This is a genomic window from Vreelandella sp. 21 (genome assembly GCF_050995515.1).
GTDB lineage: Bacteria > Pseudomonadota > Gammaproteobacteria > Pseudomonadales > Halomonadaceae > Vreelandella > Vreelandella alkaliphila.
Genome location: NZ_CP194673.1, coordinates 1784121 through 1841791, shown reverse-complemented (window position 1 = coordinate 1841791; position 57671 = coordinate 1784121). Strand labels below are relative to the sequence as shown.

At 51.5% G+C, this 57671-nt stretch carries 55 protein-coding genes and 1 tRNA gene (2 of these 56 cut by a window edge); 21 read left to right on the top strand and 35 right to left on the bottom strand.

Features of this window, described 5'->3' with window-relative positions; all coding sequences use genetic code 11:
* Nucleotides 1–361, top strand: partial view of a PilZ domain-containing protein gene (locus tag ACN06F_RS08630; RefSeq protein ID WP_433925014.1) — the end only. It extends 1373 nt beyond the left edge of the window; 361 of the gene's 1734 nt are visible here — the last part of the coding sequence; its start codon lies beyond the left edge, outside the window; its stop codon occupies nt 359–361.
* A gap of 32 nt (nt 362–393) precedes the next feature.
* On the opposite strand, the gene ACN06F_RS08625 is transcribed toward ACN06F_RS08630, so the two are convergent.
* Both ACN06F_RS08625 and ACN06F_RS08620 read right to left on the bottom strand, forming a co-directional pair.
* Nucleotides 394–696, bottom strand: a complete 303-nt coding sequence (locus ACN06F_RS08625; RefSeq protein WP_089038352.1) for a helix-turn-helix domain-containing protein — start codon at nt 694–696, stop codon at nt 394–396.
* Nucleotides 693–2039, bottom strand: coding sequence for a type II toxin-antitoxin system HipA family toxin (locus ACN06F_RS08620; RefSeq protein ID WP_433925013.1), 1347 nt, complete (start codon nt 2037–2039; stop codon nt 693–695). Before ACN06F_RS08620 ends, ACN06F_RS08625 begins: the two co-directional genes overlap by 4 nt.
* Before the next feature lie 179 nt (nt 2040–2218).
* Here ACN06F_RS08620 and ACN06F_RS08615 point away from each other — a divergent pair, with 179 nt between their 5' ends.
* Nucleotides 2219–2524, top strand: coding sequence for a hypothetical protein (locus ACN06F_RS08615; RefSeq protein ID WP_193060419.1), 306 nt, complete (start codon nt 2219–2221; stop codon nt 2522–2524).
* Between the two features lie 148 nt (nt 2525–2672).
* On the top strand, nt 2673–3452 hold the full coding sequence (locus ACN06F_RS08610; RefSeq protein ID WP_415965714.1) for a transporter substrate-binding domain-containing protein: 780 nt from the start codon (nt 2673–2675) through the stop codon (nt 3450–3452).
* Nucleotides 3453–3542: 90 nt separating this feature from the next.
* On the opposite strand, the gene ACN06F_RS08605 is transcribed toward ACN06F_RS08610, so the two are convergent.
* The 8 genes from ACN06F_RS08605 to ACN06F_RS08570 form a co-directional block, all read right to left on the bottom strand.
* A complete protein-coding gene (locus ACN06F_RS08605) occupies nt 3543–4073 on the bottom strand; it encodes a hypothetical protein (protein ID WP_433925012.1) in 531 nt (176 codons plus the stop codon).
* 228 nt (nt 4074–4301) lie between these two features.
* Nucleotides 4302–4769, bottom strand: a complete 468-nt coding sequence (locus ACN06F_RS08600; protein WP_038484158.1) for a GNAT family N-acetyltransferase — start codon at nt 4767–4769, stop codon at nt 4302–4304.
* Nucleotides 4770–4866: 97 nt separating this feature from the next.
* Nucleotides 4867–5370, bottom strand: coding sequence for a hypothetical protein (locus tag ACN06F_RS08595; RefSeq protein ID WP_198349731.1), 504 nt, complete (start codon nt 5368–5370; stop codon nt 4867–4869).
* Between the two features lie 37 nt (nt 5371–5407).
* On the bottom strand, nt 5408–5719 hold the full coding sequence (locus tag ACN06F_RS08590; protein WP_038484152.1) for an addiction module antidote protein: 312 nt from the start codon (nt 5717–5719) through the stop codon (nt 5408–5410).
* Between the two features lie 156 nt (nt 5720–5875).
* Complete coding sequence (locus tag ACN06F_RS08585) at nt 5876–6037, bottom strand: hypothetical protein (protein ID WP_231656915.1); 162 nt, start codon at nt 6035–6037, stop codon at nt 5876–5878.
* Nucleotides 6038–6123: 86 nt separating this feature from the next.
* Nucleotides 6124–6297 (bottom strand): hypothetical protein, encoded by a 174-nt coding sequence (locus ACN06F_RS08580; protein ID WP_167541175.1) that lies wholly within the window; start codon nt 6295–6297, stop codon nt 6124–6126.
* Nucleotides 6298–6407: 110 nt separating this feature from the next.
* Nucleotides 6408–6498 (bottom strand) — tRNA-Ser (locus ACN06F_RS08575).
* Between the two features lie 58 nt (nt 6499–6556).
* Nucleotides 6557–8263: a potassium/proton antiporter gene (locus ACN06F_RS08570; protein ID WP_038484061.1), complete on the bottom strand. Its 1707-nt coding sequence runs from the start codon at nt 8261–8263 to the stop codon at nt 6557–6559.
* Nucleotides 8264–8410: 147 nt separating this feature from the next.
* Between ACN06F_RS08570 and ACN06F_RS08565 the strand changes: the two genes are divergently transcribed.
* On the top strand, nt 8411–9571 hold the full coding sequence (locus ACN06F_RS08565; RefSeq protein WP_095602910.1) for an ABC transporter substrate-binding protein: 1161 nt from the start codon (nt 8411–8413) through the stop codon (nt 9569–9571).
* A gap of 26 nt (nt 9572–9597) precedes the next feature.
* Complete coding sequence (locus ACN06F_RS08560) at nt 9598–10983, top strand: exonuclease domain-containing protein (protein ID WP_433925011.1); 1386 nt, start codon at nt 9598–9600, stop codon at nt 10981–10983.
* A 29-nt stretch (nt 10984–11012) separates the two neighbouring features.
* On the opposite strand, the gene ACN06F_RS08555 is transcribed toward ACN06F_RS08560, so the two are convergent.
* The 3 genes from ACN06F_RS08555 to ACN06F_RS08545 form a co-directional block, all read right to left on the bottom strand.
* Complete coding sequence (locus ACN06F_RS08555) at nt 11013–11819, bottom strand: alpha/beta fold hydrolase (protein WP_433925010.1); 807 nt, start codon at nt 11817–11819, stop codon at nt 11013–11015.
* Nucleotides 11820–11866: 47 nt separating this feature from the next.
* A complete protein-coding gene (locus tag ACN06F_RS08550; protein ID WP_038484049.1) occupies nt 11867–12541 on the bottom strand; it encodes a 7-cyano-7-deazaguanine/7-aminomethyl-7-deazaguanine transporter in 675 nt (224 codons plus the stop codon).
* 159 nt (nt 12542–12700) lie between these two features.
* Nucleotides 12701–14617, bottom strand: a complete 1917-nt coding sequence (locus ACN06F_RS08545) for a propionyl-CoA synthetase (protein WP_038484046.1) — start codon at nt 14615–14617, stop codon at nt 12701–12703.
* A 286-nt stretch (nt 14618–14903) separates the two neighbouring features.
* Here ACN06F_RS08545 and ACN06F_RS08540 point away from each other — a divergent pair, with 286 nt between their 5' ends.
* Nucleotides 14904–15224 carry an ArsR/SmtB family transcription factor gene (locus ACN06F_RS08540; RefSeq protein ID WP_038484043.1) on the top strand — a complete coding sequence of 107 codons (321 nt, stop codon included), beginning with the start codon at nt 14904–14906 and terminating at the stop codon, nt 15222–15224.
* Between the two features lie 31 nt (nt 15225–15255).
* On the opposite strand, the gene sohB is transcribed toward ACN06F_RS08540, so the two are convergent.
* The gene (sohB, locus tag ACN06F_RS08535; protein WP_038484041.1) at nt 15256–16302 is read right to left on the bottom strand and encodes a protease SohB; all 1047 of its coding nucleotides are present in this window, start codon (nt 16300–16302) and stop codon (nt 15256–15258) included.
* Nucleotides 16303–16441: 139 nt separating this feature from the next.
* Here sohB and ACN06F_RS08530 point away from each other — a divergent pair, with 139 nt between their 5' ends.
* Complete coding sequence (locus tag ACN06F_RS08530; protein WP_198349751.1) at nt 16442–16753, top strand: SCP2 sterol-binding domain-containing protein; 312 nt, start codon at nt 16442–16444, stop codon at nt 16751–16753.
* A 23-nt stretch (nt 16754–16776) separates the two neighbouring features.
* Here the strand turns inward: ACN06F_RS08530 and nudC are convergent, their stop codons facing one another.
* Genes nudC through ACN06F_RS08510 form a run of 4 tightly spaced genes read right to left on the bottom strand, consistent with a single transcriptional unit; the run spans nt 16777 to nt 19558 of the window.
* Nucleotides 16777–17556 carry an NAD(+) diphosphatase gene (nudC, locus tag ACN06F_RS08525; RefSeq protein ID WP_038484035.1) on the bottom strand — a complete coding sequence of 260 codons (780 nt, stop codon included), beginning with the start codon at nt 17554–17556 and terminating at the stop codon, nt 16777–16779.
* Complete coding sequence (gene dnaQ / locus ACN06F_RS08520) at nt 17549–18301, bottom strand: DNA polymerase III subunit epsilon (RefSeq protein ID WP_038484032.1); 753 nt, start codon at nt 18299–18301, stop codon at nt 17549–17551. Before dnaQ ends, nudC begins: the two co-directional genes overlap by 8 nt.
* Nucleotides 18289–18768 (bottom strand): ribonuclease HI, encoded by a 480-nt coding sequence (gene rnhA, locus ACN06F_RS08515; protein WP_038484029.1) that lies wholly within the window; start codon nt 18766–18768, stop codon nt 18289–18291. The genes dnaQ and rnhA overlap by 13 nt, the downstream gene beginning before the upstream one ends.
* Entirely contained in the window at nt 18761–19558 is a 798-nt protein-coding gene (locus tag ACN06F_RS08510) for a class I SAM-dependent methyltransferase (RefSeq protein WP_038484026.1), read from the bottom strand. Before ACN06F_RS08510 ends, rnhA begins: the two co-directional genes overlap by 8 nt.
* A 113-nt stretch (nt 19559–19671) precedes the next feature.
* On the opposite strand from ACN06F_RS08510, the gene gloB reads away from it, so the two are divergent.
* The 6 genes from gloB to ACN06F_RS08480 all read left to right on the top strand — a co-directional run bounded on the left by gloB (nt 19672) and on the right by ACN06F_RS08480 (nt 27535).
* On the top strand, nt 19672–20439 hold the full coding sequence (gloB, locus tag ACN06F_RS08505) for a hydroxyacylglutathione hydrolase (protein WP_038484023.1): 768 nt from the start codon (nt 19672–19674) through the stop codon (nt 20437–20439).
* Nucleotides 20440–20468: 29 nt separating this feature from the next.
* Nucleotides 20469–21674: a transglycosylase SLT domain-containing protein gene (locus ACN06F_RS08500; RefSeq protein WP_433925009.1), complete on the top strand. Its 1206-nt coding sequence runs from the start codon at nt 20469–20471 to the stop codon at nt 21672–21674.
* Between the two features lie 165 nt (nt 21675–21839).
* Entirely contained in the window at nt 21840–23720 is a 1881-nt protein-coding gene (locus tag ACN06F_RS08495; protein WP_253487893.1) for an extracellular solute-binding protein, read from the top strand.
* Between the two features lie 74 nt (nt 23721–23794).
* Nucleotides 23795–24868 carry a microcin C ABC transporter permease YejB gene (locus ACN06F_RS08490; RefSeq protein WP_433925008.1) on the top strand — a complete coding sequence of 358 codons (1074 nt, stop codon included), beginning with the start codon at nt 23795–23797 and terminating at the stop codon, nt 24866–24868.
* 2 nt (nt 24869–24870) lie between these two features.
* Complete coding sequence (locus ACN06F_RS08485) at nt 24871–25944, top strand: ABC transporter permease (protein ID WP_038484011.1); 1074 nt, start codon at nt 24871–24873, stop codon at nt 25942–25944.
* On the top strand, nt 25937–27535 hold the full coding sequence (locus ACN06F_RS08480) for an ABC transporter ATP-binding protein (RefSeq protein WP_433925007.1): 1599 nt from the start codon (nt 25937–25939) through the stop codon (nt 27533–27535). Before ACN06F_RS08485 ends, ACN06F_RS08480 begins: the two co-directional genes overlap by 8 nt.
* 171 nt (nt 27536–27706) lie before the next feature.
* On the opposite strand, the gene ACN06F_RS08475 is transcribed toward ACN06F_RS08480, so the two are convergent.
* Nucleotides 27707–28411 (bottom strand): pseudouridine synthase, encoded by a 705-nt coding sequence (locus ACN06F_RS08475; RefSeq protein ID WP_287705957.1) that lies wholly within the window; start codon nt 28409–28411, stop codon nt 27707–27709.
* On the bottom strand, nt 28411–29226 hold the full coding sequence (locus ACN06F_RS08470) for an amidohydrolase (protein WP_433925006.1): 816 nt from the start codon (nt 29224–29226) through the stop codon (nt 28411–28413). Before ACN06F_RS08470 ends, ACN06F_RS08475 begins: the two co-directional genes overlap by 1 nt.
* A 72-nt stretch (nt 29227–29298) precedes the next feature.
* On the opposite strand from ACN06F_RS08470, the gene rarD reads away from it, so the two are divergent.
* Complete coding sequence (gene rarD, locus ACN06F_RS08465) at nt 29299–30207, top strand: EamA family transporter RarD (protein ID WP_231656907.1); 909 nt, start codon at nt 29299–29301, stop codon at nt 30205–30207.
* On the opposite strand, the gene ACN06F_RS08460 is transcribed toward rarD, so the two are convergent.
* On the bottom strand, nt 30178–31833 hold the full coding sequence (locus tag ACN06F_RS08460) for a methyl-accepting chemotaxis protein (protein ID WP_433925005.1): 1656 nt from the start codon (nt 31831–31833) through the stop codon (nt 30178–30180). The two genes, rarD and ACN06F_RS08460, sit on opposite strands and share 30 nt — an antisense overlap.
* Before the next feature lie 229 nt (nt 31834–32062).
* Between ACN06F_RS08460 and ACN06F_RS08455 the strand changes: the two genes are divergently transcribed.
* From ACN06F_RS08455 to ACN06F_RS08435, 5 genes are all read left to right on the top strand, one after another.
* The gene (locus ACN06F_RS08455) at nt 32063–33763 is read left to right on the top strand and encodes a SulP family inorganic anion transporter (protein WP_433925004.1); all 1701 of its coding nucleotides are present in this window, start codon (nt 32063–32065) and stop codon (nt 33761–33763) included.
* Nucleotides 33764–33869: 106 nt separating this feature from the next.
* Nucleotides 33870–35000, top strand: a complete 1131-nt coding sequence (locus tag ACN06F_RS08450; RefSeq protein WP_038483991.1) for an MlaE family ABC transporter permease — start codon at nt 33870–33872, stop codon at nt 34998–35000.
* On the top strand, nt 35000–35824 hold the full coding sequence (locus ACN06F_RS08445) for an ABC transporter ATP-binding protein (protein ID WP_095603295.1): 825 nt from the start codon (nt 35000–35002) through the stop codon (nt 35822–35824). Before ACN06F_RS08450 ends, ACN06F_RS08445 begins: the two co-directional genes overlap by 1 nt.
* Nucleotides 35825–35830: 6 nt before the next feature.
* The gene (locus ACN06F_RS08440) at nt 35831–36772 is read left to right on the top strand and encodes an MlaD family protein (protein WP_038483988.1); all 942 of its coding nucleotides are present in this window, start codon (nt 35831–35833) and stop codon (nt 36770–36772) included.
* Nucleotides 36769–37389, top strand: coding sequence for an ABC-type transport auxiliary lipoprotein family protein (locus tag ACN06F_RS08435; RefSeq protein ID WP_253487892.1), 621 nt, complete (start codon nt 36769–36771; stop codon nt 37387–37389). The genes ACN06F_RS08440 and ACN06F_RS08435 overlap by 4 nt, the downstream gene beginning before the upstream one ends.
* Here the strand turns inward: ACN06F_RS08435 and ACN06F_RS08430 are convergent.
* From ACN06F_RS08430 to ACN06F_RS08385, 10 genes are all read right to left on the bottom strand, one after another.
* The gene (locus ACN06F_RS08430) at nt 37363–39228 is read right to left on the bottom strand and encodes a protein kinase domain-containing protein (protein WP_095602874.1); all 1866 of its coding nucleotides are present in this window, start codon (nt 39226–39228) and stop codon (nt 37363–37365) included. The two genes, ACN06F_RS08435 and ACN06F_RS08430, sit on opposite strands and share 27 nt — an antisense overlap.
* A 63-nt stretch (nt 39229–39291) precedes the next feature.
* A complete protein-coding gene (locus tag ACN06F_RS08425; RefSeq protein ID WP_433925003.1) occupies nt 39292–40548 on the bottom strand; it encodes a 2-oxo acid dehydrogenase subunit E2 in 1257 nt (418 codons plus the stop codon).
* Nucleotides 40549–40565: 17 nt separating this feature from the next.
* Nucleotides 40566–41543, bottom strand: a complete 978-nt coding sequence (locus ACN06F_RS08420; protein ID WP_038483977.1) for an alpha-ketoacid dehydrogenase subunit beta — start codon at nt 41541–41543, stop codon at nt 40566–40568.
* A 1-nt stretch (nt 41544) separates the two neighbouring features.
* Complete coding sequence (locus tag ACN06F_RS08415; protein ID WP_038483974.1) at nt 41545–42747, bottom strand: thiamine pyrophosphate-dependent dehydrogenase E1 component subunit alpha; 1203 nt, start codon at nt 42745–42747, stop codon at nt 41545–41547.
* 163 nt (nt 42748–42910) lie between these two features.
* Nucleotides 42911–43687, bottom strand: coding sequence for an ABC transporter permease (locus ACN06F_RS08410; protein ID WP_433925002.1), 777 nt, complete (start codon nt 43685–43687; stop codon nt 42911–42913).
* On the bottom strand, nt 43677–44642 hold the full coding sequence (locus tag ACN06F_RS08405) for an ABC transporter ATP-binding protein (RefSeq protein ID WP_038483971.1): 966 nt from the start codon (nt 44640–44642) through the stop codon (nt 43677–43679). The genes ACN06F_RS08410 and ACN06F_RS08405 overlap by 11 nt, the downstream gene beginning before the upstream one ends.
* The gene (locus ACN06F_RS08400; RefSeq protein ID WP_120386994.1) at nt 44639–45832 is read right to left on the bottom strand and encodes an ABC transporter permease; all 1194 of its coding nucleotides are present in this window, start codon (nt 45830–45832) and stop codon (nt 44639–44641) included. Before ACN06F_RS08400 ends, ACN06F_RS08405 begins: the two co-directional genes overlap by 4 nt.
* Nucleotides 45833–45835: 3 nt before the next feature.
* Nucleotides 45836–46744, bottom strand: coding sequence for a glycine betaine ABC transporter substrate-binding protein OsmF (gene osmF / locus ACN06F_RS08395; protein ID WP_038483962.1), 909 nt, complete (start codon nt 46742–46744; stop codon nt 45836–45838).
* Between the two features lie 150 nt (nt 46745–46894).
* The gene (gene cysS / locus ACN06F_RS08390) at nt 46895–48286 is read right to left on the bottom strand and encodes a cysteine--tRNA ligase (RefSeq protein WP_038483959.1); all 1392 of its coding nucleotides are present in this window, start codon (nt 48284–48286) and stop codon (nt 46895–46897) included.
* Nucleotides 48287–48297: 11 nt separating this feature from the next.
* Entirely contained in the window at nt 48298–49977 is a 1680-nt protein-coding gene (locus ACN06F_RS08385) for a glutamine--tRNA ligase/YqeY domain fusion protein (RefSeq protein WP_095602868.1), read from the bottom strand.
* A 156-nt stretch (nt 49978–50133) separates the two neighbouring features.
* Here ACN06F_RS08385 and ACN06F_RS08380 point away from each other — a divergent pair, with 156 nt between their 5' ends.
* Together ACN06F_RS08380 and ACN06F_RS08375 are read left to right on the top strand one after the other, a co-directional pair.
* Nucleotides 50134–50634 carry a peptidylprolyl isomerase gene (locus tag ACN06F_RS08380; RefSeq protein ID WP_038483952.1) on the top strand — a complete coding sequence of 167 codons (501 nt, stop codon included), beginning with the start codon at nt 50134–50136 and terminating at the stop codon, nt 50632–50634.
* A gap of 13 nt (nt 50635–50647) precedes the next feature.
* Nucleotides 50648–51418, top strand: a complete 771-nt coding sequence (locus tag ACN06F_RS08375; protein ID WP_095602867.1) for a UDP-2,3-diacylglucosamine diphosphatase — start codon at nt 50648–50650, stop codon at nt 51416–51418.
* Between the two features lie 90 nt (nt 51419–51508).
* Here the strand turns inward: ACN06F_RS08375 and ACN06F_RS08370 are convergent, their stop codons facing one another.
* From ACN06F_RS08370 to clpX, 4 genes are all read right to left on the bottom strand, one after another.
* On the bottom strand, nt 51509–53326 hold the full coding sequence (locus ACN06F_RS08370) for a SurA N-terminal domain-containing protein (RefSeq protein WP_433925001.1): 1818 nt from the start codon (nt 53324–53326) through the stop codon (nt 51509–51511).
* Nucleotides 53327–53437: 111 nt separating this feature from the next.
* Nucleotides 53438–53710 (bottom strand): HU family DNA-binding protein, encoded by a 273-nt coding sequence (locus ACN06F_RS08365; RefSeq protein ID WP_009724302.1) that lies wholly within the window; start codon nt 53708–53710, stop codon nt 53438–53440.
* Nucleotides 53711–53904: 194 nt separating this feature from the next.
* Nucleotides 53905–56334 (bottom strand): endopeptidase La, encoded by a 2430-nt coding sequence (lon, locus tag ACN06F_RS08360; RefSeq protein WP_433925000.1) that lies wholly within the window; start codon nt 56332–56334, stop codon nt 53905–53907.
* A 199-nt stretch (nt 56335–56533) separates the two neighbouring features.
* Nucleotides 56534–57671: the 3' portion of an ATP-dependent Clp protease ATP-binding subunit ClpX gene (clpX, locus tag ACN06F_RS08355; protein ID WP_038483940.1), read on the bottom strand. 143 nt of this gene lie beyond the right edge of the window; the window shows 1138 of its 1281 coding nt (coding positions 144–1281); its start codon lies off the right edge, out of view; the stop codon is at nt 56534–56536.

The window sequence follows — 57671 nt, the reverse complement described above, 5'->3', positions numbered from 1 at the left end:
CAAAGTGGTCAATAAGCTATTACACTCGCGTAATGGAGAACCAGCGCACTCTCCCCTCGATGCTTACCGTATCGTCAATAATGCAGACACGGCCTACGACAAAACAGTGTTAGTTGAGTACATCCAAGTGTACGGTCTTTACCCAATTGGGTGCTTGGCCAAATACTCGGGCAGTTTTCTGGCTTGGGTTATGGATGTCGACGCAAAAGGCATGCCGAATCAGGTTCATATCGTTAAAAATCTGCGCTTTCCTGAAACCAACATCAGTAGCGTGATATTCCAAAGCGATATAACCCAGATTGGCAAGCTCGAAGGCATCGTCAATCCCTTTGATTATGGGGTAAAGGTACTCAAAATTTAGCGGTCTTGAGAACCACTTACCCTCGACGCAAGTTACTCGGTGAACGCCAATATCTGCTCCAACAGAGCACGCTTACGCGGCAGCAAGCTCACTTCTAACCCTAGCGGCCGGAATACACGATTCTTAACCTCTAGGGTGACATTGTTCTTGTCGCCTTCCAGATCCGATAACGTTCGTCGACTGATACCCACCAAAGCGGCATAACGTGTTTGGTTCAACCCCAGCACATCGCGGCGTAACGCACGCAATAACGCACCATCGGTGATTTCCCCCGCATAGAAACGTTTCAACAGAGCAACCAGGGCCTCTTCGCGATCATCAGAATAACGCTTCATAACAACCCCCAGCGCTTGAATCGAGTGTTGATAGTGCGTAGGCCGACTGCAGGCATGTCAAGGATTCGGGGTGGAACTCCACGGGCAGCCAAGCGTTCATCGACGCCCTCTAGCTTCAATGCAAGCGCACGGAGCTCTTCCATCACTCGTTCTGGATCGACAACGTCTGCCAGGGTGTCGGCAATTCCTCGCCAATCGTACTCCCCGCCAACTTCCAGGGGCGTTCCCCATTGCGTTGTTCGTGTCACCCCCTCGGGGTCAGCCTTCATGGGCGCGAAGTCATATACGGGGGCAAGTTCAATGCCTTCGGGGCGCTTCAATAACGCCGTATTCCGGCCATGATTGTCAGAGTTGCCGAAAGCGATATTCAACAAATCACGCTTAATCCACTCCAAAGCAAAGCGCTCGCCCTCGAAAACAGCGCCTTGTTCTTGCACGCGATATTGAGCGCTCAGCAAACTAATCAGTTGGCGGATTGTTTCGCCATGATGCAGAAAGGTGCCCGGCGCGGCGCCTACCAAGGAGTAGACTGACTCCAGGCCATAGCGAACCCAAGTGCCGTCGAGGTACTGCATGTCGAAACGGGGTAACCACAGAGACGGGTAACGCTCTCCCTCCACCAAACGCATCTGTTCGGTATCTATCGTGGCCACCCCTAACGATGCAAGCTCCTGATAGTAGTGATATTCAGCTCTCAAGATGTCGCAATCGTCAGCTGAACGTCTACCGCGCGGGAATTTCACCAGCATGGGTAGGTCAGATCGGTGGTTTTCATCCTGCCAAGTATCAATCCAGACGTGGTCGTCGTTCGTCAATCTAAGCAGCAATTTTGGCGCTTCACCGCCAGCCCCAGTGGCACCACCACTGGCCGCCCCCATCTGCTGGGCATACTCTAAAAAGTCCACCTGACGCTCTACAACGCTTTGCAGCGGAAACCGTCGCTCCTCTAAGGCTTTCTTTACGGAGAGATCAGGCACTGATTCTTTGATTCGTAAGTTGCCGACCGGCGCGATAGTGCCACGTGCCAGCAATTCAGCATCCTGTTGCCCAACCGGTAAATCGTGAAGCCCTAAATAATCCACCCAAAAACGTCGGCTAGCGCCCGCCGGCATAATGTCTTCCAAGAAACCAAACCAGTGTGGCGATTCATGGGTCAGCATTAACTCGATAGGCAACCGCATACTGCAAGCGTGCAAGTCATCTTGAAATAGCCACTCAACGGCATAGTCAGTCGCATAGCGCAGCCGAGATTCCCCGCGAGTACCCTGCTCAGGGTTAGGCAACGACAATTCAGCCGCATCATGCCACGCTTGTTCAAAATGAACCTGTATCGTTAACTTCACGAATCACCCATGTCGAAAGCCGCTGATGTCCGAAATTACTGATGCGCAGTAAAGTGCTCAAAAACTCTTCCACCGATTACTTATGAGCAGTTTAGCGCACATAATAACTACAAAAAAGAATTAATGAGCACTATAGTGCACACTAAATTATCCACACGAGCGCCATATTGGAGCCTAATGTGAATATTACCCATTTAGAGCATGTGTTTATCGCGCTGCTGATTCAAATGGCTCTACTTCCTTTTGCAAACGCAAGAGTCACCGGTGCCATCGCGATAGCACTGTTGCTTGGACGTGAGATTGCACAACATGAATACAGGTTAGCCGTTCAACGTGGCTGGGAATGGGGGCAAACATTACCGGTGGGCATATTTGAAGGTGTTTGGCGTGGCTGGACGCTGGATTCGGTATTAGACGTTGTTTTACCTGCCCTGGCATGCACAGTAGTGGCCATTACGATCAAAATCATAAAGCCAAACGGCTAAATCGCGAAAGCTAAGTGTTTAGGAACGACAAAAGGCCCTGACTCCTTAGAAGCTTTTAACAAGCCTTTATAAAGCACTTTACCTATTACGCGAATCATGCAAAATTGCTTAATCAACACCTTATATAAAAACGAAAAAAGGAAAGTCTATGCTCCGCAGTCACATAGGAATAGCAACGGCGCTTACATCACTGCTATTTGCCGTTCCAGCCTACTCCGACGATCCACTTCGCCTCGCTGTTGATGTTCCCTTTGAGCCTTTTGAGTATCGCTTGCCCGACGGCACCCTAACAGGCTTTGAGGTGGAGCTGGGTGAAGAAGTATGTCGACGCATCGAGCGTGAGTGTGAATGGGTAGAGCAAGGCTGGGACGGCATCATCCCCGGCTTATTAGCACGCAAATACGACGCCATCATGTCCTCAATGGCAATCACCGATGCGCGCCGCGAGCAAGTGCTGTTCTCAGAACCCTACTACAGCAACCCTAGTGTCTGGGTGACTCAGGAAGGCAAAGAGATCGATATTGAGGATCACGACGCCCTTGAAGGCATATCGGTAGGCGTTCAGCGTGGCACCATCCGCGATGAGTACATCACCGACACCTACGGCGATCTCGTTGACGTACGGCGCTATGCAACAGGCGAAGATCTCGCGGTAGACATTAGAACAGGTCGTTTAGACGCAGCTTTTATGTATTACCCACTAGCGCTGTCATCGCTTGAAGTTAACGCTGAAGGCAGTGGGATTGTTACCAGCTCGCCGCTGATCCGCGAGCCCAAGCACTATTTCGGACATGGCGTGGCGGCAGCCTTCCATCCTCGTAATGAAGCCCTGGCGGAGCTGTTCAATGAGGCACTGCGAGAAATCAAGCAAGACGGTACCTACGACGAGCTAATGAACAAATACGTCGACTACGATATCAAGATCTAAAACTGTCACTATCTCGCCACCTATAACCCCAGGGATAACACGCTACGATTACCCCTGGGGTCGTTGTATTAAGTAAAGAACAACCTAAATCTAATTCCGAGACAGTGCTTCATTAAGAATGGGTACTTGTACTCTACTCAGCCCAGCTAATCGCCACGTCTCAACGGGCTCGCTGCCTTCTGGCCCCTGGATTGAGCCCCAAGCCACTCGAATCGACGTTGTGTAAACAGCCCCGTCTACCATCACAATATTCGCGTCAATTAAATAGCGCCGCTTCTGCTCTTGCATGACGTCATCATCAAAATCCGAGGTTACTTCAATCTCCGCAATACCCGCATCGTTACATGCTTCATGGAAGACAGAAAATTTCTCTTCATAATAGGGATCCGGCTCAATTTTCCGTTGATGCATCCCAAGGTGCCTTTCTATATCACCATCACAGATTGCTTGAACAACGAGCTCAACCATCCCTGTTGCCGTCTCGCTATACACTCCATTCGCCTCACTGGCCTCACTGGCCTCACTGGCCTCACTGGCCTCACTGGCCAGCGTAGAGGAAACTAGCAGCAGAGAAAGCGCTACAGCGGTCGAAATAGAGAATAAATTGGTTTTTTTAAACATGCTTACTTCCCTTTTTTAGCGCTACTCAACGTGACTTAAGGTCGAAACCAGTCCATCGCAATCACTCACAATCCTTAAGATGACAGTAGCTTAGGAAGCGAAACCTGTCACAAAAAATCACCCCACATCTCACTCAACTAAAAAAGCGCTTGAGAGCGCTTCGATGGAACGTTATGAGTGAATAGGCCGTGGGGAGTAGTGAGCGAAGCGAACGGTTTGAACCACTTATTAGCCGATAAGTTTGCACATGATGTGGGAGTGATCTTTAAAACCTAGCTTCTGATAAAACTTTTGTGCTGATTGGTTAAAGGCCATAACCTCTAGCCTGATTTGCTCCGCGCCTTGCGAGGCAGCCCACTTGCTACATGCCGACATAAGTTTTGTGCCAACGCCTGAAGCACGATACTTTTCATCAACGACTATCGTCCCTACACGACAAACCGGACAGCTAACTAGAAACGGTATTGTCTCGTTTTTAGTGATTATTGCCGTTAGAAATCCGACAACTCTACTTTCTACTTCTGCTACCAAAAACAGCCTTGACTTATCACTCAGAGCATTTTTTAAAAACTCTTTGTCAGCGGCGGAAGGCTTTGTAAATGCTTCTGGTGCATTTTCGAAATGTAAAGTACCTATTTGCTCATTCAGTACCAATAATGCTTCTAGGTCCGTTGCTTCCGCTTCTCTGGTTCTCATAGATCCCTTTGATGCCACTGCTTCCGGCTAATGCCCACCATAAACGGCGCGAGGAACGAGCGTTCTACGACCGAAGGGAGCGTAATTGATGGTTTGGTTATGCATTAACTGCTCGTTCTACCTCAGAGAAACTGCTGCAAACTACTATTTTATGAGCTTGAGCTTTGGAAAATGCATAAAACCGTACCAGATTGTCCCGGTCGTACTTTTGGTTCCAAGATATCAGTTCAATAAGGTTTGCAAACGTTTCGTCTTTTTCGTGGCTACGTGAAAGTTTGTAGCCCAAATAGCGCCGCAGAACTCTCCATTGCCTCAGCAACACTGGCGTATTGAGAACAATTATCTTATCGGCGCCCTCAAAGGACTTCTCTAGCCATTTATAATAGACCCCTTCAATTATCCAGGTGTCATTCGACAGGATTGACTCTAAGTTTCTTTGCCGTGCCTCGTCGCTAGACCTGATGTAATCCGTATGGTTTCGGTCCCAAAATATGTCATCTAAATCGTGCTGGGGCAGACCATATTTCTCTGAAAGCCTTCTAGCAATATATGACTTTCCGCTTCCCGGACCACCAATTATGTGCAGTTTTTGATATTTCATAGCTTCGTGCGCTTCGATACACTTCTTTTAAGTGGTTTTAGTTTGCTGGCGCTTGATGAGTAAGATCGCGGAAGTTAACGCCTGTGGCTTTAATCACCGCGGTCATAGTTCGAAGTGTTGGGTTGCCCTTGGGGGACAAGGCGCGATAAAGGCTTTCGCGTGATACTTTGGCACGTTCTGCTACCAGCGCCATTCCACCTTGAGCTTCAACGACATGACGCAGCGCCATCAGGAAGGCTGACTCTCCCCCCTCTTCGTCCAGCTCATCAAACGCTGTTCGCAGGTAGTCCAGAACTATACCGGGGTCAGTGCGCAGCATCTCAATAACTGCTTCATCATGACGTTTCATGACGTATTCTCCTTTTGTGGTCGGCCAAAAACGCTTTTGCCTATTCGATGTCAGACTGCTGGCGCTGTTTGGTACCACCTATTAACAACATTACTAAGCGCGCCCCTACCTTGGCGTAGTAAACGCGGTAGCCAGGGCCATGGTAATGCACAGCTCTCACACCCCATCGCCTACTGTCTTGGTACCACCTGCCGCTAGCCTGTTAAGGCGTGTTAGCACCCGCATGGCGGCTTGACGATCTTTAGCCTTAGTGGCAACCAGCCAGGCTTGAAAAGGGTCATAGCCATCAGCGGTAAGGTAGTGGGCAAGTTCAGTCATAATGCATTGTAGCTTTTAAGCTACAAATTAAAAGAGATAGCTTGACTTTAAGCGATTGAAAAAAACTCAAACGGCAATGGCTTTTTTTACCAACGAATTCTTAGTAGCTGAATTTTCAATGAGGCATACTCGTTGACCTGGTTACGGGCGCGGTTGATATTCACTAACAGCTTGCTTAGGTCAGCTCTCTCAACATGACCGAGTGAAATACGCACCTTACGCCATACCGGGCAAGAGACGCGGTAGCCAAGTTCGATCACGTTCTCATCACGTTAAATAACCGATGGAGAGTATCGAGGCGCTGCTAGGAAGGAAAAAGAAAGCCTAGAAACGAAAAAAGCCCCGTAAAAACGGGGCTTTATAATCGAGGTGGCGGAGGGACAGGGATTCGAACCCTGGATAGGCTATTAACCTATGCCGGTTTTCAAGACCGGTGCATTCAACCGCTCTGCCATCCCTCCGGCTTATGGGTGCGTATAATAACAGCTTTCCCTTGGAAGTCAACGCCTTTCCGGTTAATTAGTAGAGCCTTAAGCCAACACGGGTAATGTTCCCGCCTTCCATTTCACTAACCACCCAGTGAATGCCATGCCAGTCGACATCGTCGCCGACTACTGGGTGGCCGCCGACGCGTAGCGAGATAAACTCCGCAAGCGTCATGTCCTGCTCGCCGGGGCTTAAGGTTAAACCATAGGCTTGGGCAATATCCTGCATTTGCGCTTCGCCATCCAATGTAAAGGTACCAAAGAAGGCCCGCTCTTGTTTAAGCTTTGCATCGCCGTTGAATAGGCGATTGAGCGCGACGAGGTCTTCGGTGCGGCCAATGACACAAATAACATCATCAAGCTTAAGCCGCGTGCTCCCTTTGGGGTGAAGCATAACGTGGTTGCGAAATAGTGCCGAAATCAATGCGCCCGAAGGGAAACGCAGTAGCCGGATAGGAACATCTTCTAAGTCTTCGTTTTCGACCACATAAACAAACATCTCAAAATCATTATCCGGCATTATGCCCAGCGGCCCTCGGCGGTTCGGCGTGGTGCCTACAGGTACTTCTACTTTCAGCCATCGCGCCATAAATGTTAGCGAACCGCCCTGAATAAGCAGCGACATCAGTACCACCGCAAACGCTACGTTAAAGTACAACGAGGCGTTTTCTACCCCGCCGATTAACGGGAAGATAGCCAATACAATAGGTACCGCGCCCCTCAAGCCAACCCAGGCAATAAAGAAGGTTTCTCGCCAGCGGAATTTGAAAAATGGCTTAATAGTGATCAGCACCGCAAGGGGGCGTGCAACAAAAATCAGTGCTAGCGCAACTAGCCCTGCTGGCAATGCCACGTCCCAGAGCTGGCTTGGAGTGACGAGTAAGCCCAGCACCAGGAACAAACCAATTTGGCTCAGCCAAGCCAACCCGTCGTGTACCGGAAGAATAAAGTTAAGGTGGCGCCCAGGCTGATTACCAATCATCAACCCTGCTAAATAAATGGCCAGGAAGCCGCTGCCGCCTAGCACGCTGGTTAACCCAAACACGCTAAACCCAAGCGCCAGCGCTAGCATGGCATAAAGACCCGGGGCTAGATCTAACCAACGCAGCAGCTTGGCGCTTAGCCAGCCACCACCGATACCAACAACTAAACCAATCCCAAACTGGGAGATGAAGAACAGCAGTGTTTCACCAATGCCGCCAATATCACCAACCAACAGCTCGACCAACATCAGCGTGAGGAAAATGGCCATCGGGTCGTTGGTACCCGATTCAATTTCCAGCGTGGCCCCTACCCGCTCGTTGAGGTTAACCCCACGGCCGCTAAGCATCGAGAACACGGCTGCGGCATCGGTGGAGCCAACAATTGCCCCAACAAGCAATCCTTGTACTAGGGAAAGATCAAACACCCACATGGAAATGACACCAACAATAGCGCTGGTGATGAAGACGCCAAAGGTGGCTAACGAGAGCGCTGGCCTAAAGCCAACACGGAACGTTTTTAATCGAGTGCGAAGGCCACCATCTAGCAGAATCATCGCGAGCGCTAGATGGCCAATCGTGAACGCCATGGTGTAATCGTCAAACTCAACCCCTAGCAGGCCCTCTTCCCCCGCCAGCATGCCAAGTCCTAAGAAAATCAGTAGCAGCGGCACTCCCATCATTGAAGAAAGACGGCTCGCTAAAATGCTGAGCGCCATCAGGGAACCGCCTACTAAGAAGAACGTGTAAATTGCGTCCATGTCTCTCCGTCTCACCATCAATGCCGTTCTATTATTACATGCCACCGTACAATTTACTGAGCTTGTTAGGCTTGTCGCTTACAGGGGCTAGCCAGATCCTTCACCTCACAGCTAAACTCCGGCGTCATACCATCGGGAGTTAAGGTTATGTTGAACGCTTTTTGGCGTGTCGGTTCACTTGTATTCTTCACATTAAGCATTTTTTTATTATTTTCAATTTCAGCCACTTACGCAAATGAAGACAGCGAAACAGTTAGTAGCAGTGAGCCGCTTACGCTTGAGAGCGAGGTATCATTGCCCATTGGGCTATGGCCACCTACAGGCAATGACGCAGCAGAAGATGACCCGGAAGAAGCGCCCAGCATGGCGCTTGCACCACCACCGCCATTAGAGCCGCCTCCCTTAAAGCAGCTTCGTCTAATGCTAGACTGGTATGTCAGCCCTCAGCACGCAGCCTTAATTGTGGCGAAGCAGCGTGGCCTGTTTGCTGCCCAAGGACTTGAACTTGAATTATTAACCCCCGCAGACCCATCTATCGCGATCAAACTGTTGACGGCGGGAGAAGTTGATCTGGCGTTAACGCGTCAGCCGTTGTTGCATTTACACGTTCACGATGGTGCCGCTATTACCCGTATTGGCACGCTGATTGAGACACCACTAAATGCTGTCATCGTGGCGGGAGACGTCCCTACAGGCGAAACTACCGATCAACTTGCAGGGTTGCACTATGGCTTTTCCACCCGCGAAGGGCGTGATGTGCTGGCAGATCAGCTAGTGCCTACCTCATTTCGCCAAATCGACGATTTCGCCCCGCCGGAAAGCGTCCACTTTGATGCTGCCAGTGCCCTACGAGAAGGCCGAGTTGATGCAATCGCCGATGGCTTTTATCACACTCTGCCACAACAGCTGGCGTCAGATGGCATTATCACCCACACCGTACGTTACAACGACGTTGACGTGCCGCGTCATGACGGTTTGATACTACTGGCAAATAGCGACACAGTAACAAGACGATCAGCCACTTGGTCACGTGTCCTTATTGCTTTGGAAGAGGCGAGCAATTGGATTATCGAAAACCCGGAAGCAGCGTGGTCACTGCTGATTAGCAGCCATCCTGTACTGGATAATGCGATTAACGAAGCCGCCTGGGACGACCTATTACGCCGCATTGCCATTAGTCCGGCGGCTCTTGATGCCCGACGCTATGCATCATTCGAACACTATCTTGAGCAAGCAGGTATTATCGAAACAGCATTGCCGGTTGCCCGGCTAGCCGTCAATCCTCATACGTTGACCGATGTACGCTGAAATAAGGTAGTAATGACGCAAGCACCATGAGTAACACACCACTGATATTTATTGATGTTGAGACGACAGGCACCCGTGCGACGCGTGACCGCATTACCGAAATTGCTGCCTTAAAGGTAGTCAATGATCACATAGTGGATCGCTGGGTCAGCCTGATTAATCCTGGCACCAGCGTGCCTTCTCACATTAGCCAGCTCACCGGCATTTATGATGAAATGCTGATTGATGCGCCCTCTTTTCAGACCATTGCGCACAGCTTGCGCGAATGGCTCGGTGAAGACTGCCTCGTAGCCCACAATGCACGCTTTGATGCCAGCTTTCTGCGCAACGAGTTCAAGCGTGCCGATATTACCTATCAGCCGCTACTCCGCTGCACACTGCGCATTTCCCGCCGCTTAATACCTGAACTGCCCAAGCACAATCTCCGCGCCTTATTGGCGCATTTCAACATTCCACAAGCCCGCCAGCATCGGGCAGAGGATGATGCCACTGCGCTTTGGAAGCTGTGGGAAACCTGGCAGCAGCAGTATGACGCTGGCAGTTGGCAAGCCGCTCTAGCCGATGAGCAGCGCCACCGAAGCCTGCCCGCACATTTACCCAGTGAGCAACTAACCGGGCTTCCTGCTTCTCCAGGGGTTTATTTGTTTTATGGTCACAACCGCCTTCCCTTGTACGTTGGCAAAAGCATTAATTTACGCAGCCGCGTGCTTGGCCATTTCCAGCGCGACCACCAGGACGACAAAGAAATGCGCCTTGCCCAGCAAATACAGCACATTGAGTGGGAAGAAACCGCTGGCGATTTAAGCGCCCAGCTAAGAGAGGCTCAACTAGTCAAAGAGCTGATGCCGATTATGAACCGACAGTTACGCCATCAGGGGCATTTAAAAACGTGGTATTGGCCAACCGATCAACCTTGCCCAACGCTGGTCAGCGGCAAAGCCATCAGCCAGCCTCAGCCGGGAAAGCTCTTTGGGCTGTTTCGCAGTGCCAAAGAAGCTAAAGATGCGCTGCGTAATATTGCCGAAACACATCAGCTTTGTCCGCAAGCGCTAGGAATAGATAAGGGAACAGGACGGTGTTTTGCTAATCAGTTAGGCAAGTGTCGAGGCGCCTGCTGTGGACAGGAGCCACTTGAAAACCACACGCAGCGTGCTCAAGAAGCACTAGCATCTTTTCAAGTAAAAACATGGCCTTGGCCGGGGCGAATTATTATTCGCGAGAAAAGCCGTAAAAATGGCCCAACTAGCCACCATGTGGTCGATCACTGGTGCTATTTAGGCAGCGCCACGACCAAACAGCGTGCATTGGGGCTAAAGGGAGTCACTGCTAAATTTGATGTGGATACTTATCGCATCCTAAACCGTTTTTTACGCGAACCAGAGCGGCACAACCTGACGGTGCTGCCGCTCTAGCTCTACGCTACTTAGCGTTGCCTGCAAGGCTACGCGTTGGCGGCCATAAATGTATCAACGGCTTGCTGGAATGCTTCTGGCTGATCGGCGTGAAGCCAATGCCCGGCGTTTTTAAGTGTTACTACTCTTGCGCGTGGCAGTACTTCGCGTAGCGCTGGTAGCATGTCATCTGCGACGTAGTGCGAATCAGCGCCTTTAAGCACCAGTGTCGGCCCTTCGAAAGCGCGGTCACCATCAGGTTTGCCGATAATCGCTTCATAACCACGTTGAATTTCATCCAACCCAACGCGCACCTCCATCTCACTCTGCTCATTGCGCACTAAATTGGTGGCAAGAAACAGCCGAGTTGGACGGGAGTCAACATGCTCGGCCAATAAGGCATCGGCTTCACGGCGGTTAGTGGGTTTACCCGCTTTTACCCGTTCGAGTGCAGCAAATACATCGTCGTGGCCATGCTGATAAGCTACCGGGGCGATATCTGCCACCATCAGTGACGCACAGCGTTCAGGGTTCATACGCGCCAGCGTAATAGCCACCTTCCCGCCCATGGAGTGACCCAATACATGTGCGCGTTCGATCCCAAGCTTATCGAGCGCCTCCAACACATCTTGGCTCATAGCGGTATAGCTCATACCTTCTGCATGAGGTGAACGGCCGTGGTTACGAAGATCCACAGCAATGACCCGCCTACTGCGCTGCCAAACCTTTAAATGCGAACGCCAGTTATCGGCGCTACCCAACAAACCGTGGATCACCACAAGAGGTAGTTGATCGTCGCTACCTGATTCGTCGGGCAAATCGATCACATAAAGATCAACACGGGAATCATCAGTCATGCGGGCTCCTCAGTCGTTACGCTTGGATTTATGCTTGGTCGTTAAGCCTAGCCGTTTGCGGTTTGGGGGGATGCGTCAGTTTGCCCTGTCCACACGACTAGCCGACGCGTTAGCCACGCTAACAACAGGCCATATAAAGGCAGGAAGAATAATAGACTAATGCCTAGCTTAATGGCGTAGTCGACCACGGCTATTTCTACCCAATGTTCGGCCATAAAAGGGTCTGGGCTGTTATAAAATGCGGTCGCAAAGAAAGCAAACGTATCCGCTAGATTGCCCAATACGGTAGAGCAAACAGGAGCTACCCACCACGCCCACTGACGAAGACGATCAAACACTTGAACATCGAGCAACTGGCCTAGCACGTAAGCAAGGAAACTAGCCAACGCGATACGGGCAACAAATAAATTCCATTCACCCAAGGCTTCGATACCGGCAAAGCTTCCCCGTGGAAAAATTACCGAAACAACGTAGGAAATCACCAGCGCCGGAAACATGACCCGCAGTATGATTGAGCGAGCCGGTCCTTTCCCGAACAAACGAACCGTTAAGTCCGTTGCAAGAAAGATAAAGGGGAAACTGAACGCGCCCCAGGTGGTATGAAAACCAAACAGGGTAAATGGCAATTGGACCAAGTAGTTACTGGCGGCAATGATACCAATATGAAACGCGACCATTACCAGAAGGCAACGGCGGTGCTGGGTGTCGGTTAATGCAAACATGCAGGTTGGCCTTTTTTTGCAAGTCCGAGGGGTTAGGGAACCCTCATTTAAGCGCGGTTAACGCCACTGGGGCGCGCATTATACGCCTTCCGTTAGGTAATTAAAGTCGCCCACCTGCCGGGGCGACTCTATTCATCACGCTATTAGCAACGTTTTAACCTAAACGTCTAGCGACTTAGCTTGACCTGACGCGCCGACAGAACGCTCGCGCATCGCCGCATGCACATCTTCTAAGCTAGTCGGATCATCAATGGTTGAGGGAATGCCGAACGACTTACCGTCGGCAATATTACGCAGCAACTTGCGCAAGATTTTACCCGAGCGGGTTTTAGGCAATCGATTGACGACCAACACCTGCTTAAAGCAAGCAATCGGCCCAATGTGCTCGCGCACTCGACTAATCAGCTCTGCTTCAAGCGTTGCTTCATCGCCATCAAAACCATCTTTAGTGATCACTAGTCCGATGGGTAGTTGGCCCTTTAGCTCGTCGTGAATACCAATCACGGCACACTCAGCCACCGCAGGGTGCGCACCGACGATTTCTTCCATTTCGCCGGTAGAAAGACGATGTCCGGCAACGTTGATCACGTCATCGGTTCTACCCATGATGAATAAGTATCCCTCTTCATCGAAGTAGCCACCATCGCCAGTCAGGTAATAACCCGGGTAGGCTGCCATGTAGGCACTATGAAAACGTTGGGGATCACGCCAGATACCGGTAAGGCAGCCAGGTGGAAGTGGTTGCTTAATGACCACGCTGCCCTGCTGCATTGGGTCTGTTTGCTCACCGTCACGATCCAAAATTTGCACGTTAAAACCAGGCACCGGGAAGGTTGCCGAGCCTGCTTTGGTGGGCGCAGATTCAATGCCCGGCAAGTTTGCTGCGATAGGCCAGCCGGTTTCAGTTTGCCACCAATGATCGATTACCGGTACATCCAGCAGGTCATCGAGCCAATGAAACGTCGGAGGGTCTAAACGCTCACCGGCTACATATAAGTGTTCAAGGCTGCTGATATCATAATTAGCTAGCAGCTTGGCATCAGGATCTTCTTTTTTGATGGCGCGGAAGGCTGTCGGCGCAGTGAAAAAGCTTTTAACCTTGTACTCGTCAATTAACCGCCAAAAGCCGCCTGCATCAGGTGTTTTAACGGGTTTCCCCTCATACACTATTGTGGTACATCCTCTTAGCAGCGGCGCATACACAATATAAGAGTGTCCTACTACCCACCCTACATCCGACGCCGTGAACATCACATCGCCAGGGTTCAGGGCATAGATTGCTTCCATCGAATAGGCTAATGCTACCGCATATCCGCCTGTATCTCGCATAACCCCCTTGGGCTTACCTGTCGTGCCAGAGGTATAAAGAACATAGAGTGGATCGGTCGCTTTTACGGGAACACAATCAGCAAACGGTGCATCCGCTACCAATGTTTGCCAGTCATGGTCGCCTTCGTGAAGTTCTGCACGGTGGGCTTCACGTTGAAAAACGACGCAGGCATCCGGCTTGAAACTGCTGAGTGAAATGGCCTGATCAACAATAGGTTTGTAAGGAAGCACTTTATCTACTTCTATGCCACAGGAAGCAGCAATCACTACTTTTGGCTCAGCATCTTCGATGCGCACCGCCAGTTCGTGGGGTGCAAAGCCACCAAATACCACCGAGTGAACCGCCCCTAATCGAGCGCAGGCATACATTGCGATAAGCGCTTCTGGCACCATCGGCATGTAAATAACCACTCGATCCCCTTTCGTCACACCAAGGCGAGCAAGTCCTCCGGCAAACTGCGCGACACGATCACGCAACGCTTGATAGGTAATGGCTTGCTTTGTTTGGGTAACGGGAGAATCCCATAGAATAGCAGGCTGGTCACCCCTGCCTTGCTCAACGTGATAATCGATCGCCGCGTAGCAAATATTCAGTTCGCCATCGTCAAACCAGCGAGCATGTTGCTGATCGTCATAGCTAAGAATTGTGGAAGGAAATTTGAACCAAGGCAGTCGCTTGGCCTGCTCAGCCCAGAATGTTTCGGGGTTTTCGACAGATTGCTGATAAGTTTGCTGATAGAGGCTCATGATGGGCTTGCCTTTATTGTGTCAATGAAAGCGATCGATTGTTGACACTTTATAAAGAAAATAGCCGCCACACCCTCATACTATGGGATAAATCGCGACTAAAGCGCTACACGCCCAACATCATTGTCGACAAAACACTACTTCACTACCATTGATAGATCGTTAAACCAGTGTTTGGACAAACACCGCTAAATTACTGATCATTCAACAACTGATCCTCGCGACGCGACGATGCCTAAATAACCTATAACAACGCTGTCACAACAGTGTAGGCAAGGAGATCCTCATGTCTGCTTCTACTAGCGCCGCTGCCCGTTTGCTTGAACATGATTGCCACGCCATTGAGGCGGGCACTAATCTACTTAAAGCATTGGCAAACGAAAAACGTCTCCAAATACTCTGCCTTCTGGCAGAAAAAGAGCTCTCAGTCACTCAAATCAACCAGCAATTGGAGCTGAGCCAGTCCGCGTTAAGCCAACACTTGGCAATTTTGCGTCGCGATCAACTGGTCGACACTCGCCGCGAATCGCAAACCATTTACTACTCACTAAGTAGTGAAAGCGCCAAGGCGATTATTGACACCCTGGCGCACCACTACGCCACCTAACTGAAAAGCAGCTATTAACAGTAGCTATCGACTATCGACGTTGCCAACCAGCCGCATCGATTAAACCAAGCCCTTTAACAATGGCTTGCTCGACGCCCGCCGACACAGCCAAGCCTACCTTACGGCTGAGGGTTTTCGGCGGTTCAAGCTTCACGCTGTACACCTGAGCCTGCGCCATGCGCTCTACCAAATACGCCTCACTGGTACCAATGCTGTCGGTCAGTTTCTGTTCTAACGCTTCACTGCCGTACCAAATTTCACCCGTCGCTAGTGCATCAATGTCCATGTCAGGACGATGCTGAGAGACATACTCTTTAAACAACCGATGGGTATTTTCTAAATCATCAATAAACTTCTCACGACCCTCTTCGGTATTTTCCCCCAGCACGGTCAAGGTTCGTTTGTATTTGCCCGCCGTCAGCAGTTCGACATCAATATCATTGCGCTTTAGCAAGCGATGAATATTAGGCACCTGAGCCACAACGCCAATAGAGCCAATCACCGCAAACGGCGCAGCTTTAATATGGTTGGCCGTACACGCCATCATATAGCCGCCGCTGGCGGCCACTTTGTCGATACATACCGTCGTGGTTAAACCTGCTGCTTGAAGACGGTCAAGCTGCGCTGCCGCTAAGCCATAGGCATGTACGAGCCCGCCCGCCGACTCTAACCGCACGACAACTTCATCCTCGGCTGCGGCAACATCAATAATCGCGGAAACTTCTTGAGCAAACTGCTCAGTTTGCGAAGCCTTGAGATCACCATGAAAGTCCAACACCCATACCTTCTGAGCGCTCTGAGCCTCTCCTTTACCTTGCTTGGCGGCCTTGTGTTTTGCTTTCTCTTCTTGGCGAAACGCTTTTACCAGTTTTTTCCGTGCACCTTGTTCTGTCGTGGTAACGCGCAGCCTGCGGCCACGAGAGCGCCGCTGGTCATTAAGCGACTCTACGCTTAGCTTAAGGCTATTATCCCCACTCTCCTTATTACGCAACACTAACGCCAGCACGATGCCCACCATCGCCATCAGCAAGGTGGCTTGAATCAAAAACGTGCCCATCTCTACCATCCAGTCACTCATGCCTTCTCTCCTACTCGACAATCCAGCTTGATTAAAACACTTGTTTAAAATAACCTCGTTGATAGCGTCGTGAGAAACTAACTCACCTAACGCCTTACACCTGCTTGGTTAACGACCAAATAACTTTTGGGAATTTATAATGTCATCGAACACGTTAGATAAACTTCAGTCGCGCTTTAACCCAGAAGCTGCCAAAGGAATGGATGAGGTATTTCAATTTCATTTCTCTGACGCGGGCAGCCATTACATGGTTATCCAAGATGGAACTCTGAACGCACACGAAGGCGAGCACGACGATCCTTCTGTAAGCCTAAGCATGAGTTCAGATACGCTTAAAGGCATCATGAGCGGCGACATCAACGGCATGACGGCTTTTATGACGGGTAAGCTGAAAGCTACCGGCAATGTCATGCTGGCCACTAAGCTGACCAGCCTGTTTCCCAGTAAATAACGCCCGTTCTCGCCCGCGAGCATTCAACGCCAGCGGGCGAGATGCGCTTCAATAAGTTCACGTGAAATTGAGTACGGTGGTGGCAATGAAGGTAACTGCCTTGGCGAAAACCAAGCGGCATCACTAATCTCCACACCATCGATATGAATGCGCCGCGTCGTCGCTTCTGCAAAAAAACCAAACATTAGTGAGTGCGGAAATGGCCACGCTTGGCTTTGGTGATAACGAAGATTTTCTACATGTACGCCTACCTCTTCGTATATCTCACGATGTACCGCTTCTTCAGCAGACTCCCCAGGCTCAATGAAGCCCGCAAGTGTTGAGTAACGTCCAGGAGGGAATCTTGGGCTTCGTGCTAACAGCATCGCCTCCCCACTGGTGACTAGCGTGATAATGCAGGGTGAAATGCGCGGATAGTTACGATGCCCACAGGCATGACAGTGCATCGCAAACTCAGCTTCCAACTTGGTTGCCTTCTCACCGCAACGCCCACAAAAACGATGGTTCTCTAACCAAGCACCGACCTGAAGCGCCGTCGATAACAGGCTGAACCAGGAAGCAGTCAACTCCCCTAGCCACTGCCGTCCATCTATCCAGTCCTCACCCGGCTTACTTTCCACTAACAGCGCCACCGGCTCATCGTGCCAGTAGCACAGCGGCTGCATCCGCTCGTCCCACGGTTGAGTCGGCTGTAACGGCGTCAACTCACCACCTTCAGCCAACGGTGCTGGCGCTAGATGACTACGGGACACGCGGATAACACGACCTTCTCGCGCATAATGGGGAATTTCTCGTCTAAGCATCGGCACTATTACCTTCAGACCAACCACCCTCGAACCAACGTAATTGATGCGCCTGACATTTAGCTTGGTGAGCGGCGCGCTCTTCCTCACTAGGCCGGACGACCCTTAACTGCCCTCGCGTCAACGCTAAACGCTGCACCGACAGCCCCTCATTGGCTTGATTATTTTGCTGCTCACCTGACGATGCTTCTGAATCAAGCGTCAGCGCCGTTTGCCCGCCGGTCATCGCCAAATAGACGTCGGCTAGGATCTCGGCATCAAGCAATGCGCCGTGCAACACACGATGACCGTTATCAATGTCGTAACGCTTGCATAACGCATCGAGACTATTACGCTGGCCTGGGTGCATCTGACGAGCCATCACCAACGTATCAAGAATGCGGCAATGTTCACTAACAGGACCTAACGCGGGGGACCGTCGCCGCTGGTTTAACATGGTCAGCTCGTGATCAATAAACCCCACATCGAAGGGGGCGTTATGAATCACCAGCTCGGCTCCTGCTATAAATGCCCAGAAGTCATCGGCTATTTCGGCAAACACCGGTTCATTCGCCACCTTGGCGTCATCAATACCGTGAACCGCCACGACTTCAGCATCAATATGCCGTTCAGGATTTATATACTGATGATAGGAGCGCCCTGTAAACCGCCGGTTAATCATTTCAACGGCACCAATTTCCACTAATCGGTGACCATCTTTTGGGTCAATGCCGGTTGTTTCCGTATCCAAGATCACTTGGCGCATGCTGCTCTCCTGTTATGCTCATCAATGGCTTCGTTAGCCAACGCATCGGCGCGCTCATTACCGGGGTGCCCGCTATGCCCTTTTACCCAGTGCCACTCGACACGATGCCGCTGAGTCTCCTCGTGAAGGGTCTTCCAAAGCTCAGCGTTTTTAACCGGTTGCTTGGCCGCTGTCTTCCAGCCTCGCTTAATCCAATTGTGAATCCATTGAGTAATTCCTTGGCGCACATACTGGGAATCGGTCCAGAGAGCCACTTCACACGGCTTGTTTAGCGTTCGCAACGCCATAATGGCCGCCATTAATTCCATTCGGTTGTTAGTGGTATCTGCTTCGAAGCCTTTTAACGTCTTTTCATGCTGCCCGCTTGACAGCACTACACCCCAGCCACCTGGGCCCGGATTTCCTCGACAGGCCCCATCGGTATACACCGTAACGCGAGGCAACCCATCGGTTGCTTGCTTACTCACTTTCACTATCCTTTTCTAGACGACGTTGACCTGAGTGGTATCGCGCAGAAACACCGGTTCGTGTAGCTCCCAGAGAAGTGGGAGTGATCGGTGCACGCAACCCAAATTTAAGACGCTCTACCGGCGCATGGCGTTGTCGCCGCTGCGCTTGAATCATGTAACTTTCACCCAATGGTAAATTATGCCTGCGTCCCAACGCTTCCCAGCGCTCTCCACAGGTGGTGCTCATCGGCCCCCGAAAACAGCAGTAGTCTACGCGTTCTACGTCAAAATCGACAAACGCCAGCCAATCGCGCAAACGGCTAGCCGTACGCCACTGCCCGCTCCAAGGGAAATTCCCTTGCTGCTTACGCCAACGCTGGGTTAACCCGTTCAATCCTAGCGGATTGAAACCAAACAGAACTAACACACCGCTATCGGAAGTTACCCGGGCAGCCTCTTGTAAGGTGTGATGGGCATCTGGCAAATGCTCTAGCCAGTGATGAATAATCACCACCTCTAAACTGCGGTCTGGTAAGGCAAGGTGATCAGGCGGACAAACTAACGTGGACGAAGCCTCCGCCATTGCTCTCGTCGGTGACCAGCGAATGACATGAGGAATAGCCGACATCGTCATCAACGTCGGCCCCATGCTCATCTCTAAACTGTGGCCACCTTTGCGCCCTTCAACCAGCGGCCCCAAACACGCTCGCTGCGTTTCCCATAGCGAGCGGCCAGCCTCTGTTTGCCAGTACGCTTGGCTTTCCGCCATCTGCTGGGCGAGCCGAGTTGCCGTTGACGAAGTTGACATGAACAGCGCTTCCCTCCACAGTAAATGCTTTTTAACGTTTTGAACGCCAGCGTTAGCGCATTCGAAAGCGTCTAATTTGAGCGTCTATTTTTTTGAACTAAAGGATCTCGCCCATGATGAGCGTGACACCGATTCCCGCACTTAGCGATAACTACATTTGGCTATTAAGACAGGATACCAGTCAAAGCGTTTGCGTGGTGGATCCCGGTGAAGCAGCACCTGTCATCGAGTTTCTTGAGCGTGAATCCTTAACGCTTGATACGATTTTAATCACTCATCACCACCATGATCATACGGGTGGCCTTACAGAGTTGATTAAACGCTTCTCGCCTCGGGTTATTGGCCCCTCCAATCCTACTATTGAAGGTATTAATGAACAGGTAGGACATGGCGATGAAGTACGTATTATGGGGCGTCTTTTTGAAGTCATGGCCACGCCAGGGCATACGTTAGATCACGTGAGTTACTTCACTCCAGGAATTCCTGCGCTACTTTTCTGCGGCGACACCCTGTTTTGTGGTGGATGTGGCCGCTTATTTGAAGGGTCGCCAGAGCAAATGTTTGCATCTCTTCAAACCTTAGCGGAACTCCCAGAGGATACGCTGGTCTTTGCAGCGCATGAATATACGCAAGCGAATCTAACATTTGCTCGTGCTGCAGATCCTGATAACGAAGACGTTAAATATGCACTGCAGGAGTGTGAGAAGGCTCGGGCATTAGACCGACCTACCTTACCCAGCACGATAGGACGCGAGCTGAAGATCAACCCCTATTTGCGCGTGAGCACCGATAGTGTGCGTCAAGCAGTAGGTACACATGGGGTCAATGATGATGATCTCGCCACGTTCACCACTTTACGCGAGTGGAAGAACCGTTTTTAAGAACGCTATCGAGTAAAAACGAACCGACTATGACTTATCGAACGATTCGCCAGCGCTTATTACTAAGCGCTGGAAGCACTGTTATTGTGAGCCTATTTTTAGCCGCAGCGGCCAGCTCCCAAGCCTCTACTACCGAAGCATATCAACCTAACAGCGCCCTCAATGACGCGCCGGCTTCAACCGATTTCCGCCCCAATGCCTTTCAGCATCACTTCTGGGAAGCACTTGAGCTACAACCTCAAGATGCCTGGAGCACACTTCGTGACAGCTTCCAGTGGCAGGAAAAAAATCTCCCCGCCGATGCTCAAGCACGCGTTGACAAGTGGATAGAGTACTACCGTTCAAGCCCGCAAAATATTGCCGCCATCACGGAACGAGCAACCCCCTGGCTTGCCTGGATCACCCAGCAAGTGAGCGAGCGTGGCCTTCCTGGTGAGATCGCGCTGATTCCGTTTGTTGAAAGTTCTTTCGACCCCAGCGCCCGAAGCCATCGAGGAGCCGCTGGGCTTTGGCAGTTTATGCCGGGTACCGGAGATGCATTAGGCCTGGTTCGCAACGGCAACTACGATGGACGTTTAGACGTCGTGACGTCTACCGCAGCAGCGCTTGATTACCTGGAAATGCAGGCAGATGAGTGGTACGAGGGTGACCTAATGCTCTCGCTAGCCGCTTACAACGCCGGTGCTGGCACTGTTAACCGTGCGCAACGCCAAGCTCAGGGCCAAGGCCTTGCAGGCGACTACTGGGAACTATCACTGCCCCACGAAACGATGCAGTACGTTCCCAAACTTAAAGCCATTGCGACGATCATCAATAATCCAGAACAGTACGGGGTTTCACTCCCTGACATTCATCCTGATCCCGCTTTTGCCAAAGTTCAGCTTGAGCAGCCAGTTAGCCTGGCACAGGCCTCTCAACTTCTGGATGTTAGTCAATCCGCGTTGGCCGAGCTAAACCCTGGCTTGCTGAATGGCAGCCTTGACCCACGTAGTGCACAGACGCTACTTGTGCCTGAAGAAGTCGACACTCAGGTGTTAGCTCAGCTTTCGCAATCAAACAGTACTTCGTTAGCATCGACCAGCACGCCAAGCGTTCACCGCGTTGAAAGTGGCGATAACCTATCAGTGATTGCGTCACGCTATAATGTCACTCAACAAGATTTGATCAGGTGGAATGCTATTGAACGCCCAGAGGCACTGAAGCCAGGTCAACTGCTGACGCTTTCAGGACGGTAATTTGGGGAATCTAACCAGGCTTTGTTAACTAGGTTTAAAACGCAGTCTTTATTAATCTTTCTTGGCCATATCTCAGTTACTATTAGCGCCGCTACTGTGACTCAGCAGTTGTGTCTAAGGTTCTAAGCCCGGTTTCTAAGCCTTCGTTGCTACAGGAAGTTACCAATGCCAAGCGGTGTGTTGTTTACCAAAGCACTTTTGTTAACCAGCGGCTTGCTGTTGAGCCTGTCGCTGTTGGCTTCTGAAAATGACGTCGAAAACAACACCTCTACCCCCGTTGAGACCGTGCACGGGCTATCTCTCTACAATAGCCCAGAGCTACCTCCCGATTTTGCCTACTTCCCCCATGTTAATCCGTCCGCCCCCAAGGGCGGAACGATTACCCATACTGCCGTGGGGGGCAGTTTCGACTCTACCAACCCGTTTATTATTCGTGGCACGCCTGTTACCGGTATTTCTAAAATTTATGACTCGCTGATGGCCAGCAATCCTGGCGAGCCCTTCAGTTTGTACGGACTGCTAGCAGAAGGCGTCCGCCTGGATCCGGAACGTCGGTGGATAGAGTTCGATTTGCGCCCAGAGGCTCGCTTTCAGGATGGGGAGCCGGTAACAGCCTATGATGTGGTGTTCTCACTAAACCTGCTACGTGAACAAGGCAACCCCTTCTACAGCAGCTATTACGCCGGTGTCGAACGCGTTATCGCCTTAAACGATCATCAAGTGCGCTTTGAATTTAATGACACTGAGTCACGCGAGCTGCCACTGATTGTGGCTCAGTTACCCATCTTACCTCGTCACTACTGGGAACCCCGCGACTTTACCTCTCCGACCCTGGATGCACACCCTGGGTCAGGTCCCTATCGCATTAGCGAGGTAGACCCTGGACGGCGAATTGTCTATCAGCGAGATGACAACTATTGGGGTAAAAATTTGCCCGTCAATGTGGGTCGTTACAACATCGACCGTGTTGTTTATGAGTACTACCGCGACCGCGATATTGCCTGGGAAGCCTTCAAAGCAGGCCTTACCGACTTCAGGACTGATGCACGTGCTGCCACTTGGGCGATTGGCTATGATAATTTTCCTGCCTACCAAGACGGCTTAATTAAGCGGATTACCGTGCCTGATGTTAACCCCTCCATGATGCAGGCGTTTGTCTTCAACTTACGCGAAGAAAAGTTTCAGGACCCAAGGGTTCGAGAAGCACTGAGCCTCACGTTTGATTTCCCCTGGCTCAACACTAATATTTTCTATGGCACCTATCGGCGCACGGAAAGCTTTTTTCAAAATTCTGAAATGGAAGCTACTGGAACGCCATCAGAAGAAGAACTTGCGCTACTCGAACCTTTTCGTGAGGCGTTGATGGACTCCCATCATTCAGAACGACTGTTCACTGACCCGCTGCCCATTGAACACCCCACAGAGCTGCGTGAACGCCTGCGGCTTGCGCTTGATCTGCTGCGCGACGCAGGCTACCGCGTAGAAGATGGTGTGTTGGTGCACGGTGAAACAGGCCGACCGCTTACCTTGGAAGTACTGCTCTACGACTCGGGCCTGGAGCGTGTTGTGCAACCCATGCTACGCAATATGGCACGTCTTGGGGTTCAAACGTCGCTACGCATTGTCGATATCAATCAATACCTTAACCGAGTTCGCAGCTACGATTACGACATGGTCATCAGCCACTTCCCCCAGTCTAACAATCCTGGCAATGAACAACGCGATTTTTGGACCAGTGCTGCTGCAGAGGCACCACAAAGCCGCAATCGCATGGCCCTTGCCCACCCTGCTGTCGATGCGCTGGTGGAGCAGCTGATTCGTGCTGATGACCGTGAAACGCTAGATACCATTACACAAGCGCTTGATCGCGTGCTGCGTTGGGGCTTTTATGTCATCCCTCACTATCATTCAGGCGAAACGCGGATTGCTGTGTGGGATAAATTTGGCTACCCAGAACCGTTTCCGGCTTATGCCATGGATTTAGACGCTTGGTGGGTAAACACCGATCGAGAAGCAGAACTACAACGCCGTCATCGACGCCGCTGATTTAGCCAACATAGATTCATTCGAACAGCTTACCGGCAATAACTTTTGGCCCCCAATTACTCATGGAGCGCGCTGTGGCACGTTATACCTTACGCCGACTGCTACTGATGATCCCGACCCTGTTCGGCATCATGCTGCTTAACTTCATGATTGTTCAGGCTGCCCCGGGAGGGCCCATTGACCAAATGTTGGCCCGCTTTGAGGGAGCCGACGCCATGGCAAGCACACGCCTGGATATGGGGGCGGCCGATGTTCAAATTAATGACGACTCAAGGGGGGCACGTGGAATCGATCCACGCTTTATTGAGCAGTTAGAGCAGCAATTTGGCTTTGATAAACCCGCTCATGAACGGTTTATCGGCATGATGGTGGATTATCTCACTTTCGATTTCGGCACCAGCTTTTTTCGTGATCGACCGGTGATTGAACTGATGATCGAGCGCCTGCCCGTATCTATTTCGTTAGGCTTATGGACAACGCTGCTGGTCTACCTCATTTCTATTCCTTTAGGCATCAGCAAAGCGCTACGACACGGATCTCGCTTTGATGTCTGGACCTCAGGTCTAGTGATCGTAGGCTATGCCATCCCTGGCTTTTTGTTCGCCATTCTTCTTATTGTCGTGTTTGCTGGTGGCACTTACCTGGATTGGTTTCCTCTACGCGGCTTAACATCACCCGATTTCTCCGAGCTATCCGCCTGGGGCAAAATTAAAGACTACTTCTGGCACATCACCCTACCAGTACTGGCTGCCGCGATTGGCAGTTTTGCCACCCTCACCATGCTGACTAAAAACAGCTTTTTGGATGAAATTCATAAGCAGTACGTACTGACAGCCCAGGCTAAAGGGGCCGACGAGCAGCGTATTTTGTATGGCCATGTTTTCCGTAACGCCATGCTGATCATCATTGCTGGGTTGCCCTCTGCAATGATTGGCATTTTCTTTACCGGCGCACTGCTCATCGAGGTAATTTTTTCCTTGGATGGCCTTGGCTTATTAGGCTTTGAGGCAGTCATGCAGCGAGACTACCCCGTCATTTTCGGAACGCTATTTCTGTATACGGTGATCGGGCTGCTGCTAAAGCTAGTATCCGACTTGACCTATGTGTGGGTAGACCCACGCATTGATTTTGCGTCGAGGGAGTCATAAACATGACATTTATCAGCTCGCGTCTTTCGCCGATTACGCTGCGTCGCCTAGCAGCATTTAAAGCCAATCGCCGCGCTCGAGTATCGCTGTGGCTATTTGGCGTTCTGTTTATTGTCAGCTTATTTGCTGAACTCATCGCCAACGACAAACCTCTCGTAATGAAATATGACGGGCAGTGGTATGTACCACTACTGGTCGATTATCCGGAAACCGAATTCGGTGGTTTCTTACCCACCCGTACCGACTACTTAGACCCCTTTGTCCAACAGCAAATTAGCGACCACGGTTGGGCGCTATGGCCGATGATTCCCTACTCCTATCAAACCCTCGATATGCTGATGACACGACCTTCGCCTGCACCGCCAGATAGGCGCCACTGGCTAGGCACCGATGATCAAGGACGTGATGTATTAGCGCGAGTCATTTACGGATTTCGACTATCGGTTGCCTTTGCCCTGGCGCTCACCGCTGGCTCTTTAGTACTGGGCGTAGTGGTAGGCGGTGTGCAGGGATACTTCGGCGGCAAAGTGGACCTCATCGGACAACGCATCACTGAAATATGGTCTGGGTTACCGGTGCTGTTTCTGCTGATTATTTTGGCTAGCTTTGTACAGCCCGGTTTCTGGTGGCTACTTGGCATCATGCTGTTGTTTTCGTGGCTGGGACTGGTTGATATCGTACGCGCCGAGTTTTTGCGTGCACGCAATCTCGAGTACGTGCGTGCAGCCAAGGCAATGGGGCTCCCTTCTCGGCTGATTATGTGGCGCCACGTGTTACCTAACGCGATGGTAGCCACGCTGACGTTTATCCCCTTCCTGTTCACTGGTGCCATTGGCACGCTCACAGCGCTAGACTTTTTAGGCTTTGGTCTGCCACCTGGCGCGCCTTCACTTGGTGAACTGGCGGCACAAGGCAAAAATAACCTGCATGCTCCATGGCTTGGCATCACCGCGTTTATGACGCTTGCCATTATGCTCTCACTACTGGTGTTTATTGGTGAAGGACTTCGCGATGCCTTCGACCCACGACATGTGAAGCAGCATCAGTCACCGGCCCAGGAAACCAAGCATGCCTAGTCACGCAAACAATGCCCAACCACTACTGCGCTTAAGCCAGTTTTCTGTTTCCTTCGATGGCAACGTCGTTGTCGATTCCCTCTCTCTCACCGTCAATGCAGGCGAAACGCTCGCTATCGTGGGGGAATCTGGCTCTGGCAAGTCGGTCTCTGCACTGGGCGCAATTAATTTACTGCCTGACAACGCGCACGTAAGTGGTCAGCGCTGGTTAGAAGAGACCGACCTTAATCAACTAGGCAAACGTGATTGGAATGGTATACGCGGTAATCAGGTGGGATTTATTTTCCAAGAGCCGATGACGTCGCTCAACCCGCTTCACCGCATTGGCAAACAAATAGGCGAAACCCTTCGTTTACACCAGGGCCTTAGCGGGCAAGCTGCACGTACACGGGCCAAGGCACTGTTAGAGCAAGTCAAACTACCGCGTCCTGACGAACTGCTTGACGCCTGGCCACATCAACTTTCTGGCGGCCAGCGCCAGCGGGTAATGATCGCCATGGCCATTGCCAATAATCCGGCACTGCTGATTGCGGATGAGCCAACGACGGCGCTCGATGTGACCGTTCAGCAAGAAATTTTAGCCCTGCTGAAAGAACTCCGCGATCATCACGGCATGGGCGTACTGTTTATCAGTCACGACTTAAACTTGGTACGCCGCCACGCAGATCGTGTATGCGTCATGTATCAGGGGAAAATCCAGGAAACCGGTAGCGTTGCCGATGTATTCAATAATCCCCAAAGCGACTACACCAAAGCCCTCATTGCCGCCGAACCAGAAGGCCGGCCTGCTGAGCCTACCGATATCACGCCACTTTTAACCACACGCCAGCTTAGCGTGAGTTTCAAGCGCCCGAGGACAGGACTTTTTCAGCGCCAGCCACCCGCTTTTGAGGCCCTGAAAGCCACCGACTTAACGATCGCTCCTGGCGAAACGCTGGGCATTGTTGGCGAATCAGGCTCTGGAAAAACGACGCTGGCGTCAGCGGTTATGCGATTAGTCGCTAGCCAAGGTGAGGTGATACTGGGCAATGCCACGTTGAGCCAGCTCTCTGGCGACACGCTGCGACGCCAGCGCCATCGGCTACAAATGGTTTTTCAAGATCCTTACGGAGCACTTTCTCCACGCATGCCGGTATTTGATATCGTCAGTGAAGGCCTGCAGTTTCATTACCCTAACTTGACCAATGCAGAAGTCACCGAACGCGTGCATCGTACGCTGCGAGAAGTGGGCCTGCCGGAAAGTTGTGCTGCCCGTTACCCTCATGAGTTTTCGGGGGGACAGCGCCAGCGCATAGCGGTGGCGCGGGCAATTATCTTAGAACCTGAGCTACTGGTACTGGACGAACCAACCTCAGCATTAGATCGGACCGTACAAAAACAGTTGGTCACGCTACTGCGCGAACTTCAGGCACGCCGCCAACTAAGCTACCTGTTTATCAGCCACGATCTCGCCGTGGTGCGTGCTATGGCCCACCGCATTATGGTGCTAAAAGATGGCGACGTGATTGAACAAGGGGATTGCCTGGAAGTGCTCGCCGCCCCACAGCATCCCTATACCAAAGCGTTGATAGAAGCTGCCCACTTGCACTAGCTACCTGGTAAACATAAACGTTTGTTTCGGCACTTTTTCAAGTTAGTCACGCATGAACGCAGAAGCAAGATAACGGTATAAATATTCATTGCTCAAAATAAAAACGCCCTGGCCTAGGCACGGGTGTGCTGACCGGGGCGTTTTATCCACTAGCAGTGACGCTAAGTGTGTTTAGAAGCTGGCAATTTCTTCAGGCGTTAGCTCCCGCCATTCACCAGGTGCTAGGTCATCTGGCAAGACCACATCACCAATCGAACGGCGATGAAGCGCATTGACGTGATTACCTAGGGCTGCAAACATGCGCTTCACTTGGTGATAGCGCCCTTCTGTAATGGTCAATTCCGCTTGCTGAGGAGTAATAAACCTCAACACGGCAGGTTGCGTTGGCGTTTCCTCACCATCCAGTAGAAGCCCTTCCTCTACTTGGCGAATTGCCCACTCAGCGGCGCTACCTTCCATAGGCTCCGCCAACTCTGCAATGTACACTTTGGCACAGCGATGGCGTGGCGAGGTGACACGATGGGACCATTGGCCATCATCAGTGAGCAATAACAAGCCAGTGGTATCTACATCCAACCGCCCTACCGGCTGCAGTCGCTCTACTTTGGGTAGATCAATGAGGTCAATCACCCTTGGGTAGAGCCCACGGCGGGCAGTGCACTCTACTTCCAGCGGCTTATGCATCATCAGGTAACGCAACCCAACCAGCGCTAGCGTCTCACCGTTGAGCTTTACTTCGTCGTTCTGGGTGTCAACTTGGGTCGCCGACTGCTTGATGGGCTCGCCATTCAGGGTCACCTCGCCATTTTTTAACGCACGCTTTGCTAGGCTGCGCGTCAACGGGGTTGTTTCACTCAAAAAGCGATCAAGGCGCATTATTGACCCACTCCTGGCAGAAGCGAAAAGCGGTCGGCATCTTGCCAGGCAGGAAATTTTTCTCGAAAAGCATCTAGGTCCGTTTTATTTAGCGTCCCCGTTTCAATAAACGGAGAGTCTGCAGGGTGGTCGATCAGCGGTTCCCCTTTGAAATCGACCAGCATGGAATCGCCGCTATAGGCGAGTCCTTTGGCATCTTCACCGACGCGGTTGACACCCACTACGTAAACTAAGTTTTCAACTGCACGCGCTTGTAAAAGCGTGCGCCATGGGTGACGCCGGGGTGCAGGCCAGTTCGCCACACACAGCGCGGCATCATACTCGAAATGTTCGCCCTCTGCTGGCTGCTGGCGCATCCAAACGGGAAACCTCAGGTCATAGCATACGCTCAATAGCAGCCTGAAACCTTTCAGTTCCACTATTTTCCGGCTGTTGCCCATACCATAGCGTTCATGCTCTCCGGCCATACGAAATAAATGGCGCTTATCGTAGTACTGCAAGTCGCCGCTGGGAGTAGCCCATACCATACGGTTGAAGTATTGCCCTTCATCGACAATTGCCACGCTGCCGGTCATTACACAGCCTCTCGCCTTGGCCTGCGTCTGTAACCAGGCAACGCTCTGGCTCGAGTTCATGGGCTGGGCCATTTCCCGTGAGTTCATGGTGAAACCCGTAGCAAACATCTCTGGCAACACAATTAAATCGGTATCGCGGCTATCTAATTCGCCTAATAGCCGCTCAAGATGCGCATGGTTGGCCTGAGGATCTTCCCAGCGCAAATCGCACTGCACTAAGCTCATTTTCAGTTGACTCATGCCATGTCTCCTTTGCATCAGTGTGTTCGTCAATTATGTGCTAGATTAGCATTTTTAATTAATGAGGCTGCTATGTTTCCACCCGCATCAAGGGACCCTGAAGCGGTCAAGGGCGTTATGTTCGGCTTAACGGCCTACACTATGTGGGGCTGCTTCCCACTATTTTTCGCTCTGTTTGATGGCATTCCCGCATTTGAAATCCTGATACATCGGATTTTGTGGTCGTGCCTTTTCCTGGTCGGGTTAATCAGCATACTGCGCCGCTGGACGCCAGTGGTTAGCGCACTTGTTGAGCCCAAGCGCTTGGGGCGCGTACTCGCTTGCGCGTTACTGATTGCCTTTAATTGGGGTCTCTATATCTATGCTGTTGAAAGCAAGCAGGTGTTACAAGCCAGTTTAGGCTACTTTCTAACGCCGTTGGTAAACATTGCCTTGGGCGTGCTAGTGCTACGCGAAGTAATGGCTCGCCTCCAGCTGGTTGCTCTTGGTTTGGCAAGTTTAGCGATTGCAATCCAGTTCGTGATGCTGGGTGAACTGCCCTGGATCAGCCTGTTGCTAGCACTCAGCTTTGGTAGCTACGGATTATTTCGCAAGCAAGTGCCTCTTGATGGGCTTTCAGGCCTGTTTGTAGAGACGCTGTTGCTATTCCCACTAGCACTGATAGCGCTCACGTGGCTCAGCTGGCAGGGGGAGTCTCACTTTATTCATAATGTGCCGATGACCGCCCTGCTAATAATTAGCGGCGTATTAACTGCCCTGCCCTTGATGGCCTTTGCTGGGGCTGCACGACGCTTACGGCTGGCAACGCTAGGGTTTCTGATGTATATCAATCCCAGCATTCAGTTTTTGATTGCAATCATTATCTTTGGCGAGCCTCTAGGGCTCATCCAGTTAGCGACCTTTGTGATGATCTGGGCGAGCTTAGCGCTATATTCCTGGTCCTCTTGGCAATCACGTCCGCGCCAGAAGGTGGCTACCTGAGGCTAGTTCTTCCACTGGTTTTTCAATCACCACTGCACTGGTGTCATTTGTCTTTTCAGGCTGGTAGCCCACGCGAAAGCCTCCCCAGTGCTTACCATTAATGTAAATGGGAACCGAAAGATCGTGCATGATTTCGCCAGTGTCACGCTTATAGGTTTGTAGCAGCAACGGTTTCTCATGGGCGCCGCAACGACTGCCCGTCGGATCATCAAAAATGCGTTTGCTGCGGCAATACTTAAGATCGTGATCGTAATCACCGATGGGCTCGCGGCTAACGGCTGAGTTATGGGTAGGCACATAGCCGTTGCGGTCACATGCAATGGCGTAACTCAACCCGTGCTCAGTAAGCAACGGTTCTTGCAAGCTGGGTAACTGTAAGTCCGTGAATGCATCAAAGCCTGTGTGGTAAAGCGGTGGCTGTGTCCCTGGCATGACCGTGTAATCAGGCTGGAACAGCGACGCTTCTGATAACTCACCGGAGGCAATGGCCTTTTCAAACAATTTACCAATACGGTTCGCCGCTTGACGAGCAACACTAAACACATGCTGATGACGCCCCTGTAAACGCTGCTGCGCCAGCTCGCCATCAACGCCTTCTGCAGCTTCCATTAACGCCCGAGCTTGCTGAGCTAAATCGCGCATATCGCGATTGCCCTCATCTACATCGTCTTCAAGCTGACGTAAGCTATCAGCAACTGTTTGGCTATGGACTTTAGTGCTTTCCATTGCTTCTGCGACGCTGGTGATTTCTTGCTCAACTTGATCGAACTGTTCTGTGATAGTGGCAAGACTACCGCCCACCTGCTGCATCCCTTGGGAACGCTCTCTGATACGGTTCATCAGCACTCCCATGGTACCAACAACACTTTGGCCACTCTGGTGCATATCTTTAACAAGCTCATCGACGCTTTGTGTCGCCGTTGACGTCTTCAGTGCTAGGTTGCGCACTTCGCCCGCGACAACCGCAAATCCTCGTCCATGCTCTCCCGCTCGAGCTGCCTCAATAGAAGCATTGAGTGATAGCAGGTGCGTTTGTTCTGCTATTCCCTCAATCATCGACGTCACATTGCGGACGCGCTCAATTTTGTCGTTTAGCGCCGATAGCATTTCCAGCGCCTGATCAGAGCGCTCGGAAACATCACTCATATCGCCAATAATATCAGCCAGCTCATCATGATTGTGATGACTTGCCTGACGAGCGCTCTCGGCAAGCGAAGCGACATGGGTAGCACTGGCACTCACTTGCATAATGGCAGCATTAATAGCGTTCATACTCGATGACGCGTCACTGGCCATGGCTTCCTGCTTAGTAAGGCGTTGCGCCATAAGATCAGCGTAATGAGAAACTTCTGCCGAGGCGATAGCAGTGCTACTTGCTCGGTTCATCAACCGATAGGCCATCGCGCGAAGCGCACCATAGTCGCGAATGGGCTTGAAACCGTGAATGGGTTTTGTCAAACGCGCTTGATCAGCTGAGTAAACCGACGTAATCGTTACGAGCATTAAACCTGCACCAGCCCCCGTTGCCAACAGCAGCGCGACATAGGGAAAAGCACCAGATTCAGTCATCATCCAAACAGAAACACCTAGCACTGCCAAGGGCACTAATAGCCAAAGTAGTCGCATGTGGGGTACTCTTTTTTATTTGACGTTATTGAGCAGTCAATCAATAAAGAAGGAGCGATTAGCCACTTTTCAGTCAGCTTAACGGGTTATGCTAATCAATGAAGTAGCACTTTCGGGTCAGAACATGCTTTTGTTTGAAAGCAAAGGCCATCATTGCCCACACAACACGTTAAACTGACGGACTCACCAGTGGTTGGGGTTTAAAAAACAAAGCTGACGACAGGAGCTTATGTTCAAGCGCTATTTTCCTATTCTTACATGGCTGCCCCACTACCATAAGCGCCTGCTAGGTGCCGATATATTAGCGGGACTCATCGTAACCGTGATGGTGATTCCGCAGTCATTAGCCTATGCCCTACTTGCTGGCCTGCCTGCGGTAGTGGGCCTATATGCCAGTATTTTGCCGCAACTTCTATATACCTTTTTAGGCACCAGCCGCACCCTGGCCGTAGGGCCGGTGGCCATCATTGCATTAATGACGGGCGCTGCACTCTCCTCTGTTGCAACGCCCGGCAGCCCCGACTATTTGCAAGCTGCACTGGTACTTTCATTACTTTCTGGCGGCATATTGGTGGCAATGGGTGCCCTTAAAATGGGCTTTTTTAGCAATTTTTTAAGCCATCCGGTTATCTCGGGCTTTTTAACCGCATCGGGCATTCTGATTGCCGTCAGTCAACTGGGAAGCCTAATGGGTATCTCCAGCAGTGGCTTTACGCTGGTAGAGCGTGTGGTAACGCTCTTGCCTAATCTCCCCACCTTAAACCCCTATACGCTTGTAATCGGTGCTGGCACGCTGTTGTTTCTCGTTATGATGCGGCGTTTTGGTAAGCAGAGCCTTAGTGCTATTGGTTTGCCTAGAGCGCTCGCCGAGTTAATCACCAAGGCGGGTCCTGTCTTTGCGGTGGTTATTACCACGCTGGCTACTTGGCATTGGCAGTTGGCTGACCAAGGCGTTGCCATTGTCGGCGCTATTCCCAGTGGGCTACCTGCGCTAAGCTTTCCCTGGGGAGATACGTCACTATGGCGCGCCCTGTTTATTCCGGCGTTACTGATTAGTTTGGTGGGGTTTGTCGAGTCTGTTTCCATGGGGCAAATGTTGGCAGCGAAACGGCGCCAACGTATCTCTCCTAACCAGGAACTGATTGGCTTAGGTGCCGCTAATCTAGCCGCTGGGTTTACCAGCGGCATGCCGGTCACCGGTGGCCTTTCGCGCACGGTCATCAGCTATGACGCTGGGGCACAAACACCCGCGGCCGGAGCCTTTGCAGCCCTGGGAATAGCCTTGGTAACGATGGCGTTTACTGGCTGGCTCTACTACCTGCCGATTGCTACGTTGGCCGCGACAATTACTGTGTCTATTTTAACCCTGGTCGATATCCCCATGTTGCGCCAAACGTGGCGCTATTCTCGCAGCGATTTCGCTGCGATGGCCGTCACCATTCTGCTAACCCTAATTGAAGGTATCGAAGCAGGCATCATCGGTGGCGTGAGTCTCTCTATCGCGTTATTTTTGTATCGCACCAGCCGCCCCCATAGCGCGCTGGTGGGCCGGGTTCCGGACACCGAGCATTTCCGCAATACCGAACGCCACGATGTTGAAACCGTCAGTAATGTGGCGCTACTGCGAATCGACGAAAGCCTCTATTTTGCGAATGCCCGTTACCTTGAGGATACCGTTTATAATTTGGTCGCCAGCTATCCTGAGCTGGAGCACGTCGTTCTGATCTGTTCAGCCGTTAATTTAATTGATGCATCAGCACTCGAGAGCCTGGATGCCATCAACGCTCGTTTAAAAGACTCCGATGTAAAACTTCACCTGTCAGAGGTGAAGGGCCCCGTTATGGATCAGCTCAAAAAGAGTGATTTTTTAGAAGCCCTGACTGGGCGCGTTTTTCTTAGCACTTATGCTGCATGGCGCGAATTTTCATAAGCATTATTTTTATAAGCTTAACGAAGCAGCTTTAACTAAGATTTGTTTGAATGCATCATAGACTTCTAAACAAGCGTATCAATACCAAGAGCGCAAAGGAGTGGGGATGCCAAGCGAGTGGATAGCGCGTGATGATCAAACAGTAACCCTTAAAGGCGAGTGGACGCTTGCCAATTATCGCCTTATCAAAGCGGCGCTTCAGCAAAGTGAAACTCAAACTGAGCCTGGCAAGCCAACAGATGCGACGGTTTCACTAGACGCAATAACTCGCCTTGATACCGCTGGCGCCATACTCATTGCGGAGTTGATTGGCGTTGAGAAAGCGCAGGCGGTGGCGGATTGGGCAGCAGAACTGCCGAAAGAGCAGCAGGCGTTGCTGGTGCGTATTGCCGAAGCCATGGAAGCGCCGCTGGACGTTGATCCTCCTTCCTATTCGCGCATTAGCCAAGCGCTTGCCAGCGTGGGTCAACACATGGTGGGACTTTGGTCCCAGCAGCGCCAGCTGTTGGCCTTTATTGGTCTCGTCGTGGCCACCCTCTTCCATCTAACATTGCGGCCACGCCACTGGCGCTTAACGGCCACCGTGGCCCATATCCAGCAGAGTGGTCTTAATGCCGTCCCCATCGTCGCGCTACTCACCTTTATGGTGGGCGCCGTGGTGGCTTTCCTTGGCGCTACCGTTTTGCAGGATTTTGGCGCCACAATTTATACCATCGATCTTGTGGCGTTCTCATTTTTGAGAGAGTTCGGCGTTCTACTTGCTGCGATCCTACTCGCGGGACGAACCGCCAGTGCCTTTACTGCCCAAATTGGCGCCATGAAATCCAATGAAGAGATAGATGCCCTGCAGGCTCAGGGGCTTGATCCTATCGAGCTTTTGGTGCTCCCACGGGTAATGGCGATGTTAATTAGCCTGCCCATGCTCGCCTTTGTAGGTATGCTCAGCGGCTTAGCGGGCGGCGCCATGGTCACCTCTCTGTCACTGGATATTTCACTTACCCAGTTTATGGCCACGCTGCAAAAAGATGTATCGGTGACACACTTTTTGGTAGGACTAAGCAAAGCCCCGGTGTTTGCCTTCGTGATCGCCGTGATCGGCTGCCTGGAAGGCTTTAAGGTCAGCGGTAGCGCGCAGTCGGTGGGAGAACACACCACCTCAAGTGTCGTTCAATCGATTTTTATGGTGATTCTAATTGATGCCGTCGCCGCGCTATTCTTTATGGAGATGGGCTGGTGATCAATTCAGATAAACCGACAGAGCAAAACGACTTACCGGTCATTAAGGTTCGAGGCTTGGTGAACCGCTTTGGTACTCATGTGGTGCACGAAAATTTAGATCTGACCCTTGAACGCGGGGAAATCCTCGGCGTTGTAGGTGGTTCTGGTACCGGCAAATCAGTGCTGTTACGCAGCATCGTCGGTTTGAAGCGCCCCAATGACGGCATGGTTGAAGTCCTAGGCACAACGCTTAACGAGCTTAACGAGGCTCAGCGCAGTCAAATAGAGCGACGCTTTGGCGTGCTGTTTCAGCGCGGTGCGCTGTTCAGCTCGTTGAACCTGCAAGAGAATATTGCCCTACCGCTAATTGAACATGCCAGGCTACCCCGTGAAGACGCCGAGCATCTTGCCAGGGTCAAGTTATCGTTGGTCGGGCTTCCGCCACAGGCCGCGCTGCAGTTTCCTGAGTCGCTGTCTGGCGGCATGGTCAAGCGCGCCGCCCTTGCCCGTGCCTTAGCGCTTGATCCTGACATCCTGTTTCTTGACGAGCCCACGGCAGGGCTTGACCCTATTGGTGCAGCAGCCTTCGATCAGTTGCTGGTCACCCTTCGCGATGCGCTGGGATTCAGCGTATTTCTGGTTACCCATGACCTGGATACGCTCTACGCTGCCTGCGATCGGGTCGCGGTACTCTCACAGAAACGTGTGCTGGTGGTGGATACCATCGATAAAGTGGCGGATACCGACGATGAATGGATTCAAGACTACTTTCACGGCCCGCGTGGTCGAGCCGCTCAGCGTGCTCATACCGCCTTTTCAAATAACGCAAACGTCCAGGAGTGACTGCACATGGAAACCCGCGCGCATCACGTTTTGATAGGTTTGTTCACACTGGGAACCGCCGTCGCAGCACTGCTGTTTGCGCTATGGATGAGCTATGCCGCCGGAGAGCGTAACTATCAACCTTACCGGATTCTGTTTGAGCGCAGTGTTAGTGGTTTATCAATTGGCAGTAAGGTGCAGTACAACGGCATTGAAGTTGGCGATGTTACCGAGCTGACACTGAACCCTGACGACCCACGCCAAGTTATTGCTAGTGTGCGAGTCTATGAAGACACCCCCGTCAAAACAGATACTCGAGCAAAGTTAGCCTTTGCCAGCATTACCGGCAGCATGTCGGTTCAGCTGTACGGAGGCACCCCAGAAAGCCCCCGCCTAGTAAACCAAACGGACAGTATGGCACCGTTTATCAACGCAGACCCTTCACCGATTGCCACGCTATTTGATGAAGGCGAAACAATGATTCAAAACATTAATTCTATTCTGATAAACGTTAATGAACTATTTAATGACGGCAATCGTGAACAAGCCGGCACTATTTTGACGAGTATTGCGCAGATCACAGAGATGATCGCCTCACAACAAACAGCGCTTGATCAAAATATGGCACTGTTCGGCGAAGTATCACGCCAAGCCACAGCGACCCTTGAAAGCATCGATACGCTTAGCCTCGAGGCGACACAGCTATTGCGACAAGATGGTCAGCAAATGATGCGAAGCGCTGAAAGCGCCAGTCGTGATGTGGCCAGCGCCGCGCAACGAATTGAACAGCTCGTTAACGACAATGCCGATGCTGTCGATAGTACGCTGCAGGGGGCACAAGACATTGCTCCCGCACTTTCAGCCCTACGTTCTACACTAACTAATCTTGATCGTATTACTCGCCAGCTTGAAGAGAGTCCCGCAGACTTTTTCCTGGGCCGGGATCAGGTAGAGGAGTTTCGTCCATGAGCTTGCGCTCTACGTTTAGCATCGTCACATTAGCGGCGCTTGTATTAAGCGCCGGTTGTTCAATACTGCCCGAAAGTAATCCCGCAACGCTCTATCGGCTGCCATCGTCTGCCACGCAGTCTGAACACATGGCTGCCACCCTCCCCGTAAGACTAGGCATTGCTACCCCGGGGGCAGGCCACTTGCTGAACAGCAATCGTATTGTGGTATACCCAGAAGGCAATGTAGTCAATGTCTATGAGGGGGTACGCTGGCATGAGGACGCCCCAGAAATGCTTCAAGCGCGCTTAATTTCTGATCTGCAGCAGCGCCAGCTATTCACTGGCGTAAGTAGCGACCGATTGCCTCACGATATACTGCTACTGAGCGAACTGCGCCATTTCCAAAGTGAGTACGACACTTCCCCACCCAGTATTCATCTTCAATTAGATGTCCAGCTTGTGAATACACAACACCGAAAACCACTGGCTGCGACTAGTTTTGTTATCCGCACCCGCGCGGATAGTCCAGAGATTCCGGACGTCGTGAATGCGTTTGGCGCGGCTAGCGATGCGCTAGCGGAGCAGCTTTCAGCATGGGTTGCGGCGCAATCAAGCAGTCTGAGAACCGCCGATTGACGGCGTCTTTCTTAAAAAATCACGCGGGTCTTTAGGATAAAAATGTTCAGGCTGGCACTCTAAATGGGTAAAAAATCGCGTGTCTTTGTAAGGCATTTTCATAAAGCCGGACACGCCTAACCCCTCGATCTGGCTTACAGACGCCAACATCTGCGCCAGCAAAGCCCGAAACTCGGCCTCCCGGCTAGGGTCCAGAAGCCGATAATAGCTATGAATTTTAAGATGCTTTGGTAGTGACTCAAAGATAATCATGCCGGTGTGATGAATCTCATTCAGCCGTTGCAGTATGTGCATAATGGTGTCCGGTAGGACAAGTAGCTCTTCTGGATCAGGGCCGTCTTCAAAGTAGCTATGCTGGCGAGTGAGGTCTTCCATTTCTGGAACCGCGCTCAGCTCGTAGTCAATCGTGGTGCCAGGATCACAATGAAAAGGCTCTTCCGCACTCGCGCGCTCTAAATGCAGCGTTTGGCGGGCATTAAACAAGCAGCTTTTAAACACCCCTTGGCGATGGATGGCTCGCGCCAAGTGCACCATATTGTTGACGGCTTGAATAAACGCTGGCTTTAACGCGGGATCGTGTAGGTTAAGTGAGGAGTCTATATAGACGCCCTCTCGCTCCCAGCGTACTGCTAAACCACCGACAACCGGGTATTTTCCTAAGCGACTCACCGAGGCCAAAAACGCCTTTTCGGTTTCCCCCATGCCCTGCATAAATTGCTTGTAATAGCGGTCTAACTGCACATCATTGACATCATTAAGTGTCTCTTCCGCGTTCGCTTCGCGCAGAAATGCCTTCCGAGAGCTGTAAACGACCGTATCAATCTCTTGGTGCGCCGCACGGCCCCAGACAGGCACTAGCGGTGTTTGTATTGGCGTGGGCAAATCTAACATCACCACTTTGGCCATGCGGGACATCGCCTGTAAATAGTGATCCCCTGCTTTATGGCGTATGTGGGGGTCGGGATCCAGCATACCGTCCAAGGTGCGGGCAAACTCCAAGGGTAGCCCCAGCGAGCTAGCGGGAATGGCACGATGACCAAAGCGGCAAGATTGCGCAGAAGCTAATGCATATAGCGTTCCTGCGGCCCCTTGCTCATCGAAACGGGGCGATGATAGCGCTCCATTTAGCTGCTCTTCACCAATAAAGTAGACATCGCCCAGCCGGGCGTTGGTTTGCTGCAGATTGTCGGACATTAATTCCATCACGTTTGCCCCGACAAATTGGAGCTTTTCGTCTAACTGGGCAAATACGGACGATCCCCAGTCAATCAACGCAATGGACTCGGTATCTGGATCAAATACCAAATTTGACGGTTTGATGTCGCCATGCACAACGGGACGTGCATTAGGACCCGTTTCGCGGCGCAATGCGGAAAGAATATCGGCCAACTGGTCGGCAATGCGCACCACTAACCGCGGAGAGAGACGGCCTTCTTTCAGTGACACCTGTTCAAGGTTCCAACCAGGCGCACGCTCCATCACTAGAATTGACTGGCCTCGGGAGCGTTGGTAAGCCACAAGCTTTGGTATGCGGGGATGGGAAACCTGATCAAGCATAAACGCCTCTTCTTCAAGGCGTTCTTGTAAATGAGTCGGCAGCGTAATACGTGAGAATTTAAACACGTAGTGGGCAGGCACATCTTGGTGTTGCGCGCTGCCCGCAAATACAAAGCCATAGGCACCTTTACCAACCAGCTCAATCCCCGTGTAGCCCAGCTGGGCGAGCTGTGCCTGACACAGTGCTACCCAGTCTTTAAGCTTACGGGCATCATGATGGCTGAGTAGATATACCGACTGCTCTTCCGGTATATAAAACTGCTGGAGCGGTGCCTGAGACATTTCTCATTCCTTGCTAACCAACTTCTGGCTATTTAACCTCTTGCTATTCAATGCCTAGCAACCTTAGCCCAAGTGCAGCAGCATGGTTTCAGGCGCTTCCAAATAGCCTTTCCAAGCATTGCAGAACCTAGCGATGGTACCACCATCAATAAAGCGGTGATCGCCTGCCCAGGTGATGGTCATAATGGCTCGCCGCTGAACTTCTCCTTGCTCATCGAAGCGCGGTAACCATTGGGTTTTACCAATCGCCACTATCGCCGCTTCCGGCGCATTGATAATCGGCGCTGCATAGGTTCCGCCCAACGCACCAATGTTAGAAATACTAATGGTGCCACCTTTGAGATCAGCCTGATCGACACGCCCTTCTCGGGCCGCAATGGTTAAACGCCCCACTTCACGAGCAATGTCTAGCAGCGTTAAACGCTCAACACCTTTCACATTGGGCACCAGCAAACCGGCTTTGCTATCCACCGCCATGCCGATATTGCACTGTTCGTAGTAGTGCAGCTCGTTGGCTTCCGCGTTTAGCTGGGCATTGATGATCGGCGCCTCAGTAACCGCTAGCCCCATGGCTTTCATGAAAAAGGGCATAAGTGTTAGCCGCTCACCAAGCGCCTCGACCCGTGGCTTTAGACGCTCGCGCAACGCCAGCAGATCGGTCACATCGATCTCTTCGCCATAGTGGAAATGCGGGATGGAGCTGGCTGCCTCAACCATTCTTTTCGCCATCACCGCGCGCACACCGCGAAGCGGTTCGACGCGAGGCAACTGTGCTCCTTGGGTGACTTGCGATGGTGCTTGGGTAGGATCAGCAGAAGGTTGATTCAGGTGCGCCAGCACGTCTTCTTTTAATACCCGGCCATCTTTACCACTGCCAGCAATGGCAGTTAACTCAAGTTGATGTTCACGAACGAGACGTCGCACGGCTGGGCTAGCAGGTATTTTGCCGCTGCTGGTACTAAGGCTGCAGGTACTGGATGCCACAGCGGCTTGCTCAACTGCCTTGGCTGAGCCACTGTCAGCGTCAGCTACAGGTGATTGAGGCTCGTTAGCCTGTTCCGTCGCGCCGGCTTCTTGGGTGTCATTTTCTGCTTGGTAGGCATAAAGCGGTGCGTGTACTTTGGCAATTTTTCCTTGGGCAACATAAAGTTTGGTGACCACGCCTGCTTCGGGAGCAGTAATTTCCACTAGCGCTTTATCGGTCATCACCTCGACAATTGGCTGATCTTCCTCAATCCGATCACCCTCTGCAACGCGCCACTCCACCACTTCACATTCAACAATGCCTTCGCCGATATCCGGCAGCATGAAATCGCTCATTATTTTTCTCCCTGGCGCTAAAAGTTAACGCTTTCGCGAATCGCTTCAAAAATTTTCAGATGGTCGGGCAAGTACTCTTTTTCCAGCACTAGCGGGAAAGGCGTATCTAGCCCCGTTACCCGAGTAATCGGCGATTCAAGATAGAGAAAACAGCGCTCTTGGATCGTCGCGGCGATTTCACCCGCAAAGCCACCTGTTAACGGCGCTTCATGGCTGACGATCAAACGTCCTGTTTTTAGAACAGACTCAACGACAGTATCCGCATCCCATGGCAGCAACGTGCGCAGATCAATCACTTCACAGGCAATGCCCTGCTCTTCAGCAAGCTCAACGGCTTTGCCGATGACTTCCATTTGCGCGCCCCAGCCCACCAACGTTATATCAGTCCCCTCTTTAATGACCTCCGCTTCACCAATAGGAAGCTGATAATCCTCTTGGGGCACCTCACCCACCGACGCACGATAGAGACGCTTGGGTTCTAAAAAAAGCACCGGATCTGGATCGCGAATGGAAGCGAGCAGTAGCCCTTTTGCTTGGTAGGGATTGCGCGGCACAACGACTTTTAAACCGGGCGTATGTGTAAAGTAAGCTTCTGGTGACTGCGAATGATAGAGCCCCCCCGCGATACCACCGCCATAGGGCGTGCGGATGGTTAATCCACCCACATTGAATAAATCCCCCGAACGGTAGCGGAATTTCGCAGATTCATTAACGATTTGGTCAAAAGCGGGAAAGATGTAGTCGGCAAACTGTATTTCAGCAACGGGCACTGAGCCTTGAGCAGCCAGCCCATTAGCAAAACCAATGATGCCTTGTTCTACCAACGGCGTGTTAAAGCAGCGCGATTTACCATACTTTTCCTGTAAATGGCTGGTAGCACGGAATACGCCGCCAAAAACGCCAACATCTTCACCAAAACAGATAACTTTGCCATCTTCAGCCATGGCGATATCAAGCGCATTGTTGATCGCCTGGAGCATGTTCATTGTGGGCATGTTATGCCTCCCCCTGGGAATCTGTGGACGTATTCACCTCAAGGTCTAGCGACCGCGCTCCACGCGGGTAGGCCTCTGGATAGCGGCGAATATGGCGCTTAAGCTGGTCAAATTGACGCTGTAACTCAGGGGTTATGTCGGCATAGACATCAGTAATCAGCGACTCCAGCGGTGGGGGTGAACGCTTTTCTGCCCGTTTCATGGTATCTAGAACTTCGCGGCGCAACGTTTCCTGCTGGCTGGTTTCCTCCTCCTCGCTCCACCAGCCTTTTTTCAACAGCCATTTCTGCATGCGCAGTATGGGGTCTTTTAACCGCCACGCTTCCTCTTCACTTTTGGCACGATAGCCGGAAGGGTCATCCGAAGAGGAGTGAGCAGCAAGACGGTAAGACATGGCTTCAATCAGCACGGGCTTGTTTTGTTCAACAGCAATCTGACGCGCTTGGCGTGTCGCTTCATAAACTGCCAGTGCATCGTTCCCGTCAACGCGTATCACATGCATATGATAGCCAAACGCCCTGGGGGCAATGCCATCCGCTGCAAACTGCTCGGTTGATGGCGTCGAAATGGCATAGCCATTGTTGCGGCAGAAAAAAATCACCGGTACTTGATGGACTGATGCCATATTCAGCGCGGCGTGGAAATCACCTTCTGATGCAGCACCCTCACCGAAGAACGTTAAGGTGCAATGCCCATCACCCGCTAATTTCTGACCGTATGCGTAGCCTGTCGCCTGGGGGATTTGCGTTGCAAGCGGAGAAGAAATGGTCATGTAGTGCAGCTTGCGTGATCCATAATGAATCGGCATTTGGCGGCCTTTACCGTAGTCAAGCTCGTTGCCAAACAGCTGATTCATAAACTCGTCAATGGAGAACCCGCGGTACATTAATGCGCCTTGCTCGCGGTATTGCGCCATGATCATATCGGCATCGTCTAGTGCAGCAGCAGCACCAACAACGGCGGCCTCTTCACCCGTGCTTTGCATATAGAAACTAAGCCGCCCCTGGCGTTGGGCAGCCATCATGCGCTCATCTAGGATACGGGTGGCCAGCATGGCTTGATAGAGCCGTCTGGCATGATCACGCGGTAGGTCTGGCTCTCTCGCCCCTTCGTAAAGCTCGCCCTCTGGGTCGAGCAGGCTGAAGGTAGCCATTGAGAATTCGTCGCCGGTCATAAAGAGCGGCTGATGTACGTAGTTTGTCATGCTTATTATCCTTGTATTACCCCTTTTGAGGGCAGTGTTGTTGGTGTTGACCGTTTTTGCCAGTGGATTTATCTAGCATAGGTCAAGCTTGTCGAGGTTAGTGTCACCTCGATCAACGCAACACAAGGACAGTAACGCAGTCTGCTACTTTTAGGGATACAACTTAAGACGCAGATAGACGAGTGCGCAGCTGTTGTTGCAACGCATCAAATAGACTATCGATGGTCAACGCGAGCAACGCGATCAACAGCGCACCTTGTAAAACATACGCCATATTGCCATTCACGATACCTGCTATGATCGGGTCACCTAAGTTACTGGCGCCTACCGTCGCCCCTATAGCCGCTGTGGCAATATTAATGGTTACCGATGTTCGGATACCGGCCAGAATTACGGGTGTGGCCAATGGAAGCTCAACGCGAGTTAATACCTGCCAAGGGGTCATCCCCATGGCAAACGCCGCCTGTTTAAGACTCGCATCTACATCCTGCAGCCCAGCAAGCGTGTTTCGCACAATCGGTAATAAGCCATAGAGCATTAGCGCCACGATAATCGGCAATGTTCCAAAACCCAATACAGGAACCGCCAGGGCAAGCACTGCCACAGGAGGAAATGTCTGACCCAGTGAAGCCAACTGCCCGGCAAGGGGTAAGAAGTCTCGCCCCCACTGCCGAGTGACTGCAATGCCGGCCAATACGCCTACGCTTATCGTGACGACAGCCGCTACTCCAACAACGAACACGTGCCTTGCCAGCAGAGAAGCAAAATCAGCGCGGGCATAAATCACCTGACGGACGTCTGGCTCCAGCCAACGAAATGCAGGCTCTAATGCCGGGATACCCAATACCCCTATCAGCAGCAAGAGTGCCCAACCAATGGGCCATAGCCAGCGCGGGCCTGCTGCAATCGATGATTCACCACGGTTACGATCACGCGTCACGGTGACTCACCTTGTCTAACTGGGCCTCTTTCACCACTTTGCGCAGCGATAACTCACCAATCGGCATATCATGCTGGTCGACAACCGTCAGCCTATCGCAGTGGTCTCGCAGCATCATTGAAAGCGCTTGGCGCAGTGAAAAATCACCCGGTATACGCGACTGGGCAGGCAGTGTCTGTCCAAGCGATGACATGTGATCTTTCACGCGTGTTAAGGCAGCCTGCTTTAAACCACGCTCCAACCCTCCCAATAGCGACTCAACAAACGGATCGGCGGGGGTTTGAAGCAGCGCTAGCGGTGACCCCTGCTGCACAATACGCCCTTCGCGCATAACGACTAAATGATCTGCCAGTTTGAGCGCTTCATCCATATCGTGAGTCACGAACACCACGGTTTTATGCAGCCGCGCCTGAAGCTTTGCCAGTTCGTCTTGAAGCTTTTCTCGCGTAATAGGGTCTAGCGCTCCAAAAGGCTCATCCATCAGCAAAATATCAGGATCTGCCGCCAATGCGCGCGCAACGCCTACCCGCTGCGCCTGGCCGCCAGAGAGCTGGTGAGGATACTTATGGGCAAACTCTTCCATGGGAAGGCCTAACAGACGCATTAACTCTTCGACCCGTGCTTTAACATCAGCGGCAGGCCATTTTAGCAAACGCGGTACCAGCCCAATGTTGCGCGCTACCGTCCAATGGGGAAACAGGCCAGTACTCTGGATCGCATAGCCGATACGCCGGCGAAGCTTAACCGGATCATAGTGGCCTATTGCCTGTCCGTCGATGATAATGTCGCCGCTACTATGCTCAATCAAACGATTTATCATACGTAGCGTCGTCGATTTTCCGCAGCCTGATGACCCTACCAGCGCACAGAACTTTCCTTTCGCGACGTGTAAGGATATGTCGTCTACCGCTGTGTCTTCGCCAAAGTGCTTCGACACATGGGAAAGCTCTATCATTTATGTCCTCCGGGGCGAAGCGCGTCGGCTAATGCCCCCAAACTAGCATCTACAATTAGTGCCAAGACTAAAATAGGCAGCGCGCCAAGTAACACCATGTCCATAGCCGCTTGGCCCAATCCCTGAAAAATAAACGTGCCAAGCCCACCTGCCCCAATCAACGCAGCAACGGCCGTTAATCCAATAGCTTGAACAGCGGTGATTCGCACACCTTCTAATAGTATTGGCAGCGCCAAAGGAAATCTTACCTGCCAGAAGCGCTGATACGGTCGCATCCCCATCGCCTTAGCAGCATCTAAGGTTTCAGGGTCGACTTCATCAAGCGCAATATAAGTATTGCGCACCATGGGTAACAGGCTATAAGCAATGAGCGCAATCAATGCGGGTGTGGCGCCAATACCGCTAACACCTAACTGGGCTAAAAAAGGCACGTTAGCAGCTAGCCAAGCAAGCGGAGCCAGCAGCAGCCCAAACAGAGCTAAGCTCGGAATCGTTTGCAGGAAGTTCAACCATGCAAACGCTATGCGTTGTAGACGTTGGTAACGCCGCATTAGCATAGCGAGAACCAAACCGACCACCACACTAACGCTCACCGCTATGCCGACCAGTACTACATGTTGCAGCATGGCACGATAAAATTGCTGGTCGCGCGCTTGAAACTCCTGAACAAGGGCTAAATTTTCAAGCCATAAGGCGGCACAAAGCAGCCACGCCCCCCCCACGCTGCTGAGCAATAGGGTGGTCCATAAACGCGACAACCCCAAACGTAAACGCACTTCCACTAGGCACAATAAAAGCAAAAAAAGCACGACCCAATAGGCAGCACCAATACCTAAACGCGCTTGCGGCAGAGTGGGATCAATCAGCCAGTGGCCTGCTACCATAAGCCCGAATGGCATCAATAAGAGTGTCAGGGTAACGATACACAGTTGAGCGTAGCAATGAAGGCGGCTTGGCCTAATAGCCAAGCCGCCCATAGCGATAAATAGCAAGGAAACAAGCAGCGCACCGGGCCACCCAATCGCATGTAATAAGCCATAAGATGTACCCGCTACAATTCTATTAGGCGCGACGCTAACAAGACCCAGTAGCCAAGAGGCCCCTAACATAGCGGCACTTAAACATATCAGTACTGAGTTTAAATGCCCATATTGACGGGGTGGCGATGGCAAGGCGTCTATCTGCGACATTCATTAGTCATCCAGGCTATCAAGATAGTCGCTTGCGACTTGATCAGGAGAGAAACCATTCACCGCTACATCAGCGTTCAGCGTTTGCAACGTCACAAGGTCAAGCGTTGCAAATACGTCGTTGAGTAGCGTCTCAATTTCAGGGTAGGCATCCAGCACTTCGGCACGCACCACTGGCGACGGCTGATATACCGGCTGAACCCCCTTAATATCTTCTAAAACAACCAGTCCCAGCGCACTTAAACCACCATCGGTGCCATAGGTCATGGCACCATTAACACCGCTTGTTTGTTGGGCAGCGGCTCGCATAGTAGCCGCCGTATTACCACCGGACAGTACAAGCAGCTGATCATCGCCAAGTTCAAAACCATAAGCATCCTGAAATGCAGGCAATGCCTGAGCGGACTCTACAAATTCTGCACTCGCTGCGAATTTAAACTCGCCGCCTTCGTTAACATAGTCGGCAAGGTCATCAAGGGTCGTTAAGCCGTTGGCCGTCGCCACGTCTTCACGAATACTCATGGCCCAGGTGTTATTAGCGCTAGCAGGCTTCAGCCATATTAGCCCCTGCGCCGCATCGCGCTCTTTAACAGTCTGGTAGGCATCCTCTGCACTATTCCAGACAGGGCTGTCAGTCATATCAAAGAAAAAAGCGCCGTTACCGGTATATTCGGGATAAAGGTCGATTTCTCCCGCTTCAAGTGCACTACGCACAACGCTGGTGCCACCTAGCTGTAGGCGATCTTCTGTAGGCACACCGCCACGCTCTAGCGTTTGAATAATCAGCTCACCCAGCACGGACCCTTCTGTGTCGATTTTGGAGGACACGACAACAGGGTCGCTGGCGTAAGCAGTCGAAAAAGTAATGGCTGATAAGCAAGCGACGATGGTCGGTTTTAGAGTAAAGCGCATAGTGGTCATCCTATTATTTAGCGTCTTGAAGGTATCATCTCAGTATAAGAGCCAACGACATTGACGTCAGACGCCATATCAACGGCGCCTGACATCTACAACGTTTCTATTCAATGCCCTCACTGTCATCACGCTCAACATCGATAACGCTTAAGGCGCTTCAATCACCCAGGTTGTTCCCTCACGGGAATCCTTCAGGATAATACCCAAACTCGCTAGTTCATCTCGAATAGCATCTGCCTGAGCAAAATCTTTATTGGCTTTTGCTTCTTTACGCTGTGCTATTTTGGCCTCAATCTCAGTCTCACTCAGCGCTACCTGCTGCTGATTACCTTTCAAAAAAGTCTGAGGATCTTGCTGCAAAAGCCCTAGCACACCCGCTAGACGTGTTAATTCCGATGCTAAACGCTGCGCTTTTTCTGGCGACTCACTCTTAGCGCGATTGAGATCCCGCGCCAGATCGAATAATACCGCTAACGCCTCAGGCGAATTGAAGTCGTCATCCATCGCCGTGGTGAAACGCTCAGCATAGCCTGCCTCATCACCGTCACCGCTAGATGACACTTCCACACCCTCTAATGCTGTGTAAAAGCGCGTAAGCGATTTGCGAGCCTCATGGAGAGAATCTACCGAGTAGTTAATTGGGCTACGGTAGTGGCTAGCCACTAGCAAGAAACGCACGACTTCCGGATCATGCTCTGCCAACACATCGCGGATGGTAAAAAAGTTACCCAACGATTTTGACATCTTTTCCTGGTTAACCCGCACGGCCCCGGCATGCATCCAGGTGTTGACGTAGGTTTTACCAGTCGCTGCCTCTGATTGGGCAATTTCGTTTTCATGATGAGGAAACGTAAGGTCAGGACCACCACCATGAATATCGAAGGTGTCGCCTAAGCAGCACGTCGACATTGCTGAGCACTCAATGTGCCATCCTGGGCGGCCATTGCCCCAAGGAGAGTGCCAGTGTGCTTCGCCCGGTTTAGCGGCTTTCCAAAGCACAAAATCAAGCGGGTCCTCTTTATGAACATCAACCTCAACCCGAGCACCAGAACGCATATCATCAAGTTGACGATTATTTAGCTTGCCGTAATCAGCGAACTTGCGTACCCGGTAATACACATCCCCATTGGCAGCAGCATAAGCAAAGTCTTTCTTAATCAGCGTCTCAATCATGGCAACAATGTCATCGATATGACCTGTCGCCCGAGGCTCATGGCTTGGGGGCAATACACCAAGACGTGCTTCGTCTTCGTGCATTGCCTGAATCATGCGCTCGGTGAGTGTGCTAATCGATTCGTTATTCTCTTCGGCACGCTTGAGAATTTTATCGTCAATGTCGGTGATGTTACGGACATAAGTAACATCATAACCGCGATAACGCAGGTAGCGGGTTATCACATCGAAGGCCACCATGACCCGCGCGTGGCCAAGGTGGCAGTAGTCATACACCGTCATGCCGCAGACATACATGCTGACTTTACCCGCCACCAGCGGGGTAAACGGTTCTTTGCGGCGTGTCAGCGTATTATAAATGTGCATATGACGATTCCTTAGCCCTTCTGTTTGATTTTCGCCCAGCTATCTTTCAACCCAACGGTACGATTAAACACCAACTGCCCTGGCTTGGAAGCATGACGGTCAGCGCAGAAATAGCCCACCCGCTCAAACTGGAAACGATCTTCTGGAACAGCATCCGCCAAACTGGGCTCGCCAATGGCGTGGCACACCGCCAAGGAGTCGGGGTTCAGGTGTTCGAGGAAGTCGACATCTTTGTCACGATCCGGCTGTTCAACCGTGAACAAATTGTCATACAAGCGCACTTCCATCGGTACACCATGGGCGGCACTCACCCAGTGAATCACGCCTTTCACCTTGCGGCCTTCAGGGTTTTTACCTAGCGTATCGAAATCCACCGAACAGTGCAGTTCCGTCACGTCACCGGCTTCGTTCTTAACAACGTCATCACAACGAATCACGTAGCTGTTACGCAGGCGGACTTCTTTGCCGGGCGCTAAACGGAAAAACTTTTTGGGCGCGTCTTCCATGAAGTCGTCTTGGTCAATATACAGCTCGCGACTAAACGGCACCTTACGCACCGCCATATCTTCTCGCGCGGGGTGCCCAGGCACGTCATACACTTCTTCGTGGTCTTCAGGAACGTTGGTCAGTACCACCTTAAGGGGTTTCAATACGCACATTGCCCGCGGCGCATTGTCCTCAAGATCAGAGCGAATCGCATGCGTTAGCATGGCAATATCCACCAAACCGCCATCGGCGCGCGTAACACCAATCATCTCACAGAACTTGCGAATGGATGCCGGCGTATAGCCGCGACGACGCATACCTGAAATAGTTGGCATACGCGGGTCGTCCCAGCCATCAACAATCTGCTCGTCAACCAGCAGCTTCAGCTTGCGCTTCGAAGTGAGGGTATAATCCAAATTAAGTCGAGCAAACTCGATTTGGCGGGGCTTGGCGGGAACCGGCAAGTTATTCAAAAACCACTCGTAAAGCGGGCGATGGTCTTCAAACTCTAGCGTGCAGATTGAATGGGTAATGCCTTCGATGGCGTCAGACTGGCCATGGGTAAAATCGTACGACGGGTAGATTTTCCACTTGTCACCTGTTTGATGGTGGCTGGCATGGCGAATACGGTAAAGGATCGGGTCACGAAGATTGATATTGGGCGACGCCATATCAATTTTTGCACGCAGTACTTTTTCGCCTTCGCCAAACTCGCCGCTACGCATGCGTTCCAGCAAATCTAGGTTTTCGTCAACACTGCGCTCACGGTAAGGACTTGGCTTACCCGGTGCCGTGAGTGTGCCACGGTATTCGCGAATTTCATCTGGAGAAAGATCATCAACGTAAGCTTTGCCCTCGCGAATAAGATGTTGTGCCCACGCATAAAGCTGGTCGAAATAATCAGAAGCAAAGCGAACTGGGCCTGCCCAGTTAAAGCCTAACCAGCTGACGTCCTCTTTGATAGCGTCGATATACGCCTGTTCTTCCTTCGCGGGGTTGGTGTCGTCAAAACGCAGATGACACTCACCACCTAGCTGCTCTGCCAACCCGAAGTTTAAACAGATCGACTTTGCATGACCGATATGCAAAAAGCCATTAGGTTCGGGAGGAAAGCGCGTCACGATTTTGGTGACCTGGCCGCCCTCTATTTCGTCGCGTACTTGGTTGCGAATGAAGTTCGGCGCTGGGGTGGTCTCGTTGGTCATGGTGGTGTTGATAACCTCATGGTGGATGGCGGGCTAGGCAACCAATGCCTAAGCTATTAGGGTTTGCGCTTCGCGGTGCCAAGCAAAACCGCTATTATAACGTGACGCCGATGCACAGCGCCAAGGCGAACGCCTTTATTGAACAGGAATTTATCTATGATCGTATTACAGACCAACCACGGTGACATCACTATTGCGCTTAATCATGAAAAAGCGCCAAAAACTGCCGCTAATTTTGAGCAATATGTCCGCGATGGTTTTTATGATGGCACTTTGTTCCACCGTGTTATCGATGGCTTTATGGTTCAGGGCGGTGGCTTCGATCAAGATTTTAACCAAAAGCCAACGCGTGATCCGATCGAGAACGAAGCCGACAATGGTTTACAAAACACGGTTGGCACACTGGCAATGGCACGCACTCAAGATCCTCACTCTGCCACAGCGCAGTTCTTTATCAACGTTGGTAACAATAGTTTCTTGAATCATAGTGGTAAAAGTCTTCAAGGCTGGGGCTACGCAGTGTTTGGCGAGGTTGTCGACGGCATGGACGTGGTAGACGCCATCCGCGGTGTCAGCACCACACGTCGTGGCATGCATGCTGACGTGCCCGCAGACGATGTCATCATTGAGCGCGCCTATGTAAAAGAAGCCGACTAATTACGGGAGTTCTATGCGCACTCTGCTGATAGCTGATATGCACCTAAGCAGTGATACCCCTGAGATTAATCAGGGGTTTTATCGTTACTTAGAGCACACCGCTACTGGGGCTGACGCCCTGTATATTCTAGGCGACCTGTTTGACGCCTGGATCGGAGATGATCTCCTTGACACACCACATCCTCTTAGCGACATTGCCTGGGAAGTGATCAGACGGTTACGCAAATTAAGCAGCAACGGAACTGCGATTTATTTCCTGCACGGCAATCGCGACTTTCTGATTGGCGAGCGCTTTATCAGTGAGTGCCAAGCCTCTCTGCTACCCGAAAGCCAAACGGTGGAACTCCAAGGAGTGCCTGTCGTTATTCTACATGGCGACAGTCTTTGCACTAAAGATGATGCTTACATGGCGTTCCGCCAACAGTCCAGAGATCCTCAGTGGCAAACGCAAATCCTATCCTTACCCCTTGATCAGCGACTGGAGCTTGCCAAGAGTCTGCGTATGCAGTCGGGCGACGCCAACGCGAGTAAAGCGGAAGCGATCATGGACGTGACACACGAAGAAGTGGTGGCACTGATGGCGCGCTCTGGTGTCACCACCATGATCCACGGCCACACCCATCGGCCAAAGGTACATGACCTGACGGTTGAGGACGTACCTGCTAAACGTTTTGTTCTTGGTGACTGGGATGTTCAGCACGGCTGGGACATCGTCGTTGAACGCACGGCAGAGCATGACGCCATGCCTATTCTGCGTCAATTCACCTTAGCCAACCCACCCTAATACTTAACGTTGCACATCAGCAAAAAACCATCAAAAAAGCCGGCCAAATCAATTTTTGGCCGGCTTTTTGGGTTAATAAAAACGCGTTAATTAACGCTCAATCTTCGCGTCACTACGCAGATCGTCTACCAAGCCCTGAATGACAGACTGTGCGCGGAGTTGCTCAGCCATTTGAGCTACAAAAGAAGTAAGCTGCTCGTCAACTTCGCCTACGGATACGCTATCCAACGCTATGATGGCAACGCCTTCCGGAAGTGACACAGAACGGTAAACGCTATCACCCTCCTGCGGACGCGGCATACGAAACACCTGTTGCACTACCGCCCGGGGAAGCACAGTGTCAGACTGGCGCGAGATATTGCTAGCCTCAAGCCAATCAATGTTGCTGGCCTCGCCCGCTTCCACCGCCTTGATCATACGAGCCGCTTCTTGCTCAAGTGCTTCTTGGCGTTGTTGAGCAACAACAGCGTTAGCGACTTCGTCACGCACATCGTCTAGCGTGAGTTGAGTCGTTTCGCGATGCTCCGCAACACGCAGCACAAGGCGACGATCATCATCCAGCTCGATCACTTCGCTGTTATAGCCTTCTTCTAGCACATCAGCACTAAAGGCCTCATCTAGCACCCCCGGCTCTGAAAGCACGCCCTCACCTTCACCGCGTGCTAACCAGTCAGTCTGGTTTAGCGTTAGACCGAGGTCATCCGCTACGCTTTGCAGATCATCGGCAGCAAAACTCTCATCAATTAAGCGCTGAACTTGCTGATTGAACTCATCATTGACTTCACGCAGAGCAACATCTTGCTGAAGTGCCTCACGCTGCTCTTCAAAGGCGGGTGCTACTAGCTCGGTTACCTGAAGGATATGAAATGCACCATCCATTTCCACCAGTTGAGATGTTTCACCTTCATCGAGAGCAAAAGCAGCTTCATCAAAGGCATCACCAAAGAAACCACGACTAATAACCCCTAAGTCGCCGCCTTCCTCAGCACTCGCCGTATCATCTGAATAACGCAGTGCCGTATCGGCGAAAGTTTCACCGCTGTTCAAGGCTTCTAAAGCCTCATTAGCGTGTGCTTGCGCTTCTTGGCGACTGCGCTCTTCGCCAAACGTCACCATAATATGAGAGACACGTCGATCGGCATTGCGATTCTGCTCACGCCACGCATCGCGCAAGCTCTGCTCGTTAACCTCAACGTTTTCCGCCATCGCTTGACGGTCAACTAACACATACTCAACGCGCACCTGCTCAGGACGCTCGAAACGTGCCTGGTTTGCATCGAAATATTCCTGCATTTGCGCTTCAGTAACATTCGCCTCTACGCTTACATCATCGGCATCTAATAAAACATAGCGAAAACTGCGCTGCTGGCGCTGCAATTCAGCTAAGCGTTCCTGCTCGCTTTCCAAGCTAAAGTCGCTAAACGCAAGGCCTTGCTGCAAGTGCTGGCGCTTGATATCGGCACGCAGCTCTTCACGAAACGCCACTGGGGTATATCCTGCACCAGCAAGACGGTTGCGGAATATTTCAGCCGAGAACCGACCATCTTGATCATGAAACTCTGGCAGACCAACAATCATTTGGTCTAGTTGGGCATCGGAGACGAACACACCACCGTCTTCAGCATATTGTGTTAGCAGTTGCTGAGTTATCAACTGGTCAAGGAGATCATTACGAAGCGCCCGCTCTTGCTCTGGTGGCACCTGTCCAGAGCGAAGCGCACGTTGTACCTCAAGCTCAACCTGCTGACGCATGATTGGTTCGCCGTTAACGCTCGCCACTTCATTAGGGTCATCGCCAAAGACACTAAACAGCGACTCCACGCCAAAAAGCGCCATGGCAGCCACCATGACACCGATAATTATTTTGGCACCCCAGCTTCTGGAGCCATCTCGAATACTTTGCAGCATGCTAGCCTCAGATCATCACAGCTATCTATCGCCCTAACTATCGGGCCAGAAAAAAACATGGGCGCATCGCGAATGCGATGCGCCCATTAGCTTACAGCAAACGCGAGCCAATTAGTTGACGGCGTCTTTCAGCGCTTTACCGGCTTTGAAGCTGGGGACTTTCGCAGCGCTAATTTCAATCGGCTGGCCGGTCTGCGGGTTACGACCAGTACGAGCAGCACGCTCTTTAATTGCGAAAGTACCAAAACCTACCAGTGAAACACTTTCGCCTTTTTTGAGGCTATCGGTGACAGACTCCACCATGGCATCCAATGCGCGGGTTGCCGCTGCTTTAGGAATATCAGCAGACGCGGCAATAGCTTCAATCAGCTCGGACTTATTCACACTTCACCCCTTAACTGTTTCAAAAAAATGGCTCTGAACGGCACTGCCACCGTTAGATACAACTTCAAAGCGTAGCTGTGTTTTATAGCAATGCCTTGAAACTCCTGTCAAGCGACAGTGCCGAGAAATGCCCGCAACTCAAGGTCTTGGGCAAAACTATTAAGTAATGTTAAAACTCAATGGAGTATTAACGCTTAATGGGTACTCGTTACGACGGTTGAATTAAAAGCCGGATCAGAACCTTTCAACGAGACGCTCTCGTCAATTGGATCGTTATGTAGCGCTACGGCCAGTACTTCATCTATCCACTGTACGGGACGGATATCAAGTGCCCCTTTAATATTTTCTGGCACTTCCTTGAGGTCTCGACGATTTTCCTCAGGAATTAAGACCGTCTTTATACCACCGCGACGGGCTGCCAGCAATTTCTCCTTTAACCCCCCAATGGGCATCACTTCGCCACGTAGGTTCACTTCTCCTGTCATGGCCACATCACAACGCACAGGGCGTTGAGTATAGGCAGAGACAATCGCGGTTACCATGGCAATGCCTGCACTTGGGCCATCTTTAGGCGTAGCACCTTCCGGAACGTGAATGTGCAAGTCTTCATTCTCAAACCGTTGCGGATCAATACCATACTCTTTTGCACGCGCCTTAACGACCGTTTGCGCCGCACTCACCGACTCTTTCATAACATCGCCCAGCGAGCCGGTTTTGTTGATACGTCCTTTGCCGGGCGTAACAACAGATTCGATATTCAGCAATTCGCCGCCAACCGATGTCCACGCTAGCCCTGTCACACGACCAACTTGATCTTCCTGCTCAGCCAACCCGTAGCTATAACGGCGCACACCGGCATAGGCTTCAATATCTTCAGCTGCCAGTACTTGTTGAGCCTGCAGATGGCTACCCTGCTTACCACCCGCTGCCTGCTCGGCTTCTAAACGCTCGCGCAACACCTTACGGCAGACTTTGGCGATCTGACGCTCCAGCTCTCGCACCCCAGCTTCACGGGTGTAATAACGTACTAGTTCTAGCAGAGCATCATCATTGAGCGCCAGCTCTTCTGTTTTGAGGCCATTCGCTTCTTGCTGCTTCGGCAACAAATAACGCCTAGCGATCGCTAACTTTTCATCTTCGGTGTAACCCGGCAAACGAATGATTTCCATACGATCCAACAGCGGACCAGGAATATTCATTGAGTTAGCAGTACAGATAAATAGCGTTTCTGATAGATCGTAGTCCAACTCAAGGTAGTGATCACTAAAACTATTGTTTTGCTCAGGATCAAGCACCTCTAGCAGCGCCGACGCAGGGTCACCGCGGTGATCCATACCGAGCTTATCGACTTCATCCAATAAAAACAGTGGGTTCTTAACGCCAGCACGACTCATCCGCTGCATTAACTTACCTGGCAACGAACCAATGTAAGTGCGGCGATGACCGCGAATTTCAGACTCATCACGTACGCCGCCTAACGCCAGACGAACATATTTACGATTCGTGGCCCGCGCGATAGATTGACCAAGAGAGGTTTTACCCACACCAGGGGGACCCACCAAGCATAATACAGGCCCTTTCATCTTGCGCACGCGCTTTTGTACCGCAAGATATTCAAGGATACGAGCCTTGACTTCTTCTAAGCCGTAATGGTCCTGATCCAGCACTTCCTGCGCTTTCACTAAGTCGTGCTTGACGCGGGTACGCTTCTTCCAGGGGACAGCTATTAGCCAGTCTAGGTAAGAGCGAACCACCGTAGCTTCGGCCGAGTTAGCAGCCATCATTTTTAGCTTACTAAGCTCTTGAGTAGCCTTTTCTGCCGCTTCTTTGGGCATTCCAGATGAAGCGATGGCTTGCTCGTATTTTTCGGCCTCATTTGGCACATTATCCAGCTCACCCATCTCTTTCTGGATGGCCTTCATCTGCTCATTGAGGTAATACTCGCGCTGGGTCTTTTCCATCTGCTCTTTCACACGCGAGCGGATGCGCTTTTCAACCTGCAGCAAATCAATTTCGGACTCAATCAGCGCCATTAAGTGCTCAATGCGATCACGCACGCGATCCATTTCGAGCAGCTCTTGCTTGTCGCCTATTTTTAATGACAAGTGCGCACAGATGGTATCGACCAAGCGGCTCGGATCCTCAATTCCAGAAAGCGAATTGAGCACCTCGTTAGGCACTTTTTTGGACAGCTTGACGTATTGCTCAAATTGGTTGAGCAGCACACGTACCAGTGCTTCTTGCTCACGACTGGTTAGCGGCTCGCTCTCACGAGGCACCAAGTAAGCTTGGGTGTAGCCCGTTTCGTGCTCTTCAATATCGATAACATCAGCGCGAAAATTACCTTCAATCAGCACTTTTACAGTGCCATCAGGCAATTTTAGCAGTTGCATGATATCGGCCACGGTGCCCATGGCATAAAGATCAGCGTTATCGGGCTCATCCTGGGAGGCCTCACGCTGAGCCACCAGCAGCACACGCTTGTCGGCCTCCATCGCCGCTTCCAACGCTTGGATGGACTTCTCACGACCAACAAAAAGTGGAATAACCATTTGCGGGTACACAACCACATCCCGCAAAGGCAACAGGGGTAAACATTGTGTCTGATCGGCGTTCTGCTGCATCGCAGACGTTCCTCAAAATCGGATGAGTACTTGAAAGGGTACTTAGCCAAGTACCTCACAGTATGAAAAGCATGGCGCTAGGGCGCTGAGCAGCTAGGCAAACATTTCATGAATAACTTATGAATAACAAGGGGCCGCCTAGGCGACCCCTTGGTTTGGCGCAAGCGGTAAAAGCTAGGCCGTGGAATGCACGTCGGGACTAACCGTCGGTGCCATCAACACGAGCATCTTCCTGCTGCGAATAGATCAGTAGTGGCTCACTTTCGCCTGCAATCACTGAACTATCAATCACCACTTTGCTAACACCTTCAAGCGAAGGAATCTCGTACATGGTGTCTAGCAGCACAGACTCAAGGATAGATCGCAAACCCCGCGCGCCAGTTTTACGCTCCATTGCCTTGGTTGCGACAGCACGCAGCGCTTCGTCTCTAAACTCGAGCGTCACATCTTCCATTTCAAAGAGCTTGGCATACTGCTTAACCAGCGAGTTTTTCGGCTCAGTTAAGATCTGTACCAACGCATCTTCATTTAGCTCAGTGAGCGTCGCAATCACGGGCAGACGTCCAACAAACTCAGGAATTAAACCAAATTTCACTAAATCATCTGGTTCTACGTCGGCCAGTAACTCACCCACACCACGCGAAGACTCTTTGCTCTTCACGCTAGCATTGAAACCAATGCCACCTTTCTCAGCACGGTCACGGATAACTTTATCAAGACCCGCAAAAGCGCCACCCACAATAAACAGCATGTTGGCCGTATTGACCTGAACAAACTCTTGCTGGGGATGTTTACGACCACCCTGCGGCGGCACGGATGCTGTTGTGCCTTCAATCAACTTGAGTAGTGCCTGCTGGACACCCTCGCCCGACACATCACGTGTGATGGAAGGGTTATCAGACTTGCGCGAAATCTTATCGATTTCATCGATATAAACAATGCCTCGCTCAGCCTTTTCGACGTCGTAATCACACTTCTGCAGAAGCTTTTGGATGATGTTTTCAACATCTTCACCCACATAACCCGCTTCTGTCAGTGTAGTGGCATCGGCAATGGTAAAAGGTACATTCAATAACCGCGCCATGGTTTCCGCCAACAGTGTTTTACCACTACCGGTAGGACCAATAAGCAGAATATTTGATTTACCTAGCTCTACATCGCCTTCGCGCACTTCCGTCTTAAGACGCTTGTAGTGGTTATAAACCGCTACAGATAGCACCATTTTGGCGCGATCTTGTCCGATGACATAGTCGTCTAACGTATGACGTATTTCGCGAGGCGTAGGTAAACGCTCTTCATCGCTCTCGGCATCGGCTTCGAGAACTTCTTCGCGAATG

What these genes read in the sequence shown, in the direction of transcription:
- sohB (WP_038484041.1), bottom strand. Translation starts at nt 16,302, where the DNA reads ATGAGTGACTGGATGGTAGAGATGGGCACGTTTTTGATTCAAGCCACC.
- nudC (WP_038484035.1), bottom strand. Translation starts at nt 17,556, where the DNA reads ATGCTTAGACGAGAAATTCCCCATTATGCGCGAGAAGGTCGTGTTATC.
- cysS (WP_038483959.1), bottom strand. Translation starts at nt 48,286, where the DNA reads ATGCACATTTATAATACGCTGACACGCCGCAAAGAACCGTTTACCCCG.
- ACN06F_RS08480 (WP_433925007.1), top strand. Translation starts at nt 25,937, where the DNA reads ATGCCTAGTCACGCAAACAATGCCCAACCACTACTGCGCTTAAGCCAG.
- ACN06F_RS08500 (WP_433925009.1), top strand. Translation starts at nt 20,469, where the DNA reads ATGACTTATCGAACGATTCGCCAGCGCTTATTACTAAGCGCTGGAAGC.
- ACN06F_RS08420 (WP_038483977.1), bottom strand. Translation starts at nt 41,543, where the DNA reads ATGCCCACAATGAACATGCTCCAGGCGATCAACAATGCGCTTGATATC.
- ACN06F_RS08385 (WP_095602868.1), bottom strand. Translation starts at nt 49,977, where the DNA reads ATGACCAACGAGACCACCCCAGCGCCGAACTTCATTCGCAACCAAGTA.
- ACN06F_RS08485 (WP_038484011.1), top strand. Translation starts at nt 24,871, where the DNA reads ATGACATTTATCAGCTCGCGTCTTTCGCCGATTACGCTGCGTCGCCTA.
- ACN06F_RS08455 (WP_433925004.1), top strand. Translation starts at nt 32,063, where the DNA reads ATGTTCAAGCGCTATTTTCCTATTCTTACATGGCTGCCCCACTACCAT.
- ACN06F_RS08600 (WP_038484158.1), bottom strand. Translation starts at nt 4,769, where the DNA reads ATGAGAACCAGAGAAGCGGAAGCAACGGACCTAGAAGCATTATTGGTA.
- ACN06F_RS08540 (WP_038484043.1), top strand. Translation starts at nt 14,904, where the DNA reads ATGTCTGCTTCTACTAGCGCCGCTGCCCGTTTGCTTGAACATGATTGC.
- ACN06F_RS08570 (WP_038484061.1), bottom strand. Translation starts at nt 8,263, where the DNA reads ATGGACGCAATTTACACGTTCTTCTTAGTAGGCGGTTCCCTGATGGCG.
- ACN06F_RS08595 (WP_198349731.1), bottom strand. Translation starts at nt 5,370, where the DNA reads ATGAAATATCAAAAACTGCACATAATTGGTGGTCCGGGAAGCGGAAAG.
- ACN06F_RS08435 (WP_253487892.1), top strand. Translation starts at nt 36,769, where the DNA reads ATGAGCTTGCGCTCTACGTTTAGCATCGTCACATTAGCGGCGCTTGTA.
- ACN06F_RS08425 (WP_433925003.1), bottom strand. Translation starts at nt 40,548, where the DNA reads ATGAGCGATTTCATGCTGCCGGATATCGGCGAAGGCATTGTTGAATGT.
- ACN06F_RS08400 (WP_120386994.1), bottom strand. Translation starts at nt 45,832, where the DNA reads ATGTCGCAGATAGACGCCTTGCCATCGCCACCCCGTCAATATGGGCAT.
- ACN06F_RS08470 (WP_433925006.1), bottom strand. Translation starts at nt 29,226, where the DNA reads ATGAGTCAACTGAAAATGAGCTTAGTGCAGTGCGATTTGCGCTGGGAA.
- gloB (WP_038484023.1), top strand. Translation starts at nt 19,672, where the DNA reads ATGATGAGCGTGACACCGATTCCCGCACTTAGCGATAACTACATTTGG.
- ACN06F_RS08370 (WP_433925001.1), bottom strand. Translation starts at nt 53,326, where the DNA reads ATGCTGCAAAGTATTCGAGATGGCTCCAGAAGCTGGGGTGCCAAAATA.
- ACN06F_RS08415 (WP_038483974.1), bottom strand. Translation starts at nt 42,747, where the DNA reads ATGACAAACTACGTACATCAGCCGCTCTTTATGACCGGCGACGAATTC.
- ACN06F_RS08625 (WP_089038352.1), bottom strand. Translation starts at nt 696, where the DNA reads ATGAAGCGTTATTCTGATGATCGCGAAGAGGCCCTGGTTGCTCTGTTG.
- ACN06F_RS08565 (WP_095602910.1), top strand. Translation starts at nt 8,411, where the DNA reads ATGTTGAACGCTTTTTGGCGTGTCGGTTCACTTGTATTCTTCACATTA.
- rarD (WP_231656907.1), top strand. Translation starts at nt 29,299, where the DNA reads ATGTTTCCACCCGCATCAAGGGACCCTGAAGCGGTCAAGGGCGTTATG.
- ACN06F_RS08550 (WP_038484049.1), bottom strand. Translation starts at nt 12,541, where the DNA reads ATGTTTGCATTAACCGACACCCAGCACCGCCGTTGCCTTCTGGTAATG.
- osmF (WP_038483962.1), bottom strand. Translation starts at nt 46,744, where the DNA reads ATGCGCTTTACTCTAAAACCGACCATCGTCGCTTGCTTATCAGCCATT.
- lon (WP_433925000.1), bottom strand. Translation starts at nt 56,334, where the DNA reads ATGCAGCAGAACGCCGATCAGACACAATGTTTACCCCTGTTGCCTTTG.
- ACN06F_RS08450 (WP_038483991.1), top strand. Translation starts at nt 33,870, where the DNA reads ATGCCAAGCGAGTGGATAGCGCGTGATGATCAAACAGTAACCCTTAAA.
- ACN06F_RS08380 (WP_038483952.1), top strand. Translation starts at nt 50,134, where the DNA reads ATGATCGTATTACAGACCAACCACGGTGACATCACTATTGCGCTTAAT.
- ACN06F_RS08405 (WP_038483971.1), bottom strand. Translation starts at nt 44,642, where the DNA reads ATGATAGAGCTTTCCCATGTGTCGAAGCACTTTGGCGAAGACACAGCG.
- ACN06F_RS08555 (WP_433925010.1), bottom strand. Translation starts at nt 11,819, where the DNA reads ATGACTGATGATTCCCGTGTTGATCTTTATGTGATCGATTTGCCCGAC.
- ACN06F_RS08375 (WP_095602867.1), top strand. Translation starts at nt 50,648, where the DNA reads ATGCGCACTCTGCTGATAGCTGATATGCACCTAAGCAGTGATACCCCT.
- ACN06F_RS08495 (WP_253487893.1), top strand. Translation starts at nt 21,840, where the DNA reads ATGCCAAGCGGTGTGTTGTTTACCAAAGCACTTTTGTTAACCAGCGGC.
- ACN06F_RS08475 (WP_287705957.1), bottom strand. Translation starts at nt 28,411, where the DNA reads ATGCGCCTTGATCGCTTTTTGAGTGAAACAACCCCGTTGACGCGCAGC.
- ACN06F_RS08460 (WP_433925005.1), bottom strand. Translation starts at nt 31,833, where the DNA reads ATGCGACTACTTTGGCTATTAGTGCCCTTGGCAGTGCTAGGTGTTTCT.
- dnaQ (WP_038484032.1), bottom strand. Translation starts at nt 18,301, where the DNA reads ATGCGCCAAGTGATCTTGGATACGGAAACAACCGGCATTGACCCAAAA.
- ACN06F_RS08590 (WP_038484152.1), bottom strand. Translation starts at nt 5,719, where the DNA reads ATGAAACGTCATGATGAAGCAGTTATTGAGATGCTGCGCACTGACCCC.
- ACN06F_RS08610 (WP_415965714.1), top strand. Translation starts at nt 2,673, where the DNA reads ATGCTCCGCAGTCACATAGGAATAGCAACGGCGCTTACATCACTGCTA.
- ACN06F_RS08530 (WP_198349751.1), top strand. Translation starts at nt 16,442, where the DNA reads ATGTCATCGAACACGTTAGATAAACTTCAGTCGCGCTTTAACCCAGAA.
- ACN06F_RS08430 (WP_095602874.1), bottom strand. Translation starts at nt 39,228, where the DNA reads ATGTCTCAGGCACCGCTCCAGCAGTTTTATATACCGGAAGAGCAGTCG.
- ACN06F_RS08545 (WP_038484046.1), bottom strand. Translation starts at nt 14,617, where the DNA reads ATGAGCCTCTATCAGCAAACTTATCAGCAATCTGTCGAAAACCCCGAA.
- ACN06F_RS08560 (WP_433925011.1), top strand. Translation starts at nt 9,598, where the DNA reads ATGAGTAACACACCACTGATATTTATTGATGTTGAGACGACAGGCACC.
- ACN06F_RS08605 (WP_433925012.1), bottom strand. Translation starts at nt 4,073, where the DNA reads ATGTTTAAAAAAACCAATTTATTCTCTATTTCGACCGCTGTAGCGCTT.
- ACN06F_RS08585 (WP_231656915.1), bottom strand. Translation starts at nt 6,037, where the DNA reads ATGACTGAACTTGCCCACTACCTTACCGCTGATGGCTATGACCCTTTT.
- ACN06F_RS08440 (WP_038483988.1), top strand. Translation starts at nt 35,831, where the DNA reads ATGGAAACCCGCGCGCATCACGTTTTGATAGGTTTGTTCACACTGGGA.
- ACN06F_RS08510 (WP_038484026.1), bottom strand. Translation starts at nt 19,558, where the DNA reads ATGTCAACTTCGTCAACGGCAACTCGGCTCGCCCAGCAGATGGCGGAA.